The organism is Martinezella lusitana, from assembly GCF_014207095.1.
Taxonomy (GTDB): Bacteria; Pseudomonadota; Alphaproteobacteria; order Rhizobiales; family Rhizobiaceae; genus Rhizobium; species Rhizobium lusitanum_B.
This window is the reverse complement of the sequence record NZ_JACHBG010000033.1, coordinates 1-42,138: the sequence shown is the minus strand read 5'-3', so window position 1 is coordinate 42,138 and position 42,138 is coordinate 1. Positions and strand designations below refer to the sequence as shown.

Sequence of the window (42,138 nt, the reverse complement as noted above, 5' to 3'; positions counted from 1 at the left end):
AAAGGCTTCGAGGTTCTGCCGCGTCGATGGGTGGTCGAACGGACCTTCGCCTGGCTTGGCAGATGCCGCAGATTGGCCAAAGACGTCGAACGCTCGATCGCATCAGCCGAAGCGTGGATCATGATCGCCCACATTCGTCTCATCACCAGACGGCTAGCAAGGTATGGATATCGTTGAACGCTTTTCGAATCCGACTCTTAGTCGCCCGTGAAGAACCGTTTTCGGTGTGGCGGCGCATGATTGTCGGCGTCGAGAGTTTGCCTGACGAGCAGGCACAAAAGTAGCCTGAACCACCTGAGCAGAAGCGAGAAATTGTAGCCGGCGGCAGCCAGAACGGCATTGAGGGCATCGCCCTGCTGTCCGGCAAGATAGTTGCGGTCCATTCTGCGCTCGTTCTTGAGGTGCCCGATGACGGGCTCGACGGCTGACCGCCTTCGCATCAGACGTTTGATGGCCGGCGTCACGTGGCGCTTCTGGCCACTGGTGAAGACCCGCAGCTTGTGGCTCTGGGGCGCATTGTGGCCGCGGTATCCGGCGTCGGCCAGAATGCCAGGATCAGTCCGAGAAATGGCCGCCTTCAAATCGGAACGCCCGCCGGAATGAAATCGGAATGACTGGCCGGCTTCAAATCGGAATCGATGGCCGGCTTCATCGGAATACGCAGCCCATGAGTCGATTTTAGTGAGACGCCGTATTAGTTGCTGGTCTTTTGGGTCGTCGCCTCGGTGCCTTTGTTGTTCGCTCGAGTACCTAATTTAATGCCGCTGACATCAGTGAGGCGCCTTGAGAATGACGGCAATCAACCCCACGCTTCCCTTCACCTTGCCAAAGATATCGATGCCCTGAGCCAGCCTATACCGCCCGCATCAAGGCCTCACAATGAGCTCGTCAGGTACTCTTCGGTGAGCTCATTTGACGGCGCGTAGATCAACCTTAGATCCCCGCAACTGAAAATCGACGGGGCGTGGACGCCGCATACCAGCGATCTACTATTCGTCGGCATCGCTCCCATCCGCCCCACCAAAAATATCAAGCAGAAGCTCTGGGTTGGACCCCTCGCCCCGTAGTTCCTCAAGAACGTGTTCCAGGATGCGCCCGTACTTTGCCAGTGCCCTTAAACGATCCTGGTGCTTGAGATCACCTATCGTCCTCTCGACTGCTCGAACCAATTTATCCGCCTTAGGGTCCTGCCCCTCAACCAACGCGAATGGCTCGACCACCCTCCAACGGAGAAGGCCAACAAGCAGCATCGGAGCGTATTGGAATCTGGTGTACGTCGAGCCCAGATTTTCTTCGAACTCCCGGAGAATCCGTTTGGTCAACCGCTCGACATCTTTGCGAGTAAGCAGCCGAGGCGCGGTTTCAGAGCGCGAAAGTAGGAACGCCATGGCGGCGGTTTCTTTCTGCCACTTCCATTGATCTATGGGCTTGCCCAAGACCTTGTGGATTGCCTGCAGCTCAAAATGCTGGTTGCTGGCGACCCGCCCCAACCCCTGGTAAGCGAGCTTCCAGTGGGCACCTTGAGTGAAAATTGGGTGTCCCCGGGCTTCTTTGTCCCAAGCCTCCAGCAACCAGCCCGAGACGTCTGGCGGGCATCGGCGGAATTGCCATGTCAGAAACCGCAGTGATTGGGTTCCAACAGCTTGGCCCCTCAGCCCGCGACGGACTTCATCTAACGCTCGTTCTACAAGTCGATCCAAGCGCGATAGCGCGACAGCATCTACTCCATTCGGGACATCACCGTCACTTGATATCGCGTATTTGCCGCCAGGTCGAGCCGAGAGCCGATTTGCGAGTGCCGTCCAATCGACGGCAGTCCGGTCAACGTTCTTTTCAAGCAACGTGAAAAGCCCGTCTCCGCGAGGGCTATCGTTCCAACTATCGATTCCGCAGGCGAGCACAAGCCGTCCCGGTATTGTCGGTGCTGGTCTCTGGAACCCTTCGATCAACGCGTCCCAATTTTGTTCGAGTTCGGTCGCGGCATCCCAGTCGACCTGGAATTGGTGACCAAACTTCTGAGAGTGAACGAGGATTTTTGCTCGACCGGACGCCGGGCTCTGTTCCACCCAAAGTTCGACGGGAACTGTCTGGTCGACTTTCACACCGATGTTGACTTCTGCCTTGCGCGGAAGCTCGGAAGTTTCCTTTCTAAGGAAAATAGAAAAACGATCCTGCCCCGCTTGAATGGCCAATCTTGCCGGTTTCGGGCTCCGGTACATCTCACCTGCCGGAAGCGTCTCATCGTAATCAACGAGGTCGAAGTTTTCGACCGCGTCACGCCGCTGCACAATCGTTGAAATCTGCGGCAGGAAATCGAAATAGATGGGATCGCGCTTGCTTAGGCGCCGCGCGGCATGAAGCGCACCATCTGCGATCGAGTTGTCAGCAAGTAACACAACATCTCCACCGATGCTTTGTATCACTGCTGAATGGAATGCTTTTCTGATCGCACCTTTGGACAGAGTTTCCAACAAGACCACATCGCACCCAGCGACATCATCTCGCACATCCTGCAATCGAGGTATCTGCTCGTGATCGATCGTGTCGGGCGGCCTTAATACCTGCCAGTCTCCGTTTCCTTGGCGTAACACCTCGGGCTCTGCCTGGAATCCGAGCGCAAGGCGTCCATTCGAACGTGCCCATTCCAAATGATCGGTTCGGTCGACCGACGAAACTCTAGAAATTGCAGACTTTGCCAACTCCGCCAATCCCCGGTATCCCCAACCCGAACGGATCAGTTTTCCTGTCGAGCGACGCTCCGGCGCTAAGACAGTCTCTCCATGGCTACGCTCGCGACGAATGCGCAGCCTTTGAACCGTGACACCGTCTCCGGTGTGCGAAACCACACCTACGGCCTGGCCTTCTTCAACTGTTCCCCTTTCGATAGCGAACAATGTCGCCAACACGGATCGCCAAACCAGAAGCGGCGTCGAGACCTTTGCCTTGCGCAGAGCCGCCAACAGTCGTTCCTGCAGTAGCTCGCCGGTTTCAGCATGATCATCAAGGCTGGCGATGCCAAAGCTGGCACCGGATGACATCCCTTTCAGCGCTGCAGTCAGGTGGGGGACGGATGGATCGTCGTTCAGCAGATCAGTCACCCTCAACCGCTTCTCGGCAGCTCCGACCACACCCCAACCAGCACCCAGGCCGTGCGGAGAAATTGATGCCTGCGCACCACCCACAAGGCCCCCGTCGGCCTTCGCTCCAGTTTCAACCACGACACCGAAAATGCCGCCTTCGATGAGAGAGCTAATAACCTCCTGCTCCTCGCCGTCCGGCAAAATGGTCCAGTTCCTCGCAGCGCTATCGCGCCATCCATTCAGATCGTACCCGCACAGTTTCCTCATGGCGTCGTCGCGTATATTTCGCTACGTGCGAACGCACGGATAGCGTCCAACCCTTGCCGCAGCCCCTCGCCAGAGGCCTCCAAGGCAATTCCATCAACGCGCGTGCTAGCCTTACGGGATAGGCAAGTCTCGAACTGACCGTGAGATGGGGTCAGTATCAGCCCGTTACGCAGAACTTCAGTTTGGCCGAATGGCTGAATCTCGACCAATCGCTCATTTGCCCGTACGACAGCGTCGTTGAGATCTATGCGAGCCATCGTGTGCGGGGTCCAAACTGCTACGCGGCGCGGCATCCCGCCTCGGTCGATGTCGGAGATGCGGAGAGACACGTGGGCCCGCGTCAAGGCCAGCATACGGCCTGGTGCTTCAGGGCGGGATTGTACCTCGACTATACGACCTGTGTTCTTCAACCAGAACACGGCAATCGGTCGATCCTGCTCGAACCATCGTCCGAGCGATGCCTCTGAACGCCAGACGATGGGCGATTGCGCAATTAGCTCGGCTTCTTCGAGTTCGCTGAGAGCGAGCACGACAGAAAGCACAGAAAAATCCGTCCAGGTCTCCGCTTGCCATGCCCAGAGGTCATCGAGGACCCTGTCTTCCTCCAGCAGGCGGCGCCAGGCTTCATAGATGGAGTTGTAGCTCGGGTCCTGCATCAGAACGTAGTTCGGAACAATCCCGGCATCGGCTACGCTCACTTCAAGATCTGCCAACATCTGCGCGAAGGTTTTGCAGAACCGGCCGAAATGATTGACTTGCGCGTAGCGGCGGCTATGCCGTGCTCGTGGATGCTCCTGCATCCATTCGCGAGCAACCTGGAAAGCAAGTGTCGTATACGCGTGGAGAACCCTGTTTTCAGGGGTATCAAAGTTCTCTCGCCTGACTGTTGCGAGAATACGCTGGCTTGTACCGGCTCGCTCCGCAATCGTCCGCCCCGGTTGACGGACGAGCCAGCGCATCGACGCCCGATCCATTTCCTGAACTCGGTCCAAGAATGTAAGCTCTCTCGTCCGACGAAGCACGCGCCTGATCCTCGGCTCCAGCGCTTTCAGGCGCGGAAGGACATCTTGAGCCTGCCTTACGATCTCCGCCATTCGCGGATCGTGTTCATTCTCTGCGCGCTCCCACGCATCGCGCAATCGGGACCATACATGCAAAGGGTCTTCAAGGGCCTCGCCAAGCTCCTGGACCCGCGCCAAAACCTCGTTCATCCGCCGAAGAAGCTCTCTCGCCCGCACGTCTTCCGGGGTCTCATGCTCCTTTACACCACGAGGGCGAACCGGAAACCCAATTCGCTCCGGTCGCTGAGCATTCGCCGTTTTCGGGTATGGATGGAGAATAAGTTCCACCGGTCCATCTTGAAGCCGGGCCGACATAAGACGCGAGTGTCCGCCGTTCTTGGGTGCCTCGCCACGGACCTCGCTGACCAAACAATCACCAGGACTGAACTTCGCATTGGCAACTCCTCTGCGATCCCAAGGTCTGCCGAGATGGAGCATTACCGCGAAACCCCGTTCCATACGAACTGACCGGAGCCCTCTTTCGCAGCACGGATCGACTCATCGATCGCCTTCGCAAGGTGATCGTCCCGCAGGGCATCACCAACGAAACTTATGAGTTCGGAGAAAGCATGATCGTTACCGTCTTCAACTTCGATACCGCGAAGCTTTGGTAACAAGCGCATTTCAACCTGATCTGCGAGCGGGACACGCAAGTCCTTCGCCTGGTCGAACGAGGTGTAGTTCGCGACATACCCCATGATCGCGCGGCCGAGACGGTGACCGAAAGGTCTCTTGAAGCCCTTCATGAGGCTGACCATTCTATCCACGCTGTCGATAACGGTCTGCTCACTCTCCACAGTCGAAACAGGATTCACCCATGACCGCCATCTTGCCGCCGACAGCGCCTCGGGCTCGGCGATATTTGCTTTCTGCGCAGTCGTCCTGATGGTTCTTGGTGCCGAGAAGCGAAGGACATTCGCCCGGTCCACAACCTTATCAGAGAGCGACTGCGTGCTCTCGTCTTCGTTCATCGTTCCGGCAAACAGAAGGTTGTATCCTGGGAAGATGCGGGGAGCGTCCATACCTCGCGGCATCGGTATCTCAAGCTCGATCTCAGCGTCTTTGCGCAGGGATTTATCCGACACACGGTTCATCGGCGGGCGGCTTTCCAAGCGGCTGAGGAAGTCCGAAAAATAATACTCAACACGCGCAAGGTTCATTTCGTCGAGCAGGATCATTATCATCTGATCCTGAAACTCGCTCTTCTGGTTGTTCAGAATGTCCAGGTGATAGAGCGCCCGCGCCATATCGGTCGGACGGTAGCGCTTTTCGATATAGTTGTAGAAACCCATCAAATCCTGGGGGCTATCCCAGCGAGGTTGAACCGGCACCTGCAGGAACCCGATCCCTATGCCTGCCGCGTACTGTCGCGGCAGCTGGCTCTTGCCAGTCCCGGAGATACCGGCAAGCACGGCCATCTGGGTCGTGTCGTTTGTTTTCATTGCTGTATGGAAGGCATAAACAATGCGACGGTCGTAATGGAGGCCGCTTTGTTCAAGGCGCTGAAGCACCCGTTGGACTGCCTCAGCCTCATTTTCAGCGGCGCGATCTTTCCAGCTCCGCATTTGTGCCAGCACCGGCGGAAGCGTGGTCAACTCCTTGAGACGTTCAACGATTGCCTCCTCGCGGCCCGGCGCATCCCTACCGCTCGCCTCAGCAACGTCTTCCTCCATCTTAGCGACCTGTGCCATTAGCGACGAACGGCGATCTTCCAACGATGAGATGTCGCTTTCGATGGAACGAGCACGCTCCTCGGCGGCTGCGAGTTTCGCCGACGTCTGCGTGAATTCAGCATGAACGGCGGCGGTCGCCTGACGCTCGACAGCGAGGTCTTCTTGAACCTGAGAGAGTTGGGAGTTTGCCGCCTGGAGGAGGCCTTCGACACGTGCGCTTTCTCTACCAAGTTCCTGCGACAGCGCTTCTAAGCGTTGCACTCGCTCCTGCGCTTCGCTCAACTCAATCGCTTGGGACCGCATTTCTGCAATCTTCTTTTCAAGCGCTGCCTGTTCACGCTTCATCTCATCGTTGAGAGCGAACAGCCGCTCGGCGGCAGTGAGGCGGTCATGGACAGCGTCGAGATCTGCCCGGGCGGAAGCCAGCTCAGCGTCAACTGCGTGTTTTTCAATGATCTCCGCTTCGATCACCTCGCGCAGCGCACGGATTTCCTCGCGGCGCTCATCCTTCTGAAGCCATTCAGCATTCAAGTCATCGAGCTGTCTCTTGGTCGCATCGTAGTCAGCCTGGACGTCGGCAATATTGGCTAGGGCCTTGCGGCGCTCTCCTAGTTCATTTTCGATATCGCTAAGGGCCATCCGCTTGTCGGCAATGGCTGTCTCCAGAGACTCCAGGGAGCGCGTCGGCCCGGAGGCGGTAACGGCTCTGTCATGGAGCACCGCGAGGCTTATCTGCACGACGATCAGAGCTACGACAGCCATTGCTGCGAAAAGCAGTATCAAGATGTTTCCTGTTAGCATGTCGACGCTCTCTAATTATGGCCTCTCAGGCTGTGGCTGGGTAGTCGTCGGGGCGTCAATAGCTGGCGGCGCGGGTGCCACATCCGTCTGCTTTGGCGTCTTCGCGTCTGAAAGAGATGCAATTTCCTGAACAAGCACCCCTTTCCTGCCGTTAAGCTCGGCCAGCTCCGCTTTCACAGTATTTAGGTCGCTCTGACGCAAGCTCAGCTCTTTGGCCAGTTCTGCTTGTCGGTTTGATAGGTCTGCGACAGCCTTTTCCAGAGCAGCTTTTTCAGCTGCTGCGCGATCAGCATCGGCTTTGTCCGCCGAAGTTCGAGACTTCAGTGCCTGAAGACTGCTTAACTCTTCTTTGAGCGTGTTACGTTGCGTTGTGGCAGCTGCGACATCTGCCTGGAGATCATTTAATTGTGCCTTCGCGACCGGAAGAGATTTTTCCGCCTCTGCAAGCGCGTCCTGGGCAATTTTTAGCCTGCCTTCAGCCGCTGCAGCATCTGATCGTGCGCGGTCCGCTGCTGTGGTCACGCTCGTGAGATCGCCGTTCAATGCAGCCTTCCGCATTTCGAGAGCGCCGACTTGGTTGGCCAAGTCCGTACGGTTGCTGTCCTGGCGGGCCAAGTCGGCATCCGTTTTAGCTGCAGTGACCTTCGCCTTGGACGCCTGATCCTGGAGCTTTGCGATCGTTGCGTCTAAATCCTGCGAGGCACGTTGTTTGTCGCCGATATCTTTCGTGATTTTCGTCATTTGCGCCGTCAACGAGGCCTGACGGGCGGTAAGATCGGCGACCTGACGTGTTTTGTCGTCAAGGTCCTGAAGCTGGGCGTTTAATTTGGAGATTTCAGCCTCCTTATCGCGCCGGACCTTTTCGCTGACTGCAATCGCGTCGTCGGCAGCACTTTTTCGATCTTCTGCTTGTGCAACGTCGGCATTTGACTGATCGATCTTTGCCTGATTGACAGCAATCCGCTTTTCAAGGTCAGCGTTCTGAGAGCGTAAGGTCGCAAGCGTCTTCTCGGCCTTAGCTGCTTCCGCAATAGTATCGGCGGCCGCTTTCGATTGCTCTTGGCCCGCCTGAAGCTTCTCAACGCCCTCGGCGAGCGATGCCGTCTGTTGGTTTATCTCTGCGTCGAGGCGATCTCGCTGTGCGGTCAGATCAGCGATGGTTTTCCGAATACCATCGGCTTCTACACTTCGTTGAGAGATTTCCGAAAGGACACTATCGCGTCGGCCCAGCGCCTCTGTCCGCTCATTGTTATAGCGCTGAATGTCGGAACGCACGGCACCGTAGTCGCGCTCAAGAGCGTCGACCTGAATCAACGCGACAGAGATCGCGGCCGCTGAGAGCAAGCCAAGCGTCAAAGCGATATAGGTAAACCGCCGCGATCTAGGAAAGCTGTTTTGCGACGCGTTCAATGCACCCCTCCAAATCCTGAGCTAGTTCGTCCACCCAAAAGCGCTGGATTTTCCAGCCAAGCGATTTCAACTGATGGTCTCTCCAATAGTCGCCAAGCTTTCTTTTGCCGTCGGTGTCGGCATGCCAATGTCGACCATCGACTTCCAGGTCGAGCTTGACATCGCCGCTGCCAAACAGTGCAAAATCCAGGCGACGACCGGCGACTTCGAATTGAGCAACGGGGTTCAAGCCGCGCTTCCTAAGCGCCGCGTCCACAATTCGCTCCCAATTGCTGTCAAACGTGCCCTCGCCGATGCGGCCCTTTGGTTCGGTTGCCGTAGCGGCTAGCCGTTGAAGACTCCGCACCTTGCCAGATCGCGCATACGACAAATCGCCAAAGACATGGGCGACGGCCCGGGCGCGGCTAATGGCAACGTTCAGGCGGCGCCAGTCTTTCTGCACGAACGTGACCGCGCTGATCGCACTCGAATGGCCGAGCGTGGGTGAGAAAAGGATAAGGTCTCTTTCTTGACCTTGGAAACTGTCAACCGTGCCGACACGCAGTTCAGCCTTGACACGAAGCTTTTCATTGACTTCTGCGTGGATCGCTTGCTCCAACGCGTATACCTGCGGCCGGAAAGGAGCGATGACCCCGATCGACCCGCTATATCCTTGATCCACGAGGAGCATGCGGACATGCTGCACTATCGCGGCGATCTCAGAATTATTGATGTTGCCGATCATTGGTGATGTTGGCGCCGGTACATCGGTCCACGCAATACCTGGCTTCATGCCCCTTGGTGATTTGAGCTTGTCCTGGTCACCTGCAACCCGCAATTGACCACCATAAAAGTGTTCGTTGATGTAGCCAACGATATCGGCAGCGGATCGATATTGATCGCGAAGCATAACCTTCGCCGCCCCGGGCGTGAGGTCCGCCAAGTCGAATAGCGATCTCCGGCTCTGCGCGAACCGACCCATCTTTGATACCGGCAGGTTCTGGGCCTGCATCAGGTTTCGATCATGCGCAATGCCCAACTGGCTGATGAAGGAAAGCTGGCGATTGTCACCGACAACGACAGCACGTTTTGCCCTAGCGAAGATCGGCAGTGCTGACGCGATATCGCACTGGCTTGCTTCATCAAAGATCGCGAGATCGAATAAGCTGTCTGACAGCGGCACTCGCCGTGCCGCGCCAAGGACTGAAACCAACCACAGGGGCCGGTGACTTACAACTTCACCGGCCAATTCAGATGGCAGCGGCCCGGTGTTTTGAGCAAGCTCTAGGTTGGCAAGCTCCTCGCCTAGCCTCCGTCGGTCGATCTCAGTCAGGTTGACCTTTGACGCCAGAACTTTGGGAAGAAGCTCCCGAGCGACCTCTCCTATCTCCTGCGTAATCGCGACTGGATCACCCTTTACTTCGATCGTAGCTAATTCAGAGCGGAGCTGTTTTAGACGCTGCCTGAGGGTGGCGAGCGTTGTCTCTCCACCGGAACGTTGGCTGCCTACCAACAACTTCGATTTAAGACCGAAAGCTCCCAGTATTGTGTTGATCAACCGAATGACGAGGTTTTTTTCGGGCTCTACCAATGTCTGGACTCCGCGTTCAGCGCTGCTCGCCTCCTGCGCCTCGAGCCTCTCCAAAAGCTCCGCAATCAACCCGTGGATACGCGAAAGCTCGTCGATCTGGTCGAGCAGCCGATTTCGATTTTGCGCGAGCGTCGAGAGTTTCGACAGTAGAACCAAGTCTGGCTCAGCCGCACCTCTTGTGGGCTCGCTGACAAGTTCGCCAAGCACCTGATCGAACGATTGATCGATGTCGCGTGTAGGATCAAGCGTCCTCACTAGGAACGGAGACTGCGGAGCGATGCCACCAAGCCTGGTCTCGACAGCATCGAGGGCTTGGTGGTTCTTCGATGCAACAAGTACGCTTCCACCATCGGCAATCACGGAAGCAGCGATGGACACGATGGCCTGGCTTTTGCCGGTCCCCGGCGGACCGGTTACCACCGTAAGCGGTGCGAGGAGAGACCGCCTCACCGCATCAATCTGCTCCTTATTCAAGTCGCCCGTGTTGATGACGGGAGCAAGCCTAGTTGCAACGGGTGCATCCAAGCCGAGGATCGGCGCCAGCGCAGTCGTGGCCAATTTTTCCTTCGGCCACGCTGCAATTGTATCGAGGTCACGCACAGCTCCGGCAGTGAAGGTAGTATCGGTCGGTAGAAAGAGTGCGGCGATATCATGGATGCCGACGATTGTTGGTTTCCACGCGGAACTGAGCCGGTTTTTCCACCGAGAAGTGAGCCACCTCTGAGTATGGTTTTCTGATCAGGGTTTGGTCAATGGGCTGGCTTTTTCTCCTCTCTTTTGCGCCGCGGCGGCCGAACTGGCCTTGAATCGAAAGCTGTCATTTCCGGTTTCCAGGATGTGGCAACGGTGGGTCAGGCGGTCGAGCAAAGCGGTCGTCATCTTGGCGTCGCCGAAGACTGTGGCCCATTCGCTGAAGCTTAGGTTGGTGGTGATGATGACGCTGGTGCGCTCGTAAAGCTTGCTCAGCAGGTGGAAGAGCAATGCGCCGCCCGAAGCGCTGAACGGAAGGTATCCGAGTTCATCCAAGATCAGCAGATCGAGACGAACCAACGTCTCAGCGATCTGACCGGCCTTGCCTTTGGCCTTCTCCTGCTCGAGGGCGTTGACCAATTCGATGGTCGAGAAGAAGCGGACCTTTCGGCGATGATGCTCGATCGCCTGGACACCGAGAGCGGTCGCGATATGTGTTTTTCCCGTGCCAGGCCCGCCGACGAGCACGACATTCTGCGCTCCGTCCATGAACTCGCATCGGTGCAGTTGGCGCACCGTCGCTTCGTTGATTTCGCTGGCGGCGAAGTCGTATCCGGAGATGTCCTTGTAGGCCGGGAAGCGGGCAGCCTTCATGTGATAGGCGATGGAGCGGACCTCGCGTTCGGCCATTTCCGCTTTCAGCAACTGGGACAGGATCGGCACGGCCGCATCGAAGGCTGGCGCTCCTTGCTCGATCAGATCCGTGACCGCTTGGGCCATGCCATACATCTTCAGACTACGCAGCATGATGACGACGGCGGCGCTGGCTGGATCATGACGCATGGCGACCTCCTACGATCCGGACACGCAGCCCGTCATAGCGTTCGACATTGGCCTTGGGTTCGCGCAGCAAGGTCAGCGCCTGTGGTGTGTCGATATCGGGACCATCACTGGTCTTGCCGTCGATCAGCCGATGCAGCAGGTTCAACACATGCGTTTTGGTTGCCACGCCGGCATCCAGAGCCAGTTCCACAGCGCGGAGGACGACCTGTTCGTCGTGATGAAGAACGAGAGAAAGGATATCGGCCATCTCGCGATCACCGCCGGGGCGGCGAAGCATCTGGTCCTGCAGTTGTCGAAAGGCCGGTGGTAGTTCCAGGAAGGGTGCGCCATTGCGCAAGGCACCGGGCTTGCGTTGGATGACGGCAAGGTAGTGTCGCCAGTCGTAAATCGTCCGCGGCGGCTTGTCGTGACTGCGCTCAATGACCCGCACATGTTCGCAAAGAACGTTGCCCTCGGCTGCAACGACCAGCCGCTCGGGATAGATTCGCAGGCTGACGGGCCGGTTCGCAAACGATGCGGGCACGCTATAGCGGTTTCGTTCGAAGGTGATCAGGCAGGTGGGTGAGACCCGTTTGCTTTGCTCGACAAAGCCGTCAAACGCGGCAGGCAGTGTCATCAATGATGCCCGCTCATCAGCCCATACATCCGCAATCGTGCCGGGCAAGGTGCCATGCGGTGTCTCCCGCCACAGGTCCTGGCAATGCTGTTCCAGCCAGGCGTTCAACGCCGGCAGATCGGGAAAGTCCGGCATCTGTTGCCACAAACGTGGTCGGGCATCCTGAACATTCTTCTCGACCTGCCCTTTCTCCCAGCCCGCAGCAGGATTACAGAACTCGGGCGCAAAGACGTAGTGGTTCGTCATCGCCAGGAAGCGGATGTTGACCTGCCGCTCCTTGCCGCGGCCGACGCGATCGACCGCGGTGCGCATATTGTCGTAGATCCCTCGCGCAGGCACACCGCCGAAGACCCGGAAGCCGTGCCAGTGGGCGTCGAAGAGCATCTCATGGGTTTGCAGCAGGTAGGCTCTGACCAGAAAGGCCCGGCTGTGCGCCAACTTGATATGCGCGACCTGAAGCTTCGTGCGCTCGCCGCCGATCACGGCATAGTCTTCACTCCAATCGAATTGGAATGCTTCGCCTGGGCGGAAAGACAGAGGAACGAATATGCCTCGGCCGGCCGTCTGCTGCTCAGCCCGCCACTCACGGGCAAAGGCAGCGACGCGACCGTAGGAGCCGGTAAAGCCCAGAACCACCAGATCGGCATGAAGTTGCTTCAGCGTTCGGCGCTGCTTGCGTGACCTCCCGGCCTCGGTCTTCAGCCAGCCCGAGAGTTTCTCTGCGAATGCATCAAGCTTGCTCGGCCGCTCCGGTACCGTGAACGTCGGCTCGATCGTGCCCGCGCTCAGATACTTCGCGATTGTGTTCCGCGACAGCCCGGTGCGCCGACTGATCTCGCGGATCGATAGCTTCTCGCGCAACGCCATCCGGCGGATAATGTTTAAAAGTCCCATGTGGATCACTCCGTTGCCCCCGTCGCTCTCCGCGCTGGGGGAAGGTTCACATGGCTCAATTCTCAATGGAAATTATGCGCCTAACCGGCTCAGTTCTGCGTGGAAACCAACAGACGATGTTAGGATCCAGCTCAATTCGCATTTGCTGGCCTGAGATACGTCCCCGAAAGGTGCCCGAAACAGCCTCCTTCAATCGGGAGAGAAATTCATCCCGCCGGAAGCCCAATCCCTCGGCCTGCGTGAACACGTCGCGCAGCCCTGCCTCTTTCCAATTGGCGCTTCTCGCCACGCCCTTGATCCAGTCGGGGTTTGCGACGATGTCATCCGTATCGATCGATACTTCTAGGTGCGTCGGACTGCGCTTCCAGTCAGCGCTGATGAGACCAACCGGCCAGACAACAGCTACACCTTGCTTTTTCCCAACACCCAGAGGCCAGCCCACGGCGAGCGACTGTTCGTTCGCTTCCCGCTTGACGAGAGCCTGCCGAAAGTCATCTGGCAACTCGTCGAGAGGTATCGAGATGGTGAGGACCTGCCCCTCTTCGGGCGTCAGAGGCCCAAGGCCAGTGAACAGTTGCCATTGAACAGAATGGCGATCTTCAACTTGAGTGATCGCACCTCTCGGGTCTGATCGTAATGCGGATCGATAGTATCGAAGCAACGCATTGGGATCGAACGCCGCGAAAGTATCTGCGACTTCACCTTCGCCGACGGAAGACCTTGAGGTCCGGAAAGTCGCGTGGACGGGCCTGAGGGTAAGATTGTCAGTTACTATGGTATTGGTGGCAATTGAAGAAACGGGTTGGGTGCCTGTCTTGTTCGCGGTGGCAATTGGGCGCCACCGACCATCGCGGCCTTTGGCCACTTTTCCAGCTTCGCTGAGGGCAGATAACTCGGCGTAAATTTCCGTACGCCTGCGCGGATCAAAATCGACATCAAGCAACGCAAATAGTTCGTTCGTTGTCCGGCCCGTCGGAAACGCCGATATCGTTCGCAGTAGTATAGACATGACTTACAAATAACCTCAGCCGAGCGCTCCCTCTCAGCTGATCCATTGAATCGCCCTCCTCCAATAAGCGATTGAGGCGCTTTGCGTGTCAACGGTTTGCAACTTGAAATACACGCCCATTTTCGACCCGAGGAGTTCAAGATGGAAGATTTGCATGAATAGTGTTCTTCAAGACACGAAAATACAAACGCCTTTTGCCGGTTAGGTGACCATACTGTTTCGCCCCACCGGCTTTGCGCGGTGAACTTGAAGGCCTCACTCAAGCGGATGCTGCGTCTATGCGATGAAAGCCTGCCGTTCTTTCCATTGACCTAAAGGATCGAGACCCAGAATTACCTTATCGAAGCCAAATTGGATATGCTGGCCGCTTCCCAGAACAAAGCGGTATGGGTGAGCTGGCAGGAACTGCAACCAATACCTCGTCATCAAGCCGCAAGGCTTCCGCGAGTTGTTTGAGCCATAAACTCTGCTCCTGGATGCGTAAGACACCGAGATACATGGGTAAGATGATCATCTTCGCAGATCTCCGTTCCTGGCGCAGCTCTGCACAGCTCGCATCATTCGGGACGCGGCACCTGCTCAGTCGGCAGGCGAAATTAAACCGCTGCACAACTAATGTTATCCGTAACATCCGCTTGCAAAGTCGAGATCGCAGCTTAACGTCCTCATCCAGGGGTGGCAGGGGAGTTCATAATGACAAGCGGTCAAATCATTGGGCTTGTATTTATCATTGGGTTTCCGCTTTGGGCGATTGTTGCGAGCGTCATTGCGTGGAAACAGTCCATACGCAAAAAACGTGCCGAGGGCAGCGTGCGTGCGTTGGAAGTAAAATATAGCCCTATCCTAAATGAGGAAGCAGAAGTCCAGCGACTACGCGATATCGCGAATTCAGTCTCAGTGGACATTTCAAATTTGAGGTCTTCCTATAACGAAAAGAAAGCGATCTTCGACCGCCTCGCAAAGGAGGTAGCGATTTTCGATGAGAAATTGGCGTTCGCCGAGATGGGCGTATATGAGCCTCATTTCGATTACACCGACAGTGAGCAGTACAAACAAACGATCATTGAGAACCGCGAGACCCAGAAACGGATGGTTTCGAACAAGATCGCTGCAATCGCAAAAACGGAGTGGACGGTTAGTGGCAGTAAGGCCAAGGGCCAGACGATGAACAATCGCAACGTGAAGCTCGCGCTCAGAGCTTTCAACAACGAGTGCGATGCAGCGGTCGCAAATGTCCGCTGGAACAATGCGAACGCGATGGAAAAGCGGATCGTCAACGCTCGCCAGCAAATAGACAATCTGAACGCTACGAACGACGTCCATATTACCGATGAGTATCTAAAACGTAAACGCTCATTTCCCTGCACGTTGACGCCCGCGATTCCGGCGCGGTGTTCGACTTGGGAACGGTTTCTGCGTTGATCAGGCCGCTGCGGCCTTTGGAAAGTTGAATGGCAGCAGGTCAGAGATGTCGGCGTCGTCGGCGCGCTGCGGCAACTCGGTGAGGACGTGGCGCAAGTAGGCCAGTGGCTCGACGCCGCAAGCCCGGCATGTCAGCATGAGGCTGTAGACCACGGCGCTGGCCTTTGCTCCATCGACGGTGTCGCTGAACAGCCAGCTTTTTCTGCCAGTTGCAAAAATCCTGATGTCACGCTCCAGAAGGTTGTTGTCGATCGGCATCCTGCCATCATTTGTGTAACGCGTCAGATATTCCCATTGGTTCAGCGTGTAGGAGATGGCATCGCCAAGCTTGCTGTCCGGCAAGACCTTCGGGGCGATTTCATCGAGCCATTTTTTCAGGGCATTCAGGATGGGAACGCTATGTTCCTGGCGAAAGCGGCGAATGCAATGATCTCGCGTTTCGCCGTCATCCGGTATTTCGTCGCGCGCTTGCTTTTCAATCCGGTAGAGTTGTTCGAAGAACTTGAGGGCCTGCTCCGGTGGGCCGCCGGGTTTGTTTCTCGTCTTGAGAGCATTGACAAACCGCCGTCTTGAATGGGCCATACATCCAATGTGGGTGGCCCCCTCCAGCGTGCGCCAGGCGGAATAACCATCGCTCATCAATATGCCGCGGTAATCGCCGAGAAAGGCCTGCGGATAGATCTGTCCGCGGCCCGGCTGATAATCGAGAAGCACGATCGGCTCGGCACTGTCCTCACCGCTGCGATAAGCCCACATGAAGGATGTGTCGGTGGCCGCTCTGTCCTTTTCCTTCAGGACCTGAACAGTCGTCTCGTCGCCATGGATGAGAGACTGTGATCGAAGCCGCAGCTTCAGCGCGTCATAGATGCGGACGAGATGCTTCTCGCTCGAGCCGATCACCCAGTGCCCCAGAGCACCGCGGCTGACAGGAACGCCGGCGCGCTCGAAGGCCTGTGCCAGACGATAGAGTGGCGTGCCATCGACATATTTGTGCACCAACGCGAAGGCTAGCGTCGAGGCCGTGGCAATGCTGCCCGGCAAGGGTTGCGCGGGCATCGGCGCAATGATGACCGGCGTGTTGATGCCGGTGCGGTCGCAATTCCGGCAGGCATATTTGAACCGCACATTCTGAAGGACCTTTGCCTTCACCTCGATATGAAGCTGCTCGCTAACGGCCTCACCCATGCGATGCATTTGGTGATGGCAGCAGGGGCAAGCCTTCTGATCGTCGGGCAGGTCATATTCGACGCGTTCGCGCGGCAGGTTTTCCGGTAACGGTCGGCGGCCGCGCTTCTTGCCTTCCTGCTTTTCTGCCGGCGGCAAGCCGGTGTCCGGAAGATCGACGACATCGCCTTCTTCGCTGTCATCCTCACCGGCGACCTGTTCGGCTTCATTGAAGAGGCGATCAATGTGCTTTTCGCTCTTCGGCGCAAAACGATGTGAGCGAGCAAGCGCCAGCTCTTCCTCGAGTTTGACGACGCGCTCGGCAAGTTGACGGTTTTCCGCCTGCAGCGCGGCAATGCGCGCCATCAGCTCCTCAACAGTCGGTTCGCCAGTTCGATTCATCAGATTCTTGAATCGAAAGCATGCCGCCGCGTCAACCGCTCAATTCGATATCCTTCAGCCAGCGACTTGATATTGCCGCACCGGATGGCGAACCATCGCGTCAATGTCGATGCCGTCGAGAATCCAGTGGAGCTGCTCGGTCGAAAGCGTCACCACCGCAGTCTCCCGGCGTGGCCATCGGAACCTGTCTTCCGTCAAGCGCTTCAGGACCATCACAAAACCGGACCGATCGAAGAACAACAACTTCATCCGGTCGCGGCGGCGATTGCAAAACGCAAAGATCGCAGGCGCGAACGGGTCAAGCTCCATCACCTCCTGCACCAGGACCGCAAGGCTGTTGATGCCGGCGCGAAAGTCGATCGGTTCGCGATGCAGATAGACGTTGAGATCAGCGCCCAGTCTGAACATGGCCGAGAGCTCCGATGATTGCCGTCAATGCATCCACATCACCGCATTCCAGCGTCAGCTTCACGCCATTCGGCAAAGCCGCGCTCACCTTGGCTGGGAGTGGCGACGACCTCGACAGCCGCTCCTCACCAGGCAAAGCAGGCCAGCCCACCGAACTGCTCTGCATCGGCAAACTGTGCTGCGCAGCGCTGACTTGAACCGGAATGAACGCCGACAGCGCAGGTGGCGGCAAAGCAACGGCGTCCTTGGCCGTCTTTATCCATTTCCGAAGAAGGTTGGCATTGATCCCATGTTCAAGCGCAAGCCGCGATACCGACACGCCGGGCTCCAGGCAGGCAGCAACCAGCCGCTCTTTCGACGCCGGATCGTATCGACGGCGGCCGTTGCGCAAAATCCGCCTCACCGCCAGTTTCTGTTCATCGCTCTCAATCACGTGGTGTCCACCTCCGTTAAGTGGACACTTCATGCCAAAACACGCTCAATGCAAAAAGGTGCGGCGAAATTCGCGCTTACTCTAAAACAGAAACTCGTCGAGTTGCAGGTCACCCACGAATACCGTGAAAAGCTGAAGGCCGAGCGGGAGGAACGCGCCGAGATGGCCCGCGCTGCGCGAGAGGAACAGAAGCTGCTTCGGGACATGGAAAGAGCGGAAGAGGAGGAGAATCGCTATCTGCGCCTTCTCGACAAAGCCAAATCCGATGCGAATGAGGCCGCCGCCGACCAAATTGGAGCATACGACGAAAAGATCCGGATGCTGGAAAAAGACCTAGCTGATGCCCACGCGAAGTTTGAGCGTGCGCAGGCGATGGCCGAGAAGACGCGGTCGGGATATGTCTACATTATCTCGAATATAGGTTCTTTCGGCGAAGAGGTCGTAAAGATTGGTCTGACCAGGCGCCTGGATCCAGCCGATCGCGTCCGCGAACTTGGTGACGCCGGCGTCCCGTTTGTCTTTGATACTCATGCAATCATCTACAGCGACGACGCTCCCGCCCTTGAGAGAGCGCTTCACAACGAATTCCAGAAGACCCGCATCAACGCTCAAAACTTTCGCAAAGAATTCTTCAGAGTGTCGATTGACGAGGTCGAGCGGGCGGTAGCGAGGCTCGCGCCTGGTGCACCATTCTTTAAAGACGTTGAGGCTCAGGAATACCGCGAAACCCTCGCTCGTCGAAACGCCATGTTGGCAGCTGTAGAGCCAATTGAATTGGTTGCATTTCCGGCAAGCATTTAGAACACCGACTCCACGCGAATGTGTCCTCCTGGCACCTCGTCCACCTGCCAACCCGCTGCGATGGCGCGATCGACCAGAGCAGTTTGAGCGCATCCCGGCAGACTGCTCAAAGAGAGCTTGGATGTCGGCGAGAAACGTTCGCTGCCAAGCTGTCATGTTTTGTCGAAGCAAGGCCACTTGGATGTCTTTTTGCAGGTTTCCTGCCGGGTCCATTAGAATTGTCACGTGGCATGCGCAGCGATCTTCAAGCTCTTCGTCCTGACTTCGCTGCCGAGAGCGAGGCTGTCGCCTGCTCGACGGATTTAATGAACGCGCTGTAAACTTCGTGTGTCAACCATTCGTGCCGAGTGCTCTGCAGGCGGTTGAAACGCTTCATCTGCGAATGAAGTCGTTCGAACCTGTCCGCCTCCATCAAAGTGAGAGGACGCGCACGGCGACCATCAACGTGTCGTCGAGCAACAGCACCGATGGAGCGAGCATCAAAGTTTTCGGCACCTACCCTGCTCTTCAGCTGCTCCGTCAACGTGTACCAGCGATCCCGAATATCATCATACATCTGATCAACGGAAAGAGTGGGGAGGGTTGCTTCGACATTTTCGACAGAACCGTCGGATTCGACCGACTGTGCCAACGACCGGCTCCCCTCGGTAATAGCCAAGTCTTGGGTCGTGATGTTGATGTCCTGTGTCGTACGCCTCAGACTTTCCAATTGCTCGGCAATTGAGTGCAGTTGTATCTGCAACTCGTCCACCCAACCCGTGGAATTTCTCAGGGCTTCCTGCGTCTTGTGAAAATCGGTTGCGATTATTTTGAAATCATGCACGGCTGACGTGATTCCAAAAAGCTTGACCGCCACTTCGCCCAAGGTAGTTTTTAACACGCCAAACGGTCCGAGAATGACGATGGCTGTCAACGCGACAGACGGCCATGCTATTCGGGCAACGAAGTCGAGAATTTCATGCGGCATGGTATCGTGCGTTCCCATTTAACTGTTGTCATTCGAGATAGATTGCCCAGTTCAATACGGCCATTTATCGATTCGCGCTATGCGAGCCTACATCACATGCTTGGCGGGCGTTTTTGCGATTTTGGGTGCCCCGATAATTCCCGGCCATGTGGACCAGTTGGGCGCGGAAATCTGGATTGGCGGCGAAGTAACGACATGCATTGAGGGTACCGTCACTCTCTGAAATTCGGATCGATATCTAAAGAGCTGGAGCGGGGGCGCCCATCAGGATGAAAAAACCACGAGGGCGGCAAGCGTCGAAATGCAGTAACCCGACGCAATATAAAGCAGCCAACACTGAAAAAAGCTGTGCGCAATGCTCATTGTAGGTCTCAGAATGGGTATATCTGGTAATCGGTAATATATTATCTCCTTAAGTGCTTGATCTTGGGAGACGTTTATCCATGCGCGGCTATCGTTCTGGCTCTAATACCAATCGGCATTGCTGCTGACTCTTGAGGGTTCACAAAACGCGATGAATCTGAATCCATGGTGCAAACGGGAGGTTTGCCATGGGATCAGCACTTCGGCTTCGGACGGATTATGTTGGCGATGACTTGCGCAAGGCGGCGCGGCTGTCGAAAGATGCCGCTCAGACGCGGCGGCTTCTGGCTCTCGCGCAGATTTATGATGGAGCGACGCGCGGCGAGGCCGCGAGAGTTGGTGGCGTGACTGTGCAGATCGTGCGGGACTGGGTCGAGCGCTTTAACACGCAAGGCCCTGAGGGTCTTTTAAACGTGAAGGCTCCGGGCAAGCGTCCGAAACTCAACGACGATCAGCGCCAGGAGCTTCGTCGTCTTGTGGAGAAGGGGCCGATCCCGGCGATTCACGGCGTTGTGCGCTGGCGGTTGAAGGACCTGGCACGCTTGATATTCGAGGACTATCGGATATCGCTGGACGAAAGCACGTGGGACGTGAGTTGAAGGCCATGGGCTTTGCCAAGCTGTCTGCCCGTCCTCGCCACTATGCCCAGAACGAATTGGCGGTGGAGGATTTTAAAAAACGTATGGCCCGCCCGTCTGCAAGAAGATTTTACGGTGTTCTGATCAGTCTGCGTCAACGTATACGGTCTCATGGGTCGCCCCCATGGCCAAGATGGACATCCGCGCGTCTAGAGCCCCATAAGTTTCTCGGCATCATGTGCCATTTTTTAAACCGGGCTTTCCAAACGCCGATCGACTGTCAGGCCATCTTCACGATCCTTCCTGCAAACCTCATTGGGCTACGTGCGATAGCATGTTCCGACCCAATTATGCCGTCGCTACCAGGTAACCGCGTTCGAAGCGTGTCTCTTTGCGTAAAGCGGCCCAAGCGATACGCGCCAGCTTGTTGGCCAACGCCACCACCACTGCGTTCCGATGCACGCCTCTCTCGATCATTGCTGTCAGCCATCGCCCCAAAGGAGTGTCGCTTTTTGAAAGCGATGGCAATGCCGCACGCGCGCCATGGATGAGCAAAGTGCGCAGATAGGTGTTGCCACGCTTGGATATCCCAAGCAGCCGTGCCTTGCCGCCCGTGCTGTATTGTCTCGGAACCAACCCAAGCCAGGAGCCAAGGTCTCGGGCCTTGGCAAAGCTGCTTGCATTACCCACGGCCGCGACCAAAGCCGTCGCGTTGAGCACCCCAATGCCAGGGATCGAGGTCAACCTGCGTGTGGCGGCATCGTTGCGCGCCAGTTGGACAAACTCATCGTTCAGCGCCCCAATCTTCGCGTCGAGCTCTTTCCATTCGGCACGCAGCCCGTCAATCAGCTGACGCATGCGGGGCGACAAGGTCTCATTGCCCTCGGAACGCATGCGATCCAAATCAAGCTCGAACTTTCGCCTGCCAGCAGGAAAGATCACCCCGCGTTCCAGCAAGATCGCTCGCAATTGGTTGAGAAGGTTCGTTCGTTCGGCTACGAGGCGCGAACGCACCCGATGCAACGTCTGGATATCTAACTGCTCCTGGCTCTTGAGTTCAACGAAACGCATTGTCGGCCGTGAAGCGGCCTCCGCGATCCCCTCCGCATCGCGGTCATCGTTCTTCTGCGCTTTGATATATGGGCGAACGTATTCGGGCGACATCAACCGGATCTGGTGGCCTTGCGCCATAAACAGGCGTCCCAGATGATGCGCGCCGCAACATGCTTCCATTGCGACCACACAGGCCGGAAGCTTCGTCACATAGTCGATCAGCGTCTGCCGGCGCATTGTACGACGAACGACCACGGCACCGGCCGCATCGACGCCAACTATGCTGCAAGAGTTCTTGCCCAGATCAACACCGAGGATAGCAATAGACATTCGCTCGTTCCTTTCTCTTTCCCGATATCAGCATCCTACTCGATGCTGGGTGAAAGGGCGGGCCATTCCATAAGTTTCCCGGAAGAGATCAGCGCGATCAGCAAGACCCTCGCTCCAGGCACAGAAATAGAGCTGTGGTGGCAAGATGAAGCCCGCATCGGGCAAAAGAACAAGATGACGCGGCGATGGGCGCAACGGGGAACGCGTCCATCGGCCCCCCACGATCAGCGAACGCTATGGACCTACATATTCGGGGCGATCTGCCCGAAGAAGGGTAAGGGTGCAGGCATTGTCATGCCCTGGTGCGACACAGAGGCAATGAACGCGCACCTTCAGGAAATCAGCCGCGAGGTCGATAACGGTGCGCACGCGGTTCTGATCCTCGATCAGGCGGGTTGGCATTCATCGGCCAAGCTGATCGTGCCGGAAAACATCACCCTGCTCTTCCTGCCGCCGCGATCCCCAGAACTGAATCCTGTTGAAAATGTCTGGCAATTCCTGCGCGACAACTGGCTGTCGAACCGCGTCTTCACATCCTACGACGACATCGTCAATCATTGCTGCGCCGCTTGGAACAAGCTGGTCGACCAGCCCTGGAAGATCATGTCAATCGGAATGCGCGACTGGGCACATCGGTTCTGACCAATGCCGATTGGTATAATGACTACCTTTTCAACAAAGGTGACTGGTTCGCAACGCAAGAGGCGTGGAGGCAAAAGCTGATTGCTACTGTCGAGGCCAAGAATGGCGACGAGCTTCTCAATACGTCTACCACCGATCTGGCTCGTTACCTTGTGAGCGAATTCGCGTTCGAGGTTCCCACGATTTACCCAGATGATTTGGTGGTCGACCAACGGGAAGCTCAAATCGATATCAGTCAGGATCAAAACAGGTGGATAGATGACCGTTCGCGCCCGCATTACATTACTGGAACGGCAGTTGACGTCGAGCTGCCTTTCACCGGCGATAAAGTCGGATTTGATATCCAGCCCACGACCAGCAATTTCAACAATCCCCGGGCGCATGTGGACGATGGCGTTATCTCGTTTTCCATCGCGGGAACCGATCTTACGGCAGAGCGCGTGAGGCAGCAGATCGATGGAATGGTTGCATCGATCAATCTGCATTTGAGCTGGTTGACAAATGACGCGCAGGCCTACAACGCGAGCCTAGGGGACTTAGCGATGAGAACAATTGACCATCGCAAGGAAAAACTTCTCCGAGGCAAATCGCTTCTTGCTGGGTTGGGTTTTAAAATGAAGGAGCGCCCCGGCGCGAGCCAAACGTTCGCAGTTCCTTCCGTCCGTCGTACCATTCATCCTTCTGTCCCAAGGCCCGTTGCTTCTCGCGATCCGTACAAGCCAGAGCCTATTCTCACCCCAGAAGACTATGAGCATGTTCTATTGGTGATGGAGAATATGGTCGGCGTCATGGAGCAAAGCCCCGGGGCGTTCCGGGAAATCGATGGAGAGAGCTTGCGGACCCATTTTCTAGTCCAGCTCAATGGGCATTTTGCCGGCGATGCGACGGCCGAAACTTTCAACTATGAAGGAAAGTCCGACATTCTGATCAAAGTCGATAGGAAAAATATCTTTATTGGCGAATGCAAATTCTGGACCGGCGAAAAGGGCTATCTGGAAACCCTTGATCAGGTGCTTTCTTATCTTAGCTGGCGAGATACAAAAGCAGCGGTCCTTATCTTTAATCGGAATAAGGATTTCAGCGCCGTCCTTGCGAAGATCGGAGAGGTTACTCCAGCGCACCCCAAATTCAAGAAGCTGGTCCAGAAACGTTCTGAGAGCAGTTGGACCTACTTGTTCGGGCACAAGGATGATGCCAACCGTGAGCTTACGATCACCGTGCAAGGGTATAATGTTCCGGAGCTGATAAAGCCACGCATTTTAATATTACCGGGTTGAAAATGACTGCGTGCCGGGATCAATGGAGGGCCGTCGATGTCTGAGGCGAAGAAAGAGCAACTACGGGCTCAAATCGCGTATTTTAACGGTGTAGCGATCTCGATCTTGGCAGTCGGTGGCTTCTCAACCTTTATTTCTCTGTCGATTGAAAGGGTTCAGCCCAATTGGATTCCCTACGCAATGGCCGTCAGCAGCCTAATAGTTTCCGTTTTAGTGCATAAAGTCGCGGCGCTATCGGCACGGCAGCTTGGCCACTTGATGGACGAAGAGAAGCGGCTTAGTGCTCCTCTTTTTGAAGCCAGCAGCTTGCCCAAAGTTGAGATCAGCGAGACTCGGCCAGTTCACTCTGACCGGTAGCAATCTTCTGGCGCGATCTACACTTAACCAGAATGCTGCCTGGTCGTCAGCGTTTCAATAAGCCTGCAGAAGAACGCAGCGCATCAGCGCGCGATCGCTACAACGCGTGGCTCGACAAAATCGATGGCGAAACATTAACCAAGGCGAAGAAGGAAATTTTGCGCGCTCGCGCCCGAATGACGAGAGCGATGTTCGACATCGAGCTCGCGGAAGCTTTTAGAGCCGAGAGCGGCATCCCAGCACACCATATCGACACCTTGTTGCATGAAGAATGCGGGCTCGACCACAAGCACATTTCGGTCGCTCAACCGGGCACCGTCTCTTTTGCAATAATCATTTTGGCTTTTCCGCACTAAACGAACTAAATGCATTTTCGAACATGATTAATCGGCAGACGAGCCTGGCCAGGCAGGTTTGGCAGTCTTCTTAAACGGGTCCAGGATTGTGACGCCCGCCCTTGAAAATCAGCGGTGTTTCGGGTGACGACGACAAGGTCATTTACCTGCGCCGTCGCGGCCAAACCGATAACGTCGGAATCTTGTCCGATTGTCCCGGCATTTGCCCCCACCGGCGGGCGACAGCCTCGTCGGTGTTCCGCTTTCTCTCGATGCTTTTCGGAACCTCTCGAACCGAGATCACGCTGATCGCGAGATCAGTATCGTCAACCGTATCGAGGCCGCCACATTTTCGTGCGGCTCGGGTCGACCGATTTCCTTTAAGACATTTGTATGGAGCAGATATTTCAAGCTCAGTCATCCAACGCGCTAAGATCGGCTGCGCGCATGGCGGCTTTTGCCGTTTGCTTCGGATACGGCCGCCCCGCCTTCGGATGCGCCTCCGCATAGACTCCCGCGGAAACGACCTGTTGCTCCTTCAAGGAGGGATAGTCGCGAAGGACATCTTTGACAGTCGCGCCGGCGTCGAGGAGAGCGGCAATCCGATGCGCCTCGATTTGCGTTCCCCGGATTAGCGGTTCCTTGCCGGATAGGTCGATTTGAGCAGTGAGCTTGTCGAGTTCCTTCAGCTTACGCTCGACGAAGACCAGGTGCTGACCAATGTCGTAGCGCTGTTTACCGAACACGACCTCTTTCGCGTGACCGCGTTTGAGAGAGCTTCGCAACGCCTCGTAGAATTCGGACTGGCTCTTGGGTGTCAGCGCCTGTTTGAGTTCGTCATAGGCATGGAGAAATACCAGCTCGGCTTGACCGAACTGCCTAATATTCCGACCGCCTCGCTTCACGAGTTGCGGCTTGATCGGCGCGCGCTCGACAACCTTTTTGAAAGTGTCTAGAGGCGCATCAACCACAAAAGCCGCTTGTGCCGTTGTCAGATGTTCCATCCTATTGCCCTTTCTAATCCACCCCCAAACATAGGGGTGAATTAGAGAGAGTGCAAGGCCCGGACCGACGTGAGCCAAAGACTACGATTGACGCCGCACTTCGTCCACCAGGCTCAGCGTGCCAAGGCGATCAAGAAGCTGCTTTGCTTTCTTTTCCCCCAGTAGTTTAGGCGCCGATGTCGGCCAATGCTCCAGCGCACGCCTGACTGTCGCAACGACCTCGCGTGTGATCAGCTTCGCGTCCAGGCGAAGAAAACTTGCGACCCTCTCAAAGCGATGCAGGTTCACGCTTTCGAAGCTGTGGGTTTTGACGAACCTCAGCGCCATAGTGTCGGACGGCATGTAAAGAACGGTCGGGACAATATCGTAGGCCGGCGACAGCCGGATTTCGCCAGGTGCCGGGAAACGGAAAGACCAGTTCTTGAGATGGTTGTCGCCATTGCCTAAAAGCACGTCTGCAACTACCCTGCGGATGGCTTCCAATATGTCATCGCGATGGTCGGTGCTGAAGCGGCGCACCATGTTGATGATGGTCTCGGTCGTCGCCATCGTATATTTTCGATCGCCGATCGCTCCTAGAATTTGGGCTGCGTCTTCGATGTGAATGCGACGATCATCGTCGGCACGGTCGAAGCGATCGACGACGAGAACGCGCTCACCATGAGCCAACAGTTCCGCAGGGATGCCGCTGATCGCGGTGCTGGAGACAAGCCGGCAGTTTGCTGTCCGCACGCCGATCGTCCTTGCCATCTGCATGGCCGCATGTTCAGCTTCCGGCAGCCCTGGGTATCGCTCGCTTGCCACCTTGATGATGCAGCGGCCGGTGTTACCGCGACCGGGAACCGTCAATCTGTCGCCCTCGACGTTGGCCGTGAACTTGAGCTGCACACCGGCGAGCGAGAATTTGACCGTGCCATCGGGCAGCGGGACATCCACACCATCTTTCTTTTCAATGGTGATCGGGCCGGCTGACGCTGGAACCGCTGTTTCGGGGACGACGAGGATTGCGCCGGGGAGATCGCCGCCGAGGCGGGTCAGGACGTCGAACTCATCGTGATCGCCCGGCCCCATCTCGTTCAACACGAGGTCCCTGAGGGCGCCCTCTGGAAGCAATCCTGAAAACCATGGTGGCAATGTGCCGTGAAGCCCAATTTTGTCCCCACGCCGCGCCAGACGATTGCGTGTGCCCTCGTCATCGTCAGGATCGAACCAGCCCAGGCTCAAAATTGGCCGCCTTGGATCCCGCAGGAACGTTTCCGCAACGACAAACGCGACCGCGCCGTCACTATCGCGCGTCAGGGTCCCTACCCTCACCTTCCCGATGTTCTGATCCAGAAGATGGACGCCAAGGATCGCCGAAGATTTCGCCATCACGGTTCCCCATTGTCGTCTTCATCGAGATCGACGAAAAGTTCCTCAAATGCGCTGGCCGCCGTACCTTTATTCTGGTGTTCTCTAGCATCGCCAATCAACTGCCTCACTTCCCCCATCCGGGACTTCGGCAGCAGGACCGGCACAAGGTCGAGGGCATCGCAGATTTCGGCAAACAGCGTCAGTCGATCCCTACCCCGTCGATCGGTTGCAAGGTCCCTTTCGAGTTCCGATATTCGTGCCCGGTCCCGGCCGAGCCTTGTCGCAAGTGCAGGCTGGCTGAGACCGCGTCGTTTGCGGGCGGCCAGCAGTTGCTCGCCAAGAGTATTGAAAATCGTAGTGCTCATGCGGAATATCGCTCGCCTGCTGGCCGGTGTCCGGAATTTCGTATGACTCTAAGATAAAGCAAAATGCGGAATTCCGCTAGAGGACGTCATAAGGAGCGAAATAGCGCACCAATATAACGATTGCCCAGCGGCGATTTCGATCTTGGCTCGTCCTCATCAACCCAATGCCTCAAGTCCAACCGGCGACCGCCGATCCGTCCCAGGCCTTGATATCGCCCCCAACAAGTTATATATTCCGACCCATCGGAAGAATTAATACCGATGGCTCAACCATGCCAGCAGTTGCCGAGATGCTGAAGGCGAGCGAGGCTGCCGTTGTCTCGCGCGTGAGCCTGCGCGACGTCAATCGCGTTATCGACGAGCACATCTTGCCGGAAGCGTTCATATCGCTCGACAACGGTCGTCATGTCCTCGCCGGAGCCTGCTCGCTTATCACGTTTTACTTCGAAAGCGCCCGCCGCCTTACCTCGGAAGAACGCCTGTCTACTATCCGGACGGCGGAGGCCCGGCTTGCGAGAGCCCGCACCCTCCCGTGGTCCGCCCTGTTGCTTGAAGATTGGACCGTGCACCACGAGTTTCTGACGATCGATCTCATGCCCTTTATGAGGGGCGCGAGCGAGCGGCTGGACGACCTTGCCGCAGCACGGGAGGTCGTCACATCGTCGGCCGACATCCTTGGTGGGACGCCTGTCATTCGAGGCACCCGCGTTCCTGTCCATGATGTTGCCGCGTCCGTATCCGCGGGCAATTCCACGGAGCGCATTCTCGAAACCTGGCCTGGCCTGGACAGAGAGAAGATCAGGCTCGCGACAATCTATGCGGAAGCTAATCCCTTGCGCGGGCGGCCCCGCGTGCTGGGCGAGCTTCCCGAAGGTTCGGTCATCCTCACAGATCGTCGCGTCCCCCGTCGCACGAAGGCGGGATGAAGTTTCTGATTGATGAGTGCCTCAGTCCTCAACTGGCTAAGATGGCGCTGGAAAAAGGTTATGGCGAAACGAGCCATGTCGTCTGGATGAAAACTGGGTGGCCTGAAAGACTGGGAGCTCACACCGATCATTCTTTAGGGCGACTGGACGTTCGTCACGAAGAACTCGGTCGACTTCCGCGGGCCGAAAGACAAGCCCGGGACGAAGGGGCAATATGCAGACGTTGCCATCCATGCCGGGCTGTCTACCTAAACCGCCCGCCCGGTATGGACCTCGATATGCAGATCGAGCTGTTCGAACAGGCTATGGCCGAACTCGACGACGATGACGATCTCGCCAATCGTGTGTTGGAAATTTCCCTCGGCGATGAGGACGAATTGCGCGTGCTCCGGTACGCACTTCCGAAGGGATAATCGTTCAGGAAGGAAAAACGGCATACAAGCTCAATAATAAGCCAGCAACGTGCTAGAACTGGTCGGACTGCCTGATACACTCCCGCTCAACGCAGGGTTCCTGCGCCAAGAACTCCAATAACGCCGAAATTCGTATCCGAGTTGCGGATAATCTGTGGCGTCACGGTGTCAATGCGAAGCTCAGAGCCATCAAGAATGCAGATCGAAGACGTCACCGCGCGCGGGCCAACCACCCTTGATCCGCTACGCAGTATAGCATTCCGTTCGATCTGGAGTTCCACGCAAGTCGCCAACCTGGGATGGCTGGTGCAAACCGTCACGATCAGTTGGCTCATGGCGACGATCTCCGCTTCGGATCTGATGGTCGCGCTTGTGCAGGCTTCAACGACGCTTCCGGCATTCATACTCTCCATTCCCGCCGGAGCAATCGCCGACACCTATAGCCGTCGATCGGTCATGATCACCGGGCTCTCATTGATTGCGCTCGCTTCCATCGTACTGGCGATTGCTGCCGCCTTCGGCTTCGTTAGTCCCTGGCTGATTCTAGGTCTGGGATTTGTCGCAGGCTGCGGCTTTGCGCTGAATGACCCCGCTTGGCATGCCTCGGTGGGCGATATCCTCGACAAGCGAGATATTCCGGCTGCGGTGACGCTTATGTCGGTCGGATACAACATGACGCGCAGCGTTGGACCGGCTTTGGGCGGAGCCATTCTCGCGTTCCTCGGTCCGTTGGCGGCCTTTCTCTTTGCCGCCTGCAGCAACTTAGCGCCTCTCGGCGCGGTGTTGCGCAACAAGTGGCACGTCCGCAAGTCTCCGCTGCCTGCAGAGCGAATTTCAACAGCAATCCATGACGGAATGCGGTTCACGGCGCTTTCTTCCGACATCCGGGCGGCGATCATACGTGCCACCCTTTTCGGCCTTGCCGCCATTGCCATACTTGCTCTTCTGCCGCTTGTCGCCCTCGATCGTTTGGCCGGCGGACCAATCATCTACGGCATACTGTTTGCCGGTTTCGGAACAGGCGCTTGCATCGCCGGACTGAACAACCGGCTCTTAAGGAGATTGATTCCTCAGGAATGGCTGATGGCGATCGCTTCCATCGCTTGCGCGTTTTGTTGCATCTCACTTGCCCTCACCTCCTCAGTACCTTTGGCGACACTTGCGCTTGTCATCGGAGGCGCCGGCTGGGTCATCACCTGGACCGGGTTCGACGTCTGGGTGCAATTGGCAAGTCCGCGCTGGGTCGTCGGCCGTACGCTCTCCATCTATTACGCATTCCTCTCCGGCGGCATGGCAGCCGGCAGTTGGATCTGGGGCACCGTCGCCCAGACCTATTCGCTTGCATCTTCTCTCGAACTTGCCGCAGCGGCCCTGTTACTCGTCGCCGCATCAGGGTTCGTCCTGCCGGTGCATCTGGCGGCCGAGGCAGACCAGCAGGGCTCGGTTTATCCGGCGCCAACGGTGGCGCTTGATCTGAAGCCCCGAAGCGGCCCGATTGCAGCGAGGACGGAATATGCCATAGACGACAGCGACCTGGACATCTTCCTCGATCACATGCGCACTCGAAGATACGCCCTGGCCCGGGCAGGCGCACGTGACTGGACGCTCCAGCGAAATCTTCGAAAGCCTTCCCGTTGGACAGAAACATTCCGCACGCCGACCTGGATGGATTTCCTGCGTTTGCATCATCGTCTCTCCCCGTGGGATCAGGAAGTCGTACAGCTTCTCGCCGCTTTGCATATGAGTGACAAGCCTCCGGAAACTGATCTTGTGATTGAGCGCACAACAGACACGCGACGGACCCGGAGCCAACCGGTCGCGCGCGTTTCGCGTCCATGAGGTGATCTTGCGATGAGGCCATTTATCGAGCAGCGGCAACGGTCCCATAATGGCGTCGGCCAGAAACAAAACCTCACGGTTCAGACTGTGGAGACTAGCCGCAAGCCGAACACAGCTCCTGGCCTGGGAGTGGCATCAACCCCTGCCATCCTGGTTCGCTCGGCTGTCGTCGATCCCTGCTCGACGACAGCCGCTTTTCCCTCGGTTTTCGATTCCGGCCTTGCCGCCACGCGCCGATGCCTGGCCCGCGAACTCTTGGACAAAGCGTCGACTGGGCAAGCGACAAATGATGGCAGACCGAAGTACGACTCCTTTCCCTCATCGCCGAATACGCCCGTCAAGCACGGCCGAAGTGACCCGCCCGAAAGAGACTGAATGACATGCCTTCAAAAGAAGAGACAGCATCCATAGGGCTATTGGCGCCACTGAAGAATTCGACGTTCCGTTCGATTTTCTTCGCGTCGCAGCTTTCCAGCCTGGGCTGGCTGATGCAGACGGTAGCGCTCAGCTGGCTCATGGCCACGGTTTCGACGTCCGATGTCATGGTTGCCCTCGTTCAGGCCTCATCCACGCTGCCAGCCTTTTTTCTTGCGATCTTCGTTGGCGCGATTGCCGACAACTACAGTCGGCGCATGGTCATGATCGTCGGTCGAAGCCTGATGATGGCGGCCTCGGCGATGCTGACGATCCTCATGGCCTTCGGCATCACCGATCCATGGATGATCCTGGCGTTCAGTTTCCTTGACGGCTGCGGTATCGCATTGAGCGATCCTGCTTGGCGCGCTTCGCTTGGCGATATGCTGGAGCGCCGCCATCTGCCGTCGGCCGTGACACTTCTTAATGTCGGCTTCAACACGGTCCGTAGCGTCGGTCCCGCCCTCGGCGGCATCATCGTTGCTGTATTCGGGCCGCTCGTCACATTCGCGCTCACCACCTTCGGCTTCGTCGCGCCCCTCACCGCCCTGTGGCGAAACAAGTGGACCGTGAAAGCGTCGCCCCTCCCCCGGGAAGCGCTCATGACGGCCATCTATGATGGCCTGCGCTTCACCGCGATATCCTCCGAAATCAAGGCGACCATTGTCCGCGGGACGCTCTTTGGGCTGACCGGAACCTCAATGCTGGCGCTCCTGCCGCTCGTCGCGAGAGACCTTTTGAAGGGCGGCCCGATCGACTACGGTATTCTCATGGGGGGCTTTGGCGCCGGCGCGCTGGTCGCGGGGCTCGTGAACCCGCCACTCAGGCGCGCGGTCACGCAGGAGCTGCTGATCGTTCTGGCATGCGTCGCGTGTGCGGCATGTGCCATCTCACTTGCTCTGACGTCCTCCCTTATCATCGCAACAGTCTGCCTTGCCTTCGGGGGCGCAGGCTGGGTGACGGGATGGTCGGGGTTCGGCGTCAATGTGCAGTTGGCAAGCCCACGTTGGGTCGTGGGTCGCACGATTTCCATCTACAGCGCCTTCACCTATGGGGGGATTGCCGGGGGCAGTTGGCTCTGGGGAATTATCGCGGAAAATCATTCCCTCTCCCTGTCCCTGGCATGTTCTGCTGCGTCCTCCTTGGTTGTTGCGGCACTTGGGGTCAAGCTCCCGATCAGCAACCGCCTAGAGTCGGAGCTCGAAGCCTCCGGCGCTTTCGATGCGCCTGTGCCGGCACTTGATCTGAAGCCGCGAAGTGGCCCGATCCTGGTCACGACAGAATACGCTGTGGCGGACGAGAATGCTGACCTTTTTCTTGAAATCATGCGCAGGCGTCGGCTGGTTCAAAGCCGCGTCGGTGCACGCCAGTGGACACTCACGCGCGACGTTCAGCAGCCTTCGCGATGGCTCGAGACCTTCCGGACGCCGACCTGGACGGATTACCATCGCCTTCATCACCGCCTCAACGAAGCGGACAAGCGCCTGGACGACGAGCTCAAGGCGTTGAGCGTGGCGTACGACCTCCCGCGAACAACCATTCTGGTGGAGCGCCCGACGGCTGCGCGCAAGTCCGCGCCCGTGCCATACGTTTCGCAGAAGTAGGGATGTCAGCAGACATCTTCCCAACGGGGTCTATATTGGTGGCTATTTTTCTTTGGAAAGCTTCGAGCGTCACCGGAAAACCGCTCTCCAGTTTCATATTCCTGATTACGCCACAGCTTGTCGTTATGCACTATTCGCAATTGACCCTCGCCGATCGGCGGCGCCTGCATCATTTAGTCGAGCGCAAGGTGCCGATCAACGAGATAGCACGTAAGCTCGGCCGTCACCGATCGACCATCAATCGTGAGATCAGGCGCAATACGCTCCATGACCGCAAACTTCCCGAATATAGTGGCTACGTCTCGACGGTTGCCGACGATATCGCCAAGAAACGCCGGCGACGCTTGAGAAAGCTGCGACGTCATCGGCGACCACAGGTCGGGTCGCTCTCATCTTTTCCCTCCCATGAGAACACCGCCCCCACCGCTGCAGTAGTCAGCTCGCAAAATCTGATTTGAGGAGCGATATGATGTCGACTTCGATTTTGACTGCTTTGACAGTGTGCGCGGGCCTAAGCACGTTGGTGCTGATGGTGGCGCAGCTTCTTCATTGACGCACGAAGCTTTCAGCGTCCGCTTGGTGACCAACCATTAGTCTGAACTTTACGGCGAGGCGGAATTCTGGCAAACTTCTGCCATCGTGGTCAGGACATGACGTCCTTTAGACCAAAGTTATCGGAGCTCCTTTCCATCCGATATCTCTCACTTCTCTGGCCCTGCGGATTCCCCCTCAGGGCTTTCCTTTGTGCTGAGCCGTGCCGGGTGCCGAAATGATGGACGAAACCAGAGAATACCTGATGGATCAGCGCAGCACGCTACTGTTCCAGATCGAGCGGGCGAAGCATCATCTTGCCGGCCTTGAGGCTGATGCGATCAAGATCATCAACAGCAAGGCCTCCCTGCCTGCTGCCGATATCGCCATCATTACCGAGGACTTGGCGGAGCACCTGAGAAGCGAGATCGAGGCGCTGTGCTGGGCGATCGACCATATTGACCACGAGCTGGAATATCTCGACGGCGATGATGAGTTTGAGCCGTTCACCGGGCGTGAAGCTCGTTCGCGCGGTACAATCGACAGACCTGGTAATGCGTTGTTTCTTCGGACTTCATGACAACGGTGTTTCGCACAGCAACGCCCAAGCGGGCACCCAAAAGCAAAAAGCCCCTATCCGATTAGGGATAGGGGCACAGTTTCCATGAAGTGCTCTGTTTCAATCGTCGGAGGCACACTTCCGACCGCTGAATTAGAACGTGATAATGGCGTGGATCATATACGCCCTTCGGCCTGCGGGCGCGGCCTGTTCGGGAATCAGCATTTTATGAGCGGCGTTGCTACTTGCAGCGCCGTTATTGTTTTGAAAGATGGTGGGACGGGTGCCGAGGCGGGCGCCCGGGCAAAACCTTTGAGTGTAGATTCCGATGATTTACCGGACGGCGTTCCGATCAAAAACCGGACACGATTCCGAGAATTAACCGGACGCGATTCCGATTTGATACCGGACGTTTTTCAACGTAAGCAGTGCCCCTGGGTCAGCAACCTTGGCATGCATTTCCTTTTGAACTTGAGGAGATGGCATGTCGAAGAGACGAAGGCTGACCATGAGACAACTACGACATTTACTTCGACTGCGATCAGATGGCGTGAGCGTTCGCGATATTGCCGATCTGCTCGGGATTGCCCGCAGCACGGTGCAGGACGGGATCGGGCGAGCTGCGACGGCAGGGCTATCCTGGCCTTTGCCTGCCGATCTGACGGACGACGTCCTGGAATGTAAACTTTTCGCCCGGCAAGGCACCAAACAAGGGGTACGGCGACTACCAGAGCCGGATTGGAGTGTCATTGCGGTCGAGCTGAAGAAGCCCGGCGTGACCCTGACGATCCTGTGGGAGGAATATCGAGCCGTCTATCCTGATGGCTACGGCTTCAGTCGGTTCTGCGACCTGTTCCGCGGCTTTGAGCGGCGTCTGACGCCAACGATGCGGCAGGTCCACATTGCTGGCGACAAGGTGTTCGTCGATTATTCCGGCAAGAAGCTGCCGATCGTCGATCGCAAGACCGGCGAGATCCGCGAGGCGGAGATCTTTGTCGGCGTGCTCGGTGCATCGAGTTATGCCTTTGCAGAAGCCACCTGGACTCAGACCCTGCCGGACTGGATCGGCTCGCACGTGCGCATGTTCGCCTATTTCGGCGGCGTGCCGCGCCTTATCGTCTACGATTACGTGCCCGGGCACGTAATCGGGGTTTTGTGTCCCGAACGGTTATGCGCCCCGGCGGGCGTAAGTTTCTGTGATCAAACGACCAGATTGTCTGTGGCGGCACATCTCTGGCGAACAACGAGCGCACCCTCCTATTCCCCTTAATTCAGAATGGAGGTTGTCATGTTGGAACACTTTTTCGTCAAACCACAAACTATCGATCGGATTATGGATTGCTGGCTAGGGCCGCAGATCGAGCAGTATGTGAAGGCTTTGTGCGAACGTGCCTATACGCCTCGAAGCATCTATCGCCGCGTTCCCGTGCTGGTGAAGTTTGCGGCATTCACTGCCGGCCAGAATGTCGAACGTATAGAACAAGCGGAAGGGCTCTTCGAGCCGTTCATCGCTGATTGGTTGTCAAATCGTCATTCCGGTCGATCGGCTGATGCACGTCGACGCGACCGCAACTTTGTCACTGGCATCATGCGGCATTTCTTCAGCCTGGTCGTATGGAAGGCAGGCGATGACCGCACCAGACCTTCGCTGCCCGATCCATTTGCAATCCAGATTCCAGGGTTCTTCGATTATCTCCGAGATGAGCGAGGGTTGCGGCAAAGCTCCATCGCGCATTACCGGCATTACCTTCGCGTCTTCGAGCGACATCTCGGCGATATAGGATGCGATCCGAAGTCGCTTACATTACCGGTGGTGACGACCTTCATCACGACACAGGCCTCGCATTTCGGCCGCACCGTGATGATCAGTCTTGCCAGCATCCTGCGGGTCTTCCTGCGATACCTGCATCGGGAACACGTCCTTCAGCGCGACATCAGCAAGCTGGTCGAGATACCTCAACGTTATCGGCTGGCCGATATCCCTCGATCGATTAGTTGGAGTTCGGTCCAGGATATGCTCGATCAGGTGGACCGGCGCACCGTGGTTGGCCGGCGCGACTACGCCATGCTGCTGCTGATGGCCGTTTATGGGCTGCGCTCCCGTGAAGTAGCGCTGCTGACGCTCGACGATGTCGACTGGAAGCGCGATCGGCTGCATGTGCACGGGCGCAAGGCCGAGCACAGCACCACCTATCCGCTGGCCCCCGTCGTTGGTGAGGCGATCGTGGATTACCTCAGGAACGGGCGGCCTGACGTTCAAAGCCGATTGCTTTTCTGGCGGCATTTGGCCCCACAATCGCCACTTACACACTCTGCGGTGTCGGCCACTGCCAGCAAGTATCTTCATCGCGCGGGGATTCCGGTTAGCCGTCCAGGATCACACACTCTCCGTCATGCCTGCGTCCAGCGCCTGGTAGACACGGGGTTTTCGCTCAAGACCATCGGCGATTATGTCGGGCATCGCGCTGCCTCCTCGACCATGATTTACGCGAAGGTCCAGGTCGATGGCTTGCGGGAAGTAGCTCTGGGTGATGGGGAGGATCTGCAATGAGCCCGCGTCTTCCCGAGCCTTCAAGCCCGATCGCACCCTACATCGTCGCTTTCCTTCGCCACAAGCGCGCGCTCAACCGGCGCTATGACGTCGAAGACAAGGTGCTGCGGATGTTCGACGGCTACCTCAACGCTCAAGCGGTGACGAACCTGACCGAGATCACCCCGGCGCTCCTCGATGCATTCTTCCTGAGCCGTCCGCGCTCGCGGCCTCGAAGCTTCAACCATCTGATCGGCGTCGTCGGCCGGCTGTTCGAGTGGATGGTCGAGCATGACTTTATTGATCGTTCTCCTGTCACGATGAAGCCGCGCCGCCGAGGTAATCCGAGACCGCCCTGCATCCTGGATCTGCGGACCGCTCAACAGCTCATCGATCGCGCCGCCGAGCTCCCGGATCAGAACAACGCCCCGCTTCGCGGGCCTGCCTATGCCATCATCTTCAGCCTGTTGTTCGGGCTTGGTCTGCGCGTCGGCGAGGTTGCGCGCCTGCGCTGGCGGGATGTCGATCGGGATCGTGACGTGCTCACCATTCGCGAGACGAAGTTTTCCAAGTCAAGGCTCATTCCCATGGGGCCGCAGCTGGCACAGCGCCTTTATGCGTTCATGACGCTGCGATCACAGCACGTAGTTTCGGTTACCCCCGACACGCCGCTGTTTTCTTTCCTGCGGGGTCGAGCGGTGAACCCCGGCACGATCAGTATCATTTTCCGTTCGCTGGCCGATCAATTGGACATACCAATCCCAGCGGGAGGAACGCCGGCTCACGTGCATGATCTGCGACACAGCTTTGCGGTCGGGCGACTTCTGCGGTGGTATCGCGACGGACATAATCCCACCGACAAGCTCGTTAAGCTGTCGACCTTCATGGGCCACGTGGACCCCGCTTCCACCGCCGTCTATCTCACCGTTACAGCCGATCTCCTTGAAGCCGCCGGCCAGCGCTTCGAACGCTTTGCAGCACCGCTTTCGTATGGAGGACGGCCATGAGAACCGTCGGCAGCCTCGTCTATCAGTTCTTCGAACACCATCTCAAAGCCGAGAAGGGTCTGGCGTCCACCTCGATCCGGAGCTACCGCGACGGGATCCGGTTGTTTCTCCTATTCTTGGCCCGGGAGAACCGAACCCCGATCAGCAAGCTCAGGCTGAGAACCTCAGCGCCGACAATGTGCGGGCATTTCTCGCCCATCTTGAATCCGAGCGCGGCAACGGCATCCGAGCACGGAACCACCGGCTAGCAATGCTGCACACCTTCTTCGCCAATGCCGGGGGCCAGGAACCTATAGTGCTGCCGGAGGCCGAACGCGTCGCCGCCATCCCAAGGAAGCGTGCGCAGCCAGCAGCCACCTATTATCTCGAGCGCGACGAGGTCGAACGGCTCTTCGACAAACTGCCGCGCAGCGGAAAGCTGGCCATCCGCGACAAGGCGCTGCTCATGTTCCTGTACAATACGGGCGCCCGCGCAACGGAAGTCACCGGACTGATCGTCGATCAGTTGGTTTTGACCTCCTCACCGCGGGTGAACCTGCACGGCAAGGGCGACAAGTGGCGGACCTGTCCACTATGGCCCGAGACTGCCCGCCTGCTTGGCGAGATGCTGCGTAACCGACGCCACCCAGCCGCTACAGAAAGTCCGGTATTCCTCAGCAACGTCGGGAAGCCGCTGACGCGGTTCGGCCTATATAAGCTTGTCCGGCGTCATGGTTCGAATATTCGCATTGGCAATGGACAGAGGTCCATATCTCCACATGTTTGGAGACACACGACGGCCGTTCATCTCCTCGAGTCCGGCGTCGACGTGAACGTCATAAGAGGCTGGCTTGGCCACGTCAGCCTCGATACAACCAACCGATATGCCGAGATTAGCATCAGGATGAAGCAGGAGGCGCTTGAGGCTTGCCAGGGACTTGCTAGTTCTTCGGTGGGACCTCCCCGAAAGCCAGTCTGGCAGAGCGAGCCAAAGCTTCTCGAATGGCTCGCCGACCTCTGATCGTTATGTGCCCCGTGTCGGCGAGAGCGCTTGGATCACCAGGCTGCGGGGCACATAACCGTTCGGGACACAAAATCCGGATAATTTGAAGTCCGGCGTCAACAAGGCGAGCTTCTACGATCCGGAGATCAACCACAGCTTCGGCAGGATGGCTGCCCATTACGGCGTCGGCGTGCTTCCGGCGCGACCGAAGCGGCCGAAAGACAAGCCAAAAGTCGAGGCCGGCGTACGTTTCGCCCAGAGCTGCATCCTCGGCCGGCTACGCAATCAGACCTTCTTTTCACTGGAGGAAGCTAACGCCGCCATCCGGGATGCCGTCGAGCGGATCAACACGCACGTCATGAAGCGGTTGGGCCAAACCCGCCAGGAGATGTTCAAGACCATGGAACGCCCGGCACTCGCGGCTCTTCCGGCAGAGGACTACGAATACGCCGAGTGGAAGCTGGCGCGGGTCTCGACCGACTACCATGTCGAGTTCGAGCACTATTTCTACTCCGTGCCCCATACCCTGATCCGACAGCAGGTGGATATCAGGGCCACGGGCCGCACGATCGAGGTCTTCTTCAAGGGCAAGAGGATCGCAGTCCACCAGCGTCGTTACGGCGGATCACGCTACGGAACCGATCCTGACCATATGCCCAGCTCGCACCGGCGCTATGCCGAATGGTCGCCTGCAAGGTTCCAGCGCTGGGGCGCTTCCATTGGGCCTCAGACCGAGGGGCTGATCATCGCTATCCTGGCCAGCCGTCCTCATCCGGAACAAGGCTTTCGAACCTGCCTCGGCGTGCTGAAGCTCTATCGGGCAATTCCTACGATGCAGGCCGAGGCGGTGTCCGCCCGTGCCGTCGAGATCGGCGGACTGACCTGCAAAAGCATCACCGCGCTCATCAGCACCTACAAGGCACCACGACATTCCGCCGAACCTGCCGCCGTCGGCGAGCATGCCAATCTTCGCGGCAAAGCCTACTTTCATTAACGAGACAATCAAGAATGCTGACCAATCCCACTGTAGATACGCTGCGCCAACTCGGCCTTTCCGGCATGGCTTCCGCCTTCCAGGAACTGGAAATGCAACCGGAAGCGAGAAGCCTCCAGCACGGCGAATGGCTCGCGATCCTGCTCGAACGGGAACAGACCTCGCGTCGCCAGAAGCGCTTCGAAGCCAGAGCCCGTGCCGCCAGGCTGCGCCATGACGCCCAAATCGAGAATACCGATTTCCGAGCAGCGCGTGGTCTCGATCGCAACCTCTTCCTCAAGCTTTCCACCTGCGACTGGATCAGACAGCGGCACTCCCTGCTATTGATCGGTCCTGCCGGCGTCGGCAAAAGTTGGCTGGCCTGCGCTCTCGGTCAAAAGGCGTGCCGGGAGGATCTTGCCGTCGCCTATCACCGCGTGCCACGGCTCTTTGCCGCGCTCGCCCTGGCACGAGGCGACGGTCGCTACGCAAAGATGCTCAAGAGCCTGGGCAAAGCCGATCTCCTCATCCTGGACGATTGGGGGCCGGAGAAGCTCACCGACGAGCAACGACGCGATCTCCTGGAGATTGTCGAGGATCGATACGAGAAGCGCTCGACCATTGTTACCAGCCAAATCCCCGTGGACCACTGGTACGATATGATTGGAAATCCCACGATCGCCGACGCCGTGCTGGATCGCCTTGTCCACAACGCCTACCGCATCGAACTTTCCGGTGAGAGCCTGCGCAAACATCGAAACCTGTCAGCCGAGAATGCAACTCAGGCTTGACCTGCCCGATATTCGCCGACAATGATCAACTCAGACCCAGAGACGCTGTACATCGTCCGGCTTCGCCTCGGAATCGCGTCCGGTAAAACGCTGGAATAAGCGTCCGGTTAAAGATCGGAATTCCTGTCCGGTTTCATTGGAATACACACCTTTGAGCGAATTGTCGGCATCGACATTCGCCTTTTTTTGATATCGTTGACAGCAACGGGTGGGATATCTATGGCCTTGATCAGCCACCTAAGGGCCAAATTCCAAATAACCGACGCTTAACATGAAGAAATTTACGAATCGGCTCTCTTGCTGTTGGAACAAGGCCGGGGTGGCAATGAAGAACCGCCAATTACCAAAAATTCATTCAATAGCCGATTGCTGATAGAGGTTTGTTGACTTATATGTCAATATTGGAGGAATTGCAAAACCACGTTTCAACAGGCCGACTGTCGTTCGTAAGACCGATGCTTCCTGGGCGTGGAGTGGAAAGAAACATTTTTGTATCAACGGAAGTCGGTGAGTTTCTAAATGGTGGAGCGTCTGTTCATGCTCGATTTGATAGAGTTGCGGGTGAAGCGAGAGCTCAAATAGATGCTTTCACCACCGGAAGGGCAATTCGATTTGCCATGGACCCGATGCGAAAAGACCCCGCAACTCTTGTGGCGAGAAATGCTCCTACAAGTAAGGGAATCGTGGATATGCGAATACGACAACCGCGCCCGCAAATCCGTATCTTCGGCGCATTCGCCCAAGTCGATAGTCTCATCCTGCTTACATGGGAAGCTAGGGACAATCTTCGTTTTGGCGCAGCAGTAAAACGATGCCGAGCCCAATGGGATCTCCTGTTTCCTCAAAATTCGCCTTTGATTGGGGCCACACATGCTGAATACATCTCACGAAACATCATTATTGGCTGAGCCATCTAGCGACGATCGTATCAGCGATCGCACACTTGGTTATGTCACTCAAACCGCGCGAGACGATGTTTTTGACATGGTTGCGAACGCTTGTGTCGAAGCCGGTATAACACGCGCAAACATTGCCCGCCGGCTCGGTAAAGATCCTGCTCAAGTATCTCGTCTTCTGAATACGCCCGGGAACTGGACGATAGACACGATAGCAGAACTACTTTTTGCTATCGATGGTAGCTTCCTGCGAGCTGAACGGCACTGGCCCCAGAGAGAAGCACTATCCAATCGGAGGCATTCCACATGCGTCACGGAAAGCTCCGGTTCATTTGGCAAAGCAGAATGGAATTCTAGGGCCCCAACCCAAAATGTCGCCAAGACGGCCGCTGGTCTAGGGGGCGTACATTGGCAGAAATAAGGGCTCGCGTCGTATTTTGCGACGACATACGTCAAGAGTTCAACGGCAAACTCATCCTGATTGGGGTCTATTCTGGCGAAATCAGGCTTCAAGCCCCTTTCATTCAACCCATGGCCACATGGATTCAAATTTTCGGTCTGCCTGCTGGCGATCATAAAACAAGCGTAACAGTCACCTATGAAGACGGCAAAAACTCTGTCATTTTGGGAAAGATAGATGTGCAGTTTCAGATTTCTGACGCAGCACTACCAGCCCACGCGTTTCCAACTGGTCTGCTGGTTAATTTTGATCGGCCAGGTGACATCGTTGTCAACATCTCTATCGACGATCAACCAACATTCATCGCCGATCGCTTAAGAGTATCGATTTCAGAGAATTCATGACTCCTCCCATATTTCCTACAACTCCCTTCGCGGAAGCGACCTCGACAATCCGAAGGCATCCAGAGACCCGCTCGGCGGATTTTTTTGCCTCCTCAGCGCTGATTGCCGCTCTGCCGATCCTGCCGCTGCAGAATCTCGCGAACGACCTTCACATCCCATTCAGCTCATTGACGGATGACGTCAGATCCTTGATCGAGGCGAGTACGGACCCGACCGATTGTTCGCTTGCTGACATCCGAAAGCCGAGCGTCTTGATATCGCCTTCGGCGGTCGACTGTCGCGTTTCGATCGCCTGCAGGCGCTGATCGACGCGGGCTGAATTCGCTTCGGTCTGAACGATAAAGTCCTTCCGCCAACCCTGCAGGTCCTCGATATCGCGGCTTTTGTTCGCCGTGACCCAGACACCCATGCCGACCGAAGAGGCGATCGAGAGAATTCCAACGAGGGTATTGATATTCGCCCCCATCCTCTTCGCGCGTTCCGGCATCTGCATCTCTTCATCTCCGGTTTCGTCAGCCACCATCTTTCACGTCTTTCAATGCGGTATGGAGAGGAGGCCGGCACCGATGGCGATTGCAAGGGTGCCGGCCGTGATGAAGAATAGCGGTAAGCGCTCATTTCGTTGCGCCTTTTCGCGTTGAATTCTCTGCCGCATGAAGTGTCCACTTAAAATAGGTGGACACCAAATATGAGTGACGAAG

General features: G+C 57.0%; 38 protein-coding genes and 3 pseudogenes. 23 read left to right on the top strand and 18 right to left on the bottom strand.

Features of this window, described 5'->3' with window-relative positions; all coding sequences use genetic code 11:
- A partial coding sequence (locus GGD46_RS31745) for a transposase (RefSeq protein WP_184462132.1) occupies positions 1-177 on the top strand: 177 nt, incomplete at its 5' end.
- 20 nt (positions 178-197) lie between these two features.
- On the opposite strand, the pseudogene GGD46_RS31740 reads toward GGD46_RS31745, so the two are convergent.
- The 9 genes and pseudogenes from GGD46_RS31740 to GGD46_RS31700 form a co-directional block, all read right to left on the bottom strand.
- Positions 198-548 (bottom strand): annotated as a pseudogene (locus GGD46_RS31740) (transposase); the annotation flags it as partial.
- Between the two features lie 441 nt (positions 549-989).
- On the bottom strand, positions 990-3,281 hold the full coding sequence (locus GGD46_RS31735; protein ID WP_244441503.1) for a hypothetical protein: 2,292 nt from the start codon (positions 3,279-3,281) through the stop codon (positions 990-992).
- Between the two features lie 62 nt (positions 3,282-3,343).
- Positions 3,344-4,558 carry a DUF2357 domain-containing protein gene (locus GGD46_RS31730; protein WP_240535433.1) on the bottom strand — a complete coding sequence of 405 codons (1,215 nt, stop codon included), beginning with the start codon at positions 4,556-4,558 and terminating at the stop codon, positions 3,344-3,346.
- A 287-nt stretch (positions 4,559-4,845) separates the two neighbouring features.
- Entirely contained in the window at positions 4,846-6,864 is a 2,019-nt protein-coding gene (locus GGD46_RS31725; RefSeq protein WP_004118326.1) for an McrB family protein, read from the bottom strand.
- A gap of 33 nt (positions 6,865-6,897) precedes the next feature.
- Positions 6,898-8,292 (bottom strand): hypothetical protein, encoded by a 1,395-nt coding sequence (locus tag GGD46_RS31720; protein WP_004118324.1) that lies wholly within the window; start codon positions 8,290-8,292, stop codon positions 6,898-6,900.
- On the bottom strand, positions 8,264-10,462 hold the full coding sequence (locus GGD46_RS31715; protein WP_004118322.1) for an AAA domain-containing protein: 2,199 nt from the start codon (positions 10,460-10,462) through the stop codon (positions 8,264-8,266). The genes GGD46_RS31720 and GGD46_RS31715 overlap by 29 nt, the downstream gene beginning before the upstream one ends.
- Positions 10,463-10,600: 138 nt before the next feature.
- On the bottom strand, positions 10,601-11,395 hold the full coding sequence (gene istB, locus GGD46_RS31710) for an IS21-like element helper ATPase IstB (RefSeq protein ID WP_004118321.1): 795 nt from the start codon (positions 11,393-11,395) through the stop codon (positions 10,601-10,603).
- Positions 11,385-12,905 (bottom strand): IS21 family transposase, encoded by a 1,521-nt coding sequence (gene istA, locus GGD46_RS31705; protein ID WP_028754964.1) that lies wholly within the window; start codon positions 12,903-12,905, stop codon positions 11,385-11,387. The genes istB (GGD46_RS31710) and istA overlap by 11 nt, the downstream gene beginning before the upstream one ends.
- 55 nt (positions 12,906-12,960) lie before the next feature.
- Entirely contained in the window at positions 12,961-13,848 is an 888-nt protein-coding gene (locus GGD46_RS31700; RefSeq protein ID WP_183932624.1) for a hypothetical protein, read from the bottom strand.
- A gap of 759 nt (positions 13,849-14,607) precedes the next feature.
- Between GGD46_RS31700 and GGD46_RS31695 the strand changes: the two genes are divergently transcribed.
- The gene (locus GGD46_RS31695) at positions 14,608-15,336 is read left to right on the top strand and encodes a DUF4041 domain-containing protein (RefSeq protein ID WP_051043305.1); all 729 of its coding nucleotides are present in this window, start codon (positions 14,608-14,610) and stop codon (positions 15,334-15,336) included.
- On the opposite strand, the gene tnpC is transcribed toward GGD46_RS31695, so the two are convergent.
- From tnpC to tnpA, 3 genes are read right to left on the bottom strand one after another with little or no spacing between them, the layout of a single operon-like run.
- On the bottom strand, positions 15,337-16,902 hold the full coding sequence (tnpC, locus tag GGD46_RS31690) for an IS66 family transposase (protein ID WP_004118315.1): 1,566 nt from the start codon (positions 16,900-16,902) through the stop codon (positions 15,337-15,339).
- A gap of 54 nt (positions 16,903-16,956) precedes the next feature.
- Complete coding sequence (gene tnpB / locus GGD46_RS31685; RefSeq protein ID WP_004118312.1) at positions 16,957-17,310, bottom strand: IS66 family insertion sequence element accessory protein TnpB; 354 nt, start codon at positions 17,308-17,310, stop codon at positions 16,957-16,959.
- Entirely contained in the window at positions 17,291-17,713 is a 423-nt protein-coding gene (gene tnpA, locus GGD46_RS31680; protein ID WP_240535431.1) for an IS66-like element accessory protein TnpA, read from the bottom strand. Before tnpA ends, tnpB begins: the two co-directional genes overlap by 20 nt.
- Between tnpA and GGD46_RS31675 the strand changes: the two genes are divergently transcribed.
- On the top strand, positions 17,600-18,544 hold the full coding sequence (locus GGD46_RS31675) for a GIY-YIG nuclease family protein (protein WP_240535430.1): 945 nt from the start codon (positions 17,600-17,602) through the stop codon (positions 18,542-18,544). The genes tnpA and GGD46_RS31675 overlap by 114 nt on opposite strands.
- Positions 18,545-18,788: 244 nt before the next feature.
- Here GGD46_RS31675 and GGD46_RS31670 read toward each other — a convergent pair whose 3' ends face one another.
- Positions 18,789-19,529, bottom strand: coding sequence for a hypothetical protein (locus tag GGD46_RS31670; protein WP_004118310.1), 741 nt, complete (start codon positions 19,527-19,529; stop codon positions 18,789-18,791).
- A 533-nt stretch (positions 19,530-20,062) separates the two neighbouring features.
- Here GGD46_RS31670 and GGD46_RS31665 point away from each other — a divergent pair.
- Positions 20,063-20,473, top strand: coding sequence for a helix-turn-helix domain-containing protein (locus GGD46_RS31665; RefSeq protein ID WP_004118308.1), 411 nt, complete (start codon positions 20,063-20,065; stop codon positions 20,471-20,473).
- Between the two features lie 327 nt (positions 20,474-20,800).
- Here the strand turns inward: GGD46_RS31665 and GGD46_RS31660 are convergent, their stop codons facing one another.
- Positions 20,801-21,823 (bottom strand): IS110 family transposase, encoded by a 1,023-nt coding sequence (locus tag GGD46_RS31660; RefSeq protein WP_376766906.1) that lies wholly within the window; start codon positions 21,821-21,823, stop codon positions 20,801-20,803.
- Between the two features lie 126 nt (positions 21,824-21,949).
- Between GGD46_RS31660 and GGD46_RS31655 the strand changes: the two are divergent.
- The 4 genes and pseudogenes from GGD46_RS31655 to GGD46_RS31640 form a co-directional block, all read left to right on the top strand.
- Positions 21,950-22,477 (top strand): annotated as a pseudogene (locus GGD46_RS31655) (IS630 family transposase); the annotation flags it as partial.
- On the top strand, positions 22,393-23,754 hold the full coding sequence (locus GGD46_RS31650; RefSeq protein WP_240535429.1) for a hypothetical protein: 1,362 nt from the start codon (positions 22,393-22,395) through the stop codon (positions 23,752-23,754). The pseudogene GGD46_RS31655 and the gene GGD46_RS31650, both read left to right, overlap by 85 nt.
- 36 nt (positions 23,755-23,790) lie before the next feature.
- The gene (locus tag GGD46_RS31645) at positions 23,791-24,111 is read left to right on the top strand and encodes a hypothetical protein (RefSeq protein WP_004118303.1); all 321 of its coding nucleotides are present in this window, start codon (positions 23,791-23,793) and stop codon (positions 24,109-24,111) included.
- A gap of 32 nt (positions 24,112-24,143) precedes the next feature.
- On the top strand, positions 24,144-24,467 hold the full coding sequence (locus GGD46_RS31640) for a hypothetical protein (protein ID WP_004118301.1): 324 nt from the start codon (positions 24,144-24,146) through the stop codon (positions 24,465-24,467).
- 392 nt (positions 24,468-24,859) lie between these two features.
- Here the strand turns inward: GGD46_RS31640 and GGD46_RS31635 are convergent, their stop codons facing one another.
- The 3 genes from GGD46_RS31635 to GGD46_RS31625 all read right to left on the bottom strand — a co-directional run bounded on the left by GGD46_RS31635 (position 24,860) and on the right by GGD46_RS31625 (position 27,168).
- A complete protein-coding gene (locus GGD46_RS31635; protein WP_004118299.1) occupies positions 24,860-25,450 on the bottom strand; it encodes a DUF433 domain-containing protein in 591 nt (196 codons plus the stop codon).
- A gap of 81 nt (positions 25,451-25,531) precedes the next feature.
- The gene (locus GGD46_RS31630; protein WP_004118296.1) at positions 25,532-26,821 is read right to left on the bottom strand and encodes a type II toxin-antitoxin system HipA family toxin; all 1,290 of its coding nucleotides are present in this window, start codon (positions 26,819-26,821) and stop codon (positions 25,532-25,534) included.
- On the bottom strand, positions 26,821-27,168 hold the full coding sequence (locus GGD46_RS31625; protein ID WP_004118293.1) for a helix-turn-helix domain-containing protein: 348 nt from the start codon (positions 27,166-27,168) through the stop codon (positions 26,821-26,823). The genes GGD46_RS31630 and GGD46_RS31625 overlap by 1 nt, the downstream gene beginning before the upstream one ends.
- 272 nt (positions 27,169-27,440) lie before the next feature.
- Between GGD46_RS31625 and GGD46_RS31620 the strand changes: the two genes are divergently transcribed.
- The 15 genes and pseudogenes from GGD46_RS31620 to GGD46_RS31560 all read left to right on the top strand — a co-directional run bounded on the left by GGD46_RS31620 (position 27,441) and on the right by GGD46_RS31560 (position 41,437).
- The gene (locus tag GGD46_RS31620) at positions 27,441-28,094 is read left to right on the top strand and encodes a DUF433 domain-containing protein (protein ID WP_004118290.1); all 654 of its coding nucleotides are present in this window, start codon (positions 27,441-27,443) and stop codon (positions 28,092-28,094) included.
- Positions 28,091-28,507, top strand: coding sequence for a hypothetical protein (locus GGD46_RS31615; RefSeq protein ID WP_004118284.1), 417 nt, complete (start codon positions 28,091-28,093; stop codon positions 28,505-28,507). The genes GGD46_RS31620 and GGD46_RS31615 overlap by 4 nt, the downstream gene beginning before the upstream one ends.
- A gap of 195 nt (positions 28,508-28,702) precedes the next feature.
- Positions 28,703-30,346 (top strand): MFS transporter, encoded by a 1,644-nt coding sequence (locus GGD46_RS31610; RefSeq protein ID WP_004118282.1) that lies wholly within the window; start codon positions 28,703-28,705, stop codon positions 30,344-30,346.
- 380 nt (positions 30,347-30,726) lie between these two features.
- Positions 30,727-32,364, top strand: coding sequence for an MFS transporter (locus GGD46_RS31605; RefSeq protein WP_004118281.1), 1,638 nt, complete (start codon positions 30,727-30,729; stop codon positions 32,362-32,364).
- Between the two features lie 125 nt (positions 32,365-32,489).
- Positions 32,490-32,729, top strand: a pseudogene (locus GGD46_RS31600) (helix-turn-helix domain-containing protein); the annotation flags it as partial.
- Positions 32,730-33,133: 404 nt separating this feature from the next.
- Positions 33,134-33,475, top strand: coding sequence for a hypothetical protein (locus tag GGD46_RS31595; protein WP_210305352.1), 342 nt, complete (start codon positions 33,134-33,136; stop codon positions 33,473-33,475).
- A gap of 463 nt (positions 33,476-33,938) precedes the next feature.
- Positions 33,939-34,724, top strand: a complete 786-nt coding sequence (locus tag GGD46_RS31590) for a transposase (RefSeq protein WP_183932622.1) — start codon at positions 33,939-33,941, stop codon at positions 34,722-34,724.
- Between the two features lie 18 nt (positions 34,725-34,742).
- Entirely contained in the window at positions 34,743-36,005 is a 1,263-nt protein-coding gene (locus GGD46_RS31585; RefSeq protein ID WP_004118273.1) for a tyrosine-type recombinase/integrase, read from the top strand.
- Entirely contained in the window at positions 36,002-36,991 is a 990-nt protein-coding gene (locus tag GGD46_RS31580; RefSeq protein ID WP_004118271.1) for a tyrosine-type recombinase/integrase, read from the top strand. Before GGD46_RS31585 ends, GGD46_RS31580 begins: the two co-directional genes overlap by 4 nt.
- Complete coding sequence (locus GGD46_RS34110) at positions 36,988-37,239, top strand: site-specific integrase (RefSeq protein ID WP_240535427.1); 252 nt, start codon at positions 36,988-36,990, stop codon at positions 37,237-37,239. Before GGD46_RS31580 ends, GGD46_RS34110 begins: the two co-directional genes overlap by 4 nt.
- 2 nt (positions 37,240-37,241) lie before the next feature.
- The gene (locus tag GGD46_RS31575; protein ID WP_240535426.1) at positions 37,242-37,991 is read left to right on the top strand and encodes a tyrosine-type recombinase/integrase; all 750 of its coding nucleotides are present in this window, start codon (positions 37,242-37,244) and stop codon (positions 37,989-37,991) included.
- An 85-nt stretch (positions 37,992-38,076) separates the two neighbouring features.
- A complete protein-coding gene (locus tag GGD46_RS31570) occupies positions 38,077-38,967 on the top strand; it encodes a transposase (protein WP_200863263.1) in 891 nt (296 codons plus the stop codon).
- Positions 38,968-38,981: 14 nt separating this feature from the next.
- Positions 38,982-39,737 carry an IS21-like element helper ATPase IstB gene (gene istB, locus GGD46_RS31565; RefSeq protein WP_015342034.1) on the top strand — a complete coding sequence of 252 codons (756 nt, stop codon included), beginning with the start codon at positions 38,982-38,984 and terminating at the stop codon, positions 39,735-39,737.
- A 383-nt stretch (positions 39,738-40,120) separates the two neighbouring features.
- On the top strand, positions 40,121-40,645 hold the full coding sequence (locus tag GGD46_RS33660; protein ID WP_172831086.1) for a hypothetical protein: 525 nt from the start codon (positions 40,121-40,123) through the stop codon (positions 40,643-40,645).
- A 396-nt stretch (positions 40,646-41,041) separates the two neighbouring features.
- The gene (locus GGD46_RS31560; RefSeq protein WP_004118260.1) at positions 41,042-41,437 is read left to right on the top strand and encodes a DUF6941 family protein; all 396 of its coding nucleotides are present in this window, start codon (positions 41,042-41,044) and stop codon (positions 41,435-41,437) included.
- Between the two features lie 148 nt (positions 41,438-41,585).
- On the opposite strand, the gene GGD46_RS31555 is transcribed toward GGD46_RS31560, so the two are convergent.
- Positions 41,586-41,960 carry a hypothetical protein gene (locus GGD46_RS31555; protein ID WP_004118259.1) on the bottom strand — a complete coding sequence of 125 codons (375 nt, stop codon included), beginning with the start codon at positions 41,958-41,960 and terminating at the stop codon, positions 41,586-41,588.
- Positions 41,961-42,138: the final 178 nt, after the last annotated feature.

Bases quoted from the DNA above. Each gene is read 5' to 3' on its own strand.
- GGD46_RS31730 (WP_240535433.1), bottom strand. From the start codon at position 4,558: ATGAACGAGGTTTTGGCGCGGGTCCAGGAGCTTGGCGAGGCCCTTGAA.
- istB (WP_004118321.1), bottom strand. From the start codon at position 11,395: ATGCGTCATGATCCAGCCAGCGCCGCCGTCGTCATCATGCTGCGTAGT.
- istA (WP_028754964.1), bottom strand. From the start codon at position 12,905: ATGGGACTTTTAAACATTATCCGCCGGATGGCGTTGCGCGAGAAGCTA.
- GGD46_RS31695 (WP_051043305.1), top strand. From the start codon at position 14,608: ATGACAAGCGGTCAAATCATTGGGCTTGTATTTATCATTGGGTTTCCG.
- tnpC (WP_004118315.1), bottom strand. From the start codon at position 16,902: ATGAATCGAACTGGCGAACCGACTGTTGAGGAGCTGATGGCGCGCATT.
- tnpB (WP_004118312.1), bottom strand. From the start codon at position 17,310: ATGTTCAGACTGGGCGCTGATCTCAACGTCTATCTGCATCGCGAACCG.
- GGD46_RS31675 (WP_240535430.1), top strand. From the start codon at position 17,600: ATGTTCAAGCGCAAGCCGCGATACCGACACGCCGGGCTCCAGGCAGGC.
- GGD46_RS31670 (WP_004118310.1), bottom strand. From the start codon at position 19,529: ATGGGAACGCACGATACCATGCCGCATGAAATTCTCGACTTCGTTGCC.
- GGD46_RS31665 (WP_004118308.1), top strand. From the start codon at position 20,063: ATGGGATCAGCACTTCGGCTTCGGACGGATTATGTTGGCGATGACTTG.
- GGD46_RS31645 (WP_004118303.1), top strand. From the start codon at position 23,791: ATGTCTGAGGCGAAGAAAGAGCAACTACGGGCTCAAATCGCGTATTTT.
- GGD46_RS31640 (WP_004118301.1), top strand. From the start codon at position 24,144: ATGCTGCCTGGTCGTCAGCGTTTCAATAAGCCTGCAGAAGAACGCAGC.
- GGD46_RS31635 (WP_004118299.1), bottom strand. From the start codon at position 25,450: ATGGAACATCTGACAACGGCACAAGCGGCTTTTGTGGTTGATGCGCCT.
- GGD46_RS31630 (WP_004118296.1), bottom strand. From the start codon at position 26,821: ATGGCGAAATCTTCGGCGATCCTTGGCGTCCATCTTCTGGATCAGAAC.
- GGD46_RS31625 (WP_004118293.1), bottom strand. From the start codon at position 27,168: ATGAGCACTACGATTTTCAATACTCTTGGCGAGCAACTGCTGGCCGCC.
- GGD46_RS31620 (WP_004118290.1), top strand. From the start codon at position 27,441: ATGCCAGCAGTTGCCGAGATGCTGAAGGCGAGCGAGGCTGCCGTTGTC.
- GGD46_RS31615 (WP_004118284.1), top strand. From the start codon at position 28,091: ATGAAGTTTCTGATTGATGAGTGCCTCAGTCCTCAACTGGCTAAGATG.
- GGD46_RS31610 (WP_004118282.1), top strand. From the start codon at position 28,703: ATGCAGATCGAAGACGTCACCGCGCGCGGGCCAACCACCCTTGATCCG.
- GGD46_RS31605 (WP_004118281.1), top strand. From the start codon at position 30,727: ATGCCTTCAAAAGAAGAGACAGCATCCATAGGGCTATTGGCGCCACTG.
- GGD46_RS31595 (WP_210305352.1), top strand. From the start codon at position 33,134: ATGATGGACGAAACCAGAGAATACCTGATGGATCAGCGCAGCACGCTA.
- GGD46_RS31590 (WP_183932622.1), top strand. From the start codon at position 33,939: ATGTCGAAGAGACGAAGGCTGACCATGAGACAACTACGACATTTACTT.
- GGD46_RS31585 (WP_004118273.1), top strand. From the start codon at position 34,743: ATGTTGGAACACTTTTTCGTCAAACCACAAACTATCGATCGGATTATG.
- GGD46_RS31580 (WP_004118271.1), top strand. From the start codon at position 36,002: ATGAGCCCGCGTCTTCCCGAGCCTTCAAGCCCGATCGCACCCTACATC.
- GGD46_RS34110 (WP_240535427.1), top strand. From the start codon at position 36,988: ATGAGAACCGTCGGCAGCCTCGTCTATCAGTTCTTCGAACACCATCTC.
- GGD46_RS31575 (WP_240535426.1), top strand. From the start codon at position 37,242: ATGCTGCACACCTTCTTCGCCAATGCCGGGGGCCAGGAACCTATAGTG.
- istB (WP_015342034.1), top strand. From the start codon at position 38,982: ATGCTGACCAATCCCACTGTAGATACGCTGCGCCAACTCGGCCTTTCC.
- GGD46_RS31555 (WP_004118259.1), bottom strand. From the start codon at position 41,960: ATGGTGGCTGACGAAACCGGAGATGAAGAGATGCAGATGCCGGAACGC.